The 57,671-nt window shown below is 38.1% G+C and carries 46 protein-coding genes (2 of these 46 running past the window's edge); 26 read left to right on the top strand and 20 right to left on the bottom strand.

Translation table 11 applies throughout. The features are described from left to right. From atpA to glmS, 6 genes are all read left to right on the top strand, one after another. A protein-coding gene (gene atpA, locus CBE70_RS00785; protein WP_006534343.1) for a F0F1 ATP synthase subunit alpha crosses the window boundary here: on the top strand, positions 1-650 show its 3' end. The gene continues 892 nt to the left of window position 1, outside the view; 650 of the gene's 1,542 nt are visible here — the last part of the coding sequence; its start codon lies beyond the left edge, outside the window; its stop codon occupies positions 648-650. Positions 651-708: 58 nt separating this feature from the next. Beyond that, a complete protein-coding gene (gene atpG, locus CBE70_RS00780; protein ID WP_006534342.1) occupies positions 709-1,572 on the top strand; it encodes a F0F1 ATP synthase subunit gamma in 864 nt (287 codons plus the stop codon). 34 nt (positions 1,573-1,606) lie between these two features. Beyond that, a complete protein-coding gene (gene atpD, locus CBE70_RS00775) occupies positions 1,607-2,989 on the top strand; it encodes a F0F1 ATP synthase subunit beta (protein ID WP_023583323.1) in 1,383 nt (460 codons plus the stop codon). 21 nt (positions 2,990-3,010) lie between these two features. Continuing rightward, on the top strand, positions 3,011-3,427 hold the full coding sequence (locus CBE70_RS00770) for a F0F1 ATP synthase subunit epsilon (RefSeq protein ID WP_006534340.1): 417 nt from the start codon (positions 3,011-3,013) through the stop codon (positions 3,425-3,427). Between the two features lie 152 nt (positions 3,428-3,579). After that, positions 3,580-4,953 carry a bifunctional UDP-N-acetylglucosamine diphosphorylase/glucosamine-1-phosphate N-acetyltransferase GlmU gene (gene glmU, locus CBE70_RS00765; RefSeq protein WP_098941544.1) on the top strand — a complete coding sequence of 458 codons (1,374 nt, stop codon included), beginning with the start codon at positions 3,580-3,582 and terminating at the stop codon, positions 4,951-4,953. Between the two features lie 159 nt (positions 4,954-5,112). After that, on the top strand, positions 5,113-6,939 hold the full coding sequence (gene glmS / locus CBE70_RS00760) for a glutamine--fructose-6-phosphate transaminase (isomerizing) (RefSeq protein WP_100157812.1): 1,827 nt from the start codon (positions 5,113-5,115) through the stop codon (positions 6,937-6,939). Positions 6,940-7,127: 188 nt separating this feature from the next. Here the strand turns inward: glmS and CBE70_RS00755 are convergent, their stop codons facing one another. Both CBE70_RS00755 and CBE70_RS00750 read right to left on the bottom strand, forming a co-directional pair. Further along, on the bottom strand, positions 7,128-7,577 hold the full coding sequence (locus tag CBE70_RS00755; protein WP_100157811.1) for a DUF411 domain-containing protein: 450 nt from the start codon (positions 7,575-7,577) through the stop codon (positions 7,128-7,130). Between the two features lie 497 nt (positions 7,578-8,074). After that, entirely contained in the window at positions 8,075-8,482 is a 408-nt protein-coding gene (locus CBE70_RS00750; protein WP_232797318.1) for a YgiW/YdeI family stress tolerance OB fold protein, read from the bottom strand. Positions 8,483-8,828: 346 nt separating this feature from the next. Between CBE70_RS00750 and satP the strand changes: the two genes are divergently transcribed. After that, positions 8,829-9,392 carry an acetate uptake transporter gene (satP, locus tag CBE70_RS00745; protein ID WP_072065220.1) on the top strand — a complete coding sequence of 188 codons (564 nt, stop codon included), beginning with the start codon at positions 8,829-8,831 and terminating at the stop codon, positions 9,390-9,392. A 19-nt stretch (positions 9,393-9,411) separates the two neighbouring features. Here satP and CBE70_RS00740 read toward each other — a convergent pair whose 3' ends face one another. The 3 genes from CBE70_RS00740 to CBE70_RS00730 form a co-directional block, all read right to left on the bottom strand. Then, positions 9,412-9,996 (bottom strand): rhomboid family intramembrane serine protease, encoded by a 585-nt coding sequence (locus tag CBE70_RS00740; protein WP_100157810.1) that lies wholly within the window; start codon positions 9,994-9,996, stop codon positions 9,412-9,414. A gap of 95 nt (positions 9,997-10,091) precedes the next feature. Continuing rightward, a complete protein-coding gene (gene nagK / locus CBE70_RS00735; RefSeq protein WP_100157809.1) occupies positions 10,092-11,003 on the bottom strand; it encodes an N-acetylglucosamine kinase in 912 nt (303 codons plus the stop codon). 158 nt (positions 11,004-11,161) lie between these two features. Next, positions 11,162-11,713, bottom strand: a complete 552-nt coding sequence (locus tag CBE70_RS00730) for an NADAR family protein (protein WP_100157808.1) — start codon at positions 11,711-11,713, stop codon at positions 11,162-11,164. A 1,367-nt stretch (positions 11,714-13,080) separates the two neighbouring features. Here CBE70_RS00730 and CBE70_RS00725 point away from each other — a divergent pair. From CBE70_RS00725 to CBE70_RS00685, 9 genes are all read left to right on the top strand, one after another. Further along, entirely contained in the window at positions 13,081-13,479 is a 399-nt protein-coding gene (locus tag CBE70_RS00725) for a hypothetical protein (RefSeq protein ID WP_100157807.1), read from the top strand. Positions 13,480-13,650: 171 nt separating this feature from the next. Beyond that, on the top strand, positions 13,651-15,771 hold the full coding sequence (bcsA, locus tag CBE70_RS00720; RefSeq protein ID WP_100157806.1) for a UDP-forming cellulose synthase catalytic subunit: 2,121 nt from the start codon (positions 13,651-13,653) through the stop codon (positions 15,769-15,771). 2 nt (positions 15,772-15,773) lie between these two features. After that, entirely contained in the window at positions 15,774-18,125 is a 2,352-nt protein-coding gene (gene bcsB / locus CBE70_RS00715) for a cellulose biosynthesis cyclic di-GMP-binding regulatory protein BcsB (RefSeq protein ID WP_100157805.1), read from the top strand. A 13-nt stretch (positions 18,126-18,138) separates the two neighbouring features. Beyond that, complete coding sequence (locus CBE70_RS00710; RefSeq protein ID WP_100157804.1) at positions 18,139-21,840, top strand: cellulose biosynthesis protein BcsC; 3,702 nt, start codon at positions 18,139-18,141, stop codon at positions 21,838-21,840. Positions 21,841-21,855: 15 nt separating this feature from the next. Then, positions 21,856-22,326, top strand: a complete 471-nt coding sequence (bcsD, locus tag CBE70_RS00705; protein ID WP_100157803.1) for a cellulose biosynthesis protein BcsD — start codon at positions 21,856-21,858, stop codon at positions 22,324-22,326. A gap of 39 nt (positions 22,327-22,365) precedes the next feature. Continuing rightward, entirely contained in the window at positions 22,366-23,277 is a 912-nt protein-coding gene (locus tag CBE70_RS00700; RefSeq protein ID WP_100157802.1) for a sensor domain-containing diguanylate cyclase, read from the top strand. A gap of 170 nt (positions 23,278-23,447) precedes the next feature. Beyond that, positions 23,448-24,407, top strand: coding sequence for a UTP--glucose-1-phosphate uridylyltransferase GalU (galU, locus tag CBE70_RS00695; RefSeq protein WP_100157801.1), 960 nt, complete (start codon positions 23,448-23,450; stop codon positions 24,405-24,407). A 73-nt stretch (positions 24,408-24,480) separates the two neighbouring features. Continuing rightward, complete coding sequence (locus tag CBE70_RS00690) at positions 24,481-25,509, top strand: glycosyl hydrolase family 8 (RefSeq protein ID WP_100157800.1); 1,029 nt, start codon at positions 24,481-24,483, stop codon at positions 25,507-25,509. A gap of 309 nt (positions 25,510-25,818) precedes the next feature. Continuing rightward, entirely contained in the window at positions 25,819-26,247 is a 429-nt protein-coding gene (locus CBE70_RS00685; RefSeq protein ID WP_100157799.1) for a TOBE domain-containing protein, read from the top strand. A 117-nt stretch (positions 26,248-26,364) separates the two neighbouring features. Here CBE70_RS00685 and CBE70_RS00680 read toward each other — a convergent pair whose 3' ends face one another. From CBE70_RS00680 to fdnG, 7 genes are all read right to left on the bottom strand, one after another. Then, complete coding sequence (locus CBE70_RS00680; RefSeq protein ID WP_100157798.1) at positions 26,365-28,014, bottom strand: LTA synthase family protein; 1,650 nt, start codon at positions 28,012-28,014, stop codon at positions 26,365-26,367. Positions 28,015-28,124: 110 nt separating this feature from the next. Next, complete coding sequence (gene selB / locus CBE70_RS00675; protein WP_100157797.1) at positions 28,125-29,987, bottom strand: selenocysteine-specific translation elongation factor; 1,863 nt, start codon at positions 29,985-29,987, stop codon at positions 28,125-28,127. After that, positions 29,984-31,375, bottom strand: a complete 1,392-nt coding sequence (gene selA / locus CBE70_RS00670) for an L-seryl-tRNA(Sec) selenium transferase (RefSeq protein WP_100157796.1) — start codon at positions 31,373-31,375, stop codon at positions 29,984-29,986. The genes selB and selA overlap by 4 nt, the downstream gene beginning before the upstream one ends. A gap of 15 nt (positions 31,376-31,390) precedes the next feature. After that, positions 31,391-32,311 carry a formate dehydrogenase accessory protein FdhE gene (gene fdhE / locus CBE70_RS00665; protein WP_100157795.1) on the bottom strand — a complete coding sequence of 307 codons (921 nt, stop codon included), beginning with the start codon at positions 32,309-32,311 and terminating at the stop codon, positions 31,391-31,393. Positions 32,312-32,520: 209 nt separating this feature from the next. Next, positions 32,521-33,177 (bottom strand): formate dehydrogenase cytochrome b556 subunit, encoded by a 657-nt coding sequence (gene fdoI, locus CBE70_RS00660; RefSeq protein ID WP_023583347.1) that lies wholly within the window; start codon positions 33,175-33,177, stop codon positions 32,521-32,523. Continuing rightward, positions 33,174-34,112 (bottom strand): formate dehydrogenase subunit beta, encoded by a 939-nt coding sequence (gene fdxH, locus CBE70_RS00655; RefSeq protein WP_006534310.1) that lies wholly within the window; start codon positions 34,110-34,112, stop codon positions 33,174-33,176. Before fdxH ends, fdoI begins: the two co-directional genes overlap by 4 nt. A gap of 11 nt (positions 34,113-34,123) precedes the next feature. Further along, positions 34,124-37,171 (bottom strand): formate dehydrogenase-N subunit alpha, encoded by a 3,048-nt coding sequence (fdnG, locus tag CBE70_RS00650; RefSeq protein WP_157925983.1) that lies wholly within the window; start codon positions 37,169-37,171, stop codon positions 34,124-34,126. A 178-nt stretch (positions 37,172-37,349) separates the two neighbouring features. Between fdnG and fdhD the strand changes: the two genes are divergently transcribed. Continuing rightward, positions 37,350-38,180, top strand: coding sequence for a formate dehydrogenase accessory sulfurtransferase FdhD (gene fdhD, locus CBE70_RS00640; RefSeq protein ID WP_100157793.1), 831 nt, complete (start codon positions 37,350-37,352; stop codon positions 38,178-38,180). Between the two features lie 74 nt (positions 38,181-38,254). On the opposite strand, the gene CBE70_RS00635 is transcribed toward fdhD, so the two are convergent. Together CBE70_RS00635 and umoA are read right to left on the bottom strand one after the other, a co-directional pair. Then, on the bottom strand, positions 38,255-39,118 hold the full coding sequence (locus tag CBE70_RS00635) for an ATP-grasp fold amidoligase family protein (RefSeq protein WP_100157792.1): 864 nt from the start codon (positions 39,116-39,118) through the stop codon (positions 38,255-38,257). Between the two features lie 260 nt (positions 39,119-39,378). Then, a complete protein-coding gene (gene umoA, locus CBE70_RS00630; RefSeq protein WP_100157791.1) occupies positions 39,379-39,915 on the bottom strand; it encodes a UmoA family flagellar biogenesis regulator in 537 nt (178 codons plus the stop codon). Between the two features lie 226 nt (positions 39,916-40,141). On the opposite strand from umoA, the gene CBE70_RS00625 reads away from it, so the two are divergent. From CBE70_RS00625 to CBE70_RS00605, 5 genes are all read left to right on the top strand, one after another. Then, the gene (locus CBE70_RS00625) at positions 40,142-41,029 is read left to right on the top strand and encodes a LysR family transcriptional regulator (protein WP_100157790.1); all 888 of its coding nucleotides are present in this window, start codon (positions 40,142-40,144) and stop codon (positions 41,027-41,029) included. Between the two features lie 422 nt (positions 41,030-41,451). Then, positions 41,452-42,240 carry a Slam-dependent surface lipoprotein gene (locus CBE70_RS00620; protein WP_100157789.1) on the top strand — a complete coding sequence of 263 codons (789 nt, stop codon included), beginning with the start codon at positions 41,452-41,454 and terminating at the stop codon, positions 42,238-42,240. A 183-nt stretch (positions 42,241-42,423) separates the two neighbouring features. Further along, positions 42,424-43,788 carry a surface lipoprotein assembly modifier gene (locus CBE70_RS00615; protein ID WP_100157788.1) on the top strand — a complete coding sequence of 455 codons (1,365 nt, stop codon included), beginning with the start codon at positions 42,424-42,426 and terminating at the stop codon, positions 43,786-43,788. A gap of 41 nt (positions 43,789-43,829) precedes the next feature. Further along, positions 43,830-46,877, top strand: a complete 3,048-nt coding sequence (locus CBE70_RS00610) for a TonB-dependent receptor domain-containing protein (protein ID WP_100157787.1) — start codon at positions 43,830-43,832, stop codon at positions 46,875-46,877. Positions 46,878-46,904: 27 nt separating this feature from the next. Next, entirely contained in the window at positions 46,905-47,699 is a 795-nt protein-coding gene (locus tag CBE70_RS00605) for an energy transducer TonB (protein WP_100157786.1), read from the top strand. A gap of 81 nt (positions 47,700-47,780) precedes the next feature. Here the strand turns inward: CBE70_RS00605 and CBE70_RS00600 are convergent, their stop codons facing one another. From CBE70_RS00600 to rpmH, 6 genes are all read right to left on the bottom strand, one after another. Next, on the bottom strand, positions 47,781-48,242 hold the full coding sequence (locus CBE70_RS00600; protein ID WP_088494149.1) for a DUF1097 domain-containing protein: 462 nt from the start codon (positions 48,240-48,242) through the stop codon (positions 47,781-47,783). 403 nt (positions 48,243-48,645) lie between these two features. Continuing rightward, positions 48,646-50,010 (bottom strand): tRNA uridine-5-carboxymethylaminomethyl(34) synthesis GTPase MnmE, encoded by a 1,365-nt coding sequence (mnmE, locus tag CBE70_RS00595; protein ID WP_100157785.1) that lies wholly within the window; start codon positions 50,008-50,010, stop codon positions 48,646-48,648. A gap of 130 nt (positions 50,011-50,140) precedes the next feature. Continuing rightward, positions 50,141-51,781, bottom strand: coding sequence for a membrane protein insertase YidC (gene yidC / locus CBE70_RS00590; RefSeq protein ID WP_100157784.1), 1,641 nt, complete (start codon positions 51,779-51,781; stop codon positions 50,141-50,143). Positions 51,782-51,783: 2 nt separating this feature from the next. Further along, positions 51,784-52,044 carry a membrane protein insertion efficiency factor YidD gene (gene yidD / locus CBE70_RS00585; protein WP_072064717.1) on the bottom strand — a complete coding sequence of 87 codons (261 nt, stop codon included), beginning with the start codon at positions 52,042-52,044 and terminating at the stop codon, positions 51,784-51,786. Beyond that, positions 52,008-52,367, bottom strand: coding sequence for a ribonuclease P protein component (gene rnpA / locus CBE70_RS00580; protein ID WP_071788569.1), 360 nt, complete (start codon positions 52,365-52,367; stop codon positions 52,008-52,010). The genes yidD and rnpA overlap by 37 nt, the downstream gene beginning before the upstream one ends. A gap of 17 nt (positions 52,368-52,384) precedes the next feature. Beyond that, positions 52,385-52,528 (bottom strand): 50S ribosomal protein L34, encoded by a 144-nt coding sequence (gene rpmH, locus CBE70_RS00575; RefSeq protein ID WP_004246509.1) that lies wholly within the window; start codon positions 52,526-52,528, stop codon positions 52,385-52,387. 740 nt (positions 52,529-53,268) lie between these two features. Here rpmH and dnaA point away from each other — a divergent pair. The 4 genes in view from dnaA to gyrB are tightly spaced (at most 20 nt apart) and all read left to right on the top strand, a layout consistent with a single transcriptional unit that may run on beyond the window. Further along, positions 53,269-54,669 carry a chromosomal replication initiator protein DnaA gene (dnaA, locus tag CBE70_RS00570; protein ID WP_100157783.1) on the top strand — a complete coding sequence of 467 codons (1,401 nt, stop codon included), beginning with the start codon at positions 53,269-53,271 and terminating at the stop codon, positions 54,667-54,669. Between the two features lie 4 nt (positions 54,670-54,673). Beyond that, positions 54,674-55,777 (top strand): DNA polymerase III subunit beta, encoded by a 1,104-nt coding sequence (dnaN, locus tag CBE70_RS00565; RefSeq protein ID WP_075673270.1) that lies wholly within the window; start codon positions 54,674-54,676, stop codon positions 55,775-55,777. An 11-nt stretch (positions 55,778-55,788) separates the two neighbouring features. Beyond that, on the top strand, positions 55,789-56,877 hold the full coding sequence (recF, locus tag CBE70_RS00560) for a DNA replication/repair protein RecF (RefSeq protein WP_088494142.1): 1,089 nt from the start codon (positions 55,789-55,791) through the stop codon (positions 56,875-56,877). Positions 56,878-56,897: 20 nt separating this feature from the next. Continuing rightward, positions 56,898-57,671 carry the 5' portion of a DNA topoisomerase (ATP-hydrolyzing) subunit B gene (gyrB, locus tag CBE70_RS00555; RefSeq protein ID WP_100157782.1) on the top strand. It continues 1,641 nt past the right edge of the window, so only the first 774 of its 2,415 coding nucleotides appear in the window; the start codon lies at positions 56,898-56,900; its stop codon lies off the right edge, out of view.

The raw sequence follows: 57,671 nt of genomic DNA, 5'->3' as shown, positions 1-57,671 counted from the left end.
TTGAGCGTGCTGCTCGCGTTAATGCTGAGTACGTAGAAGCATTCACTAATGGTGAAGTTAAAGGTAAAACCGGCTCTCTGACTGCGTTACCTATTATCGAAACGCAAGCAGGGGACGTTTCTGCATTCGTTCCTACGAACGTAATCTCTATTACCGATGGTCAGATCTTCTTAGAATCTAACCTGTTTAACGCAGGTATCCGTCCAGCTGTTAACCCAGGGATCTCCGTATCTCGTGTTGGTGGTGCAGCTCAGACTAAGATCATGAAGAAACTTTCTGGTGGTATCCGTACTGCACTTGCGCAGTATCGTGAGCTGGCAGCATTCTCACAGTTCGCTTCCGATCTGGACGATGCTACCCGTAAACAATTGAACCACGGTCAGAAAGTGACTGAATTGCTGAAACAGAAACAGTACGAACCAATGTCTGTCGCACAACAGTCTTTATCACTGTTTGCAGCAGAACGTGGTTATCTGGAAGATGTTGAAATTTCAAAAGTTGTGCCATTTGAAGCGGCTTTATTAGCTTATGCCTCTCGTGAACATGCTGATTTATTGAAAGAAATCAACCAGACTGGTACTTATAACGAAGAAATCGAAGCGAAGCTGAAAGGCGTGCTAGAAAACTTCAAAGCGACTCAGTCCTGGTAATAACTATTCGGCCTAATAGTTAAACATTAGGCCGTCTGGTTCATGAGGAGAAGCAGAAATGGCCGGCGCAAAAGAGATACGTTCGAAGATCGCCAGTGTGCAAAACACACAGAAGATCACTAAAGCGATGGAGATGGTCGCCGCGTCGAAAATGCGTAAAACGCAGGAACGCATGGCAGCCAGCCGTCCTTATGCAGAAACCATGCGCAGTGTGATTGGTCACCTTGCGTTAGGGAATCTGGAATACAAACATCCATACCTCGAAGAGCGTGAAGTTAAACGTGTCGGGTACCTGGTTGTTTCGACCGACCGTGGTTTGTGTGGTGGTTTGAACATTAACTTGTTCAAAAAACTGCTGGCAGACATGAAAGAGTGGTCTGAAAAAGGTGTGCAGGTAGATTTAGCACTAATCGGTTCTAAAGCCGCTTCATTCTTTGGCTCAGTAGGCGGGAATGTTGTTGGTCAAGTAACGGGTATGGGTGATGATCCAAAACTGTCAGACCTTATCGGTCCAGTCAATATCATGTTGCAGGCTTATGACGAAGGTCGTTTAGATAAACTGTATGTGGTGGCAAATAAGTTCATCAATACCATGGCTCAAGAGCCTAAAATTCTTCAGGTTTTACCATTACCTCCAGGTGATGATGAAGAGCTGAAAGAAAAATCTTGGGATTATCTGTACGAACCTGATCCTAAGGCGTTACTGGATACTTTACTGCGTCGTTATATCGAATCGCAAGTTTACCAGAGCGTCGTAGAGAACTTAGCGAGTGAGCAGGCCGCCCGAATGGTCGCGATGAAAGCCGCTACAGATAACGGTGGTAACCTGATTAAAGAACTGCAATTGGTGTACAACAAAGCACGCCAAGCAAGCATTACTCAGGAACTTACAGAAATTGTGTCTGGTGCAGCCGCGGTATAACAGCTAGGTTTACGAATTACGTAGAGGATTCAAGATGGCTACTGGAAAGATTGTCCAGGTAATCGGCGCCGTAGTGGACGCCGAGTTCCCTCAGGATAGCGTCCCTAAAGTATACGACGCTCTTGAGGTTATGAATGGTAAAGAAAAACTGGTGCTGGAAGTTCAGCAACAGTTAGGCGGTGGTATCGTTCGTTGTATCGCAATGGGTACATCAGACGGTTTAAGCCGTGGCTTGAAAGTTGAAAACTTAGGCCACCCAATTGAAGTACCAGTAGGTAAAGCAACACTGGGACGTATCATGAACGTTCTGGGTACACCTATCGATATGAAAGGTGATATTGCAACTGAAGAACGTTGGTCTATCCACCGTGAAGCACCAACCTACGAAGAGTTATCAAACTCACAAGAACTGCTTGAAACCGGTATCAAAGTAATGGACTTAATCTGTCCATTTGCTAAAGGTGGTAAAGTTGGTCTGTTTGGTGGTGCGGGTGTTGGTAAAACAGTTAACATGATGGAATTGATCCGTAACATCGCGATCGAGCACTCAGGTTACTCTGTATTTGCTGGTGTAGGTGAGCGTACTCGTGAGGGTAACGACTTCTATCATGAAATGACAGATTCTAACGTTCTTGACAAAGTATCGTTAGTTTATGGTCAGATGAATGAGCCACCAGGAAACCGTCTGCGTGTTGCACTGACTGGCCTGACTATGGCTGAGAAATTCCGTGACGAAGGTCGTGACGTACTGTTATTCGTAGATAACATCTATCGTTATACCTTAGCCGGTACTGAAGTATCAGCACTGTTAGGTCGTATGCCATCAGCGGTAGGTTACCAACCAACATTGGCTGAAGAGATGGGTGTTCTGCAAGAACGTATCACTTCAACCAAAACAGGTTCAATCACCTCTGTACAAGCTGTATACGTACCTGCGGATGACTTAACTGACCCATCACCAGCAACAACGTTTGCTCACTTAGATGCGACAGTTGTACTGAGCCGTCAAATTGCTTCTTTAGGTATCTACCCTGCGGTTGACCCACTGGATTCAACCAGTCGTCAGTTAGACCCACTGGTAGTTGGCCAAGAGCACTATGATGTGGCTCGTGGTGTTCAGTCTATCCTGCAACGTTATCAGGAACTGAAAGACATCATCGCTATCTTAGGTATGGATGAACTGTCAGAAGAAGATAAACTGGTTGTTGCGCGTGCGCGTAAGATCCAGCGCTTCCTATCTCAGCCATTCTTCGTTGCTGAAGTATTTACCGGTTCACCAGGTAAGTTCGTTTCCCTGAAAGACACTATTCGTGGCTTTAAAGGTATTCTGAACGGTGATTATGACCACCTGCCAGAGCAGGCGTTCTACATGGTTGGTACTATCGAAGAAGCAGTAGAAAAAGCTAAGAAGCTTTAATACGGCTGACGGGAGGTTGATATGGCCGATACATCGTTCCACCTGAAAGTTGTCAGCGCTGAAAAGCAGTTATATGACGGCGAAGTCAAACGAATTCAGGTAACTGGTAGCGAAGGTGAGCTCGGTATTTATCCGCAGCATACCCCGTTATTAACTGCCATAAAACCGGGCATGGTACGTGTCGTAAAAACATCGGGCGAAGAAGAGGTTATCTACCTTTCAGGTGGTATTCTCGAAGTTCAGCCGACAGGCGTCATTGTACTGGCAGATACAGCTATCCGTGGTCGTGATTTGGATGAAGCGAAAGCGTTGGAATCTAAGCGTAAAGCTGAAGAACACATTCAATCCTCTCATGGTGATGTTGATTATGCTCAAGCATCAGCAGAATTAGCCAAAGCGATTGCAAAACTACGTGTAATCGAATTGACTCGACGTTGATGTAAATAGGCAGTCCATGAATAAAAAAGCCAGTTGGTTCTTCACTAACTGGCTTTTTTGCGTCATGAAATATTTTGTGTGACGAAATATGTAGTATTATTTGGCATAAACAGGTTTACTTGCCATTCTTTACGGGAGTTATCGGGTTAATTATGTCTAATTCAGCTAAAAGCGTTGTTATTCTTGCTGCGGGAAAAGGCACCCGCATGTATTCACAGTTACCTAAAGTTCTTCATAAACTTGCGGGTAAATCCATGGTTCAACATGTGATTGATACTGCCAAATCATTAGGCGCTCAACAAACACACCTTGTCTATGGGCATGGTGGTGAACTAATGAAAGAAAAATTAGGTTCACAACCTGTTAATTGGGTGCTACAAGCAGAGCAACTAGGAACAGGTCACGCAATGCAACAAGCTGCGCCTTTCTTTGCTGATGATGAAGATATCCTGATGCTGTACGGTGATGTTCCACTTATCACCAAAGAAACGTTAGAGCGTTTAATTGAAGTCAAACCAGAAGGCGGTATTGGTTTATTAACGGTTATTTTAGATAACCCAACCGGCTATGGTCGCATTGTTCGTGAAAATGGCGAAGTGACAGGTATTATCGAACAAAAAGATGCGTCTGAAGAACAACTCAAAATTACTGAAATCAACACTGGTATTTTAGTGGCAAACGGTGGTGATTTAAAACGTTGGTTAGGTAAGCTCAATAATAACAATGCACAAAAAGAGTATTACATTACTGATATTATCGCGTTAGCGTATAAAGAAGGTCGTAAAATTGAAACGGCTCATCCTCGTCGTCATAGTGAAATGGAAGGCGTGAATAACCGTTTACAACTGGCTGCATTAGAACGTATTTACCAAACAGAACAGGCTGAACGCTTATTATTAGAAGGCGTTATGTTGCTTGATCCTGCTCGTTTTGATTTACGTGGTACATTAACCCACGGTAAAGACGTCGTGATTGATACCAACGTGATTATTGAAGGTGATGTCACTTTAGGCAACAACGTTGAAATTGGTACAGGATGTGTCCTGAAAAACTGTGTGATTGGTGATAATTCTATTATTAGCCCATATACGGTGATCGAGGATGCAAACTTAGCACAAGAGTGTACGGTTGGGCCATTTGCACGCCTTCGCCCAGGTAGTGAATTAGCGGATAAAGCTCACGTTGGCAACTTTGTTGAGATGAAAAAAGCAAGCTTAGGTGTTGGCTCCAAAGCAGGTCATCTGACTTACTTAGGCGATACTGAAGTAGGCGCTAATGTTAATATCGGTGCAGGTACTATTACTTGTAACTACGATGGTGCGAATAAATTCAAAACAGTGATTGGTGATGATGTCTTTATTGGTTCAGATACCCAGTTAGTGGCACCAGTTACTGTTGCTAATGGTGCAACAATTGGCGCAGGAACAACACTCACTAAAAACGTGAATGAAAACGAATTAGTGATCAGTCGAGTTAAGCAAACTCATATCAGTGGATGGAAACGTCCAGTGAAGAAAAAACAATAATTTTAAGAAAAGGGCGTATATTTAATTAGCGCCCTTTTCTTGTACGCTATTATTCTAAAAACAAAAAATATCCCCGCTTTCTACAATGGCTTGGGGAACAAACCAATCAGGTATAAGACATCCAAGTGCGAATAAACGCACAGTTTTAGGAATAACACAATGTGTGGAATAGTAGGTGCAGTTGCACAACGCGATATCGCTGAAATCTTAATTGAAGGCTTACGTCGTTTAGAATACCGCGGTTATGATTCTGCGGGTTTAGCGGTTGTGGATAATGACTGTAAAATGACACGTCTGCGCGAAGCTGGCAAAGTACAAATGCTGGCAGAAGAGGCAGAAAAAACACAAGTGATTGGTGGTACAGGTATTGCTCATACACGTTGGGCAACACATGGTGAACCTTGTGAAGATAATGCGCATCCTCATGTATCGGGTACGATCGCAGTTGTACATAATGGCATTATCGAAAACTACCAAGAACTGAAAGCAGAATTAATTAAAAAAGGGTATCAGTTTGCTTCACAAACTGACACTGAAGTGATTGCTCACCTTGTTAACTGGGAACAGCGCCAAGGTGGTACATTACGTGAAGTTGTACAACGCGTTATTCCTCAATTACGTGGTGCTTACGGTACGGTTATTATGGATAGTCGTACACCTGAGCTATTAGTCGCTGCTCGCTCTGGTAGCCCGCTGGTGGTAGGTCTTGGCGTAGGTGAAAACTTCCTTGCTTCTGACCAATTAGCTCTATTACCCGTTACCCGCCGTTTTATCTACCTTGAAGAAGGGGATATTGTCGAGGTTACTCGTCGCCATGTTCATATTTTTGATGTGAATGGTGAGGAAGTTGTTCGCGATACGATTGAATCTAACGTTCAATACGATGCAGGTGATAAAGGTGTATATCGTCACTACATGCAAAAAGAGATCTACGAACAACCTCTTGCAATTAAAAATACGCTTGAAGGTCGTTTACAAGCGGAAGGTATCAATCTTAGTGAATTAGGTCCTAAAGCTGAAGGGATCTTATCTCAAGTAGAACATATCCAAATCGTTGCTTGTGGTACATCTTATAATGCAGGGATGGTTTCTCGTTACTGGTTTGAATCTTTAGCGGGTATTCCTTGCGATGTTGAAATTGCATCAGAATATCGTTATCGCAAACCCGCGACTCGTCGTAACAGTTTACTTATTACTTTATCTCAATCAGGTGAAACGGCGGATACATTAGCGGCTCTGCGTTTATCTAAAGAGTTAGGTTATCTATCATCACTGGCAATTTGTAACGTGGCTGGCTCTTCTTTGGTACGTGAATCTGAATTTGTCTTGATGACTAAAGCGGGTGCTGAAATCGGCGTTGCATCAACCAAAGCATTTACAACACAGTTAACCGTTCTATTAATGCTGGTGGCATATATGGGACGTATTAAAGGTGTCGCAGCATTAGAGCACGACGTTTCAACAGCATTACACGCTTTACCAAGCCGCATTGAAAGCATGTTATCGAAAGATAAAGTGATTGAAGCGTTAGCTGAAGACTTCTCAGAAAAAAGCCATGCTTTATTCTTAGGTCGCGGCGACCAATACCCGATTGCGGTAGAAGGTGCATTAAAGCTAAAAGAGATCTCTTATATTCATGCTGAAGCTTATGCCGCAGGTGAATTAAAACATGGTCCATTAGCATTAATTGATGCGGATATGCCAGTTATCATCATTGCGCCAAATAATGAGTTATTAGAGAAATTAAAATCTAATATTGAAGAAGTACGTGCGCGTGGTGGCTTGCTGTATGTGTTTGCGGATCAAGATGCGGGCTTTGAAGAAAACGAAACGATGAAGTTAATTTCTTTGCCTCATGTTGAAGAGCTTATCGCCCCTATTTTCTATACCGTACCATTACAGTTGCTATCTTATCATGTAGCCTTAATTAAAGGCACAGATGTAGACCAACCTCGTAACTTAGCAAAATCGGTTACAGTTGAATAAATAAAGTCAAAGTTAACTTTATTCTAAAAGAACCAGTCATGCTGTAAAAAGCAGGCTGGTTTTTTTATGCTTAGAAAATAAAACTCTGCCTGCAAATTGATAACAGGCAGAGGAAAATAGCACAATCGGAGAGATCTATTGCTATTAAAACAACACTACAGTAAGAACAAAACTAAGTAAGAAAAGAACTAGTTGTAAGACTTAAACAGGGATTGGTTACCTGATTTATCAAAGGCTATCACTTGGTAAGGCTCTTTGTAATCACCTGCATACATACCTAAACTACCCGCAGGCATTCCTGCAACTGCGATACCTGATTTAGATTTATCCACTAAGTCGATATTTTTTAAGCTATCAACAGGGATATGTCCGACTAAATCTTTACCTTGATAAGTCGCAAAGTGGCAACTTAATAAATTATTTGGTACGCCAGCTTGTTGATATTTTTCCATTAATTGTGTTTCTGAAATAATATTCACTTTGACGTTAAAGCCTGCTTCTTTCACACCATCAGCCCATAAAGTACAGCATCCACAACTCTCTGTTTTATAAACCTCAACAACATTATGATTAGAAGCATAAGCTGTACTTGTAAAAGCAGAGATTGCAATGATAGAAGGCAGTAATAATTTTTTCATTGTTCATTCCTTTCATTAAGTTGATAGACGAAACAATAATCTTTCCCCCTACTGGAAGGTCAATTTAATTAAGGTATAAACGCGTAGAGTTTTGTAAAAAAATATTTATAGAAAACAAAGGTATAAATAATACTTTGCTTATCCTTTTTTGATGTTTTTCGAGAATATGACTTGATATAAGAAGAAAAAAAGCCTGCATAGCAGGCTTAAAATGGAGAAAACAGGGTAAACGTAGAGTAGTTAGGATGTAAACGACTATGAGGGTATCTCATGAGTTAAATCACCTCTTGCGAAGAGTGATTGTGCTTTAACTGGTAATGACTATAAACCTAAACTTAACTTGAGGTTAAAGCGGAGAAATTTGTGCAAAGGATCCAATTTTATTGATTAAACTAAAATATAAAAAAATGAAAAATAAAAAGCTAATATATTTCAATATATTAGCTTTTATAATAAACAGACTGAGTTTAATTTAAATACAAATTATTTGATGATAATTATTTGATAATAGTAATTTGTTTTACATCGATTTCAGTACTTGTCCATTCTTTATCTACTTTACCTTCAATTCTGACGGTATTATCTGGGGTAACGGTTTGTCCACGCCATCTTTTATTATCAATGTCTACATTGATGCCACCAGTGCTGTCTTCAAAAACATACAGTTCATCACCAATTTTTTTCGTAATTTTGCCCGTTAAAATAACCCAAGTGTCATCAGAAAGATCTTTGGCTTTAGCAACCGTGGTTTCACTAATAGAAGGGCCTTTAAATCCACCTTGTTCTGTTGGTGCTTGAATAGAGCCTTGAAAACCACCTTGTTGTGTTGTATTTGCTTGAGATGCAAAAGCCAACGTACTACCAATTAATAATACCAGTATTTTTTTCATAACAAGCTCTCTTATAGGTTAATAATGCAACTAATTGTTGTGTTAGATTTTATTTCATCTGTATGTATAAAACCGCATATTAAGGTAAATTTCAGTATTAATATATCAGTTGATTAAGACTTCCCTTCAAATTATAGCCCTTTATTTTTATTTGTATTTTTTATTGAGATAAGTATCTATCACTAAATACTTCTTTTCTTTAAGTTAAATTCACTGGTTATTTCCCCTTAGTCTCTGCGTGGACGGTTATTCAAAAATATACCCTTTGGGATCATTGTTTTTAGATGTATTACCTCTTATCATCCAGCGCCTTCAAATTTTTTTTAATTTTCCCCTATTATTTTTAGAGGTTTTAGGTTTTATGACTAACGAACGCATTGCCAATCCGGGTCCATTAGGTTTAATGGGTTTTGGTATGACAACGATTTTGTTGAACATACATAATGCCGGTTTTTTCCCAGTAGTCTCAGTCATTATGAGTATGGGAATTTTTTATGGTGGAATAGCACAAGTTATTGCTGGAATTTTTGAGTTCAAAAAAGGCAATACTTTTGGAGCCACTGCATTTACCTCTTATGGCTTTTTTTGGGTAACATTGGTAGGAATTTGGTTATTACCCGTGATGGGTTTAAGTGAACCCACAACACCTCTCTTTTTGGGTGTATTTTTAGCGCTATGGGGAATTTTTACCTTTTTCATGTTTATTGGCACGTTAAAAGCCAATAGAGCACTCCAGTTTGTCTTTTTAAGTCTGACCATTTTATTTGCATTATTGGCGATAGGAAATATCACAGGTAACGCACTGATTTTAAAAATTGCAGGTTTTGAAGGTATTATTTGTGGTGCCAGTGCTTTTTATCTTGCAATGGCTGAAGTATTAAATGAGATGTATGGCAGAACAATACTGCCAATTGGTCACAAGTAACCGCTTTATAAAGAAGTGGCTATTTAGCCACTTCTACTACTTGGCTTTTACGGCGCATTAATTTTCTTGCACACCATGCATAAAGCAATCCTGCAACAACACCTGAAATATGTGATTCTGTTGATACACCTAATTGTCCCGGAATTAATCCATAGGCCATTGATCCGTAATAGAATAGAACAAAGAGTGCAATTACAATATCGATAATTTTATGTCGAGTAAAAGCGTGAGCAATAAGTAAAGACCATAATCCAAAAATCCACCCACTTGCACCAACGTGAATAGCATTTCGTCCAAAAATCCAAACTAATAAACCGCTTACGATAATAATAAATATACTAGATAGCACATATTCTCGTAGAGATTGTGTCATGGATAAAAAGCTAAGAATAAGAAGCGGGAGTAGATTACTAAATAGATGAGACCAAGATCCATGAATGAAAGGCGCGATAAAAATACCAATTAAACCTTCACCCGTTCTTGGAATAATCCCCCACTGAAAAAGAGATATGGGTAATAGTGAGTTAATAAGTTGAAGTAAGACTAATATGACAGTTAACCCACCAAGAAAGGTGAGCCTTTTTTTAAACCAAACCTTATCCATAACGTAGCCTTAATAATGTGATGACGTTGATAAAACGCTATAACTATAAATAGAAGAGCCTTTAATAAAAAAGAAGAAAGGCTCTTTTTTATTTATTAGTCTAATAAATTAAGGCAAGCAGCTCCACGAGCGCCACCTGCATCACCATGACGTGCTTTTTCTATTGCTGGAATTTGTGCATTTCCATAGACACAGTGTGAGAGATATTCAGGTAATTGGTCATACAGTGCATTAAATTGCGATAATCCGCCACCAACAACAATTAAATGTGGATCAAGTACAGTAAGAATATTACTTAGATAAATCGCTAACACTTTCATATAACGATCAACGTGCTTTTCTGTTTTCTTATCTCCAGCATAGTATTGCTCAACAATATCAACGGCTCTTTTGGGAGTATGATTGAAGGCTTTATACATACGTTCAAAACCACGGCCAGATAAATAAGTTTCAAAACATGCTTTCTTGCCACAACCACAGATAATTTTTGGCATTGTTTCGCCAATTACGTTATCTGCTTCTACATTTAAGTTCATGTGGCCAATTTCACCAGCAATGCCGTTTTTACCGGAAAGTACTTTGCCATCAATAACAAAACCACCACCAACGCCTGTACCTAAAATAAGTCCAAGTACAGAAGGATGATGACGAAATTCGGGATCCCATGCTTCCGATAAGGCAAAGCAGTTAGCATCATTTTCAACTTTAACAGGTCTATTGAGTATATGTGCAAGATCATGAACCATAGGTTTGTATTTAGCTGCTGGAACATTAGTGGTAAATACCGTTCCTTCTTTTGCATTCACAATACCAGGAATACCAACCCCTACTTTTCCTTTACATCCTAATTCAATATCAGCTTCTAAAGTCAGTTCCTTAAAAACATTCAATAGCGCCTGATAATCATTTTTAGGTGTAGGTACACGTTTTTGCCATACTTGAGTCAGATCTTTATCAAAAACGGCAAGCTCAATTTTTGTGCCGCCCATATCAAAACCATAATACATATCAGTCTCTTAATTATTCTGTAAATATTATTTATAGCAACGACAAGGTAGTCGTTACGTGGCCATTTCTATTTCAGTCAATACTTAAGTTATCTCTACTGCTTATATACACTAGGTTAAAGAAGAACAGTGATTGGTGACAGTTGAGTTTTCTTTATCTATTGATTACTACTTTCAATCAAAACACTACGTACTTTCATTAGAGCAAAGCCTAATAAATTTAATCCATTCCAAAGAAGAGGGTTGTTAATCTCATTGTCTTGCTCACTTAAACCGACTCCCCATATTTTATCAACAGGGCTTGCCTCAACAAGCACACGATTGCCTGTTGAAATCAGAAATTTACCGAGTTCTTCATTTTGGGAAAACTTAGCGATATTGGCACGAATAACAATATCCATACGGTGTTGTTCCCAAATACCTTGGTCAAATCCTTTTACTTCTCTGCCTAATGCTTTTGCAGAGCCTGGATTAGATGCAGTAATAATGCGCTTTCTGACTTCTATATCATTAAATAATTTCGCTTTTTCAGCCATCATATAGTGTTCAGCACTGGCATAACGAACATCATCTAATATAAAAGGTGCTGGATACCATTGGCTAAAGCAACTTTTTGCGATGTCATTACCTTTACTTTTGTGCCCCCAAAAGTAGATGTATTTTATTTTCTTTCCTGCACGAAATTCTTTTTTTAATTGTTCTAAATCCATCTTTTTTCCCGTTATGTTGAACACTCCTAATTCACTTAATAAAGATAGCATAGAAGTAAAGAAGGATAGAGTGCCTTTTTGCTATTCTGCTTATAGGTGAAGCGATTCCGCTATTTTTAAATTATCCTTATTAAATTAATCTTAATTAGATTTGTTTTTGCTGAATGATAAAAAAAATAGAGCTTAGATTACTAGGATTACTCTTAAAAAAATTGAGCTAAAGAGCTTCTTTATTTATATAATTACACAAAAAGATAATCTTAAAATGATATTGCCTACTTAGTATAAAGGTGTAGTTAATTAAGTATTTTTAATATTAAAAGGTGTAATTATCGGTATTTATACTGATTATTGGTATTTATAACTAATAAAATACTTATTATGTAATTAATTTAATAGCTTAGATAAAATGATGTACTTGTTTTCACTGTTACATTTATTATTTGAACTAAGTCACGCTTGTGCATTTGTTAAGCTAAATTAACAATATCATTTTATAGATAAAATATTACTTAAGTTAATTATTCTGGAATACAGGTTATTCTTAGCGGTATTTACTATAAGTAAATAATAAAGCCAATCATAGATTGATAATCTATTTTTGTCTTTTATTTTGATGTTTTTTTCTAAAACTTAACCGATGCTGATGTATTTTATTTTTTCTTAATAAAATAGAGCGATCGTAATATGATAAAAAGCAATAAACACACCTTTTAGGTGTAAAAAAGGAACCTATTTTGATGATGATCAATATGAATAAATAATCCTTTCTATTTTTAGTTATTATTTTTTTAGTCTTTTTTGGAATGGAAAAAAGGTAGTTTATTAAAATTGATCTTGATGGTTTCTTTGATTTTTAGAAGAAATAATATCAATAAATAATTATTTTAGAATTTTATTTTTATAAAATTTATACAAATTGTTATTAGTTAACTCTAGTTATTATCTGGTTTTTAAACCTGTTTTTTTAGGTAAAAAAGACGCTATTTTTGATAGTAATAATAAATTTTAGGTTAAGTAAAAATACCCATTTTTATAAAGTAAAAATGAGTACCGTTTTACTTTTTACACTTTTTTTGATGTTGTCTTTTTCATTAAAATAATTATACAATTTAATTTAAATAATCATTACTTCTAATTGGATGATGCTTATTTGTAATTAAATAGATCATTATTTATAAGATTATTTTACCCTACATAGTTGATGTTCATTAATTGATGATTTAATGAAGGTTTAAATATGAATTTATAAAGATATATTTTTAACTTATTGTGAAAATTATCTATAAGGTTCTCTCTTCCTTATTTTGGATGAGCATCAAGTTATTGAACAAGGTTTAGAGTACTGTTATTAAAGGGGTCACACTATGTATGATGATATTAGTAACTTAAAAGATAAGTTTCAGGAAGATGCCTTTGCTTTTCAAGAGTTTTCTTCCTCTACAACACAAGATATTGATAATAAAATAGAACCAGTAGTTATAAATAAAGAAGATAATAATAAAATTAGTAATTTAAGTAATAATACGTTTTCTGAAACTTCACTTGTAGTGAAAAACGAACCAAAACAGCCTGTTACTTCATCGTCTATCCCTTCTTATCACCAGGACGCTTTAGTTGTTAAAGCAAAGAAAGACAATTTAATTAAGAGTAAGCAAAATTTGTTAGCAGATAATAAAATATTTGATAGCAAAGAAACTGATAGAGTTCATGCTCATGAAAATTTATCACTAAAGGATATATTGTCATTTATTGCCTCTGTCTAATCCAAATAAGCAAAACTCTTTGTATAAACAAATAATATTGACTGGTGTCAATCTTTAGCCATTGTTATTTTATTTTTTAAGATAGGTTTATTTCTTTTCGATGTTTATTAATGTCGATAGGGTGCCTTTGTCTTAAGAAAAGATCTATGGCGATGACAAAGGTATGGGTTTATGAATAAAATATTTAAAACATTAATTACGGCTTTTCTATTGATAACAATGTTTTCACTTATTGTTATGCCAATGAGTGCCGAACAACAATATATATTCGGTATTATCAATATATTGCTATTATTTGTTATCGGTTTTAAAAAATCAAAAAAACGATTACTAACAATGGTTTTTATTTCATTGTTGATGTCAACACGTTATCTCTACTGGCGTGCAACAAATACCTTAAATTTTAATACAACTATCGAGGCTGTATTAGGTAGTGGTTTATTTATGGCTGAGATTTATTCTTGGATAATATTAGTCCTAGGATATTTCCAAACGTCATGGCCATTAAATAGAAAAATAGCACCTTTACCTAAAAATGTTTCTCAATGGCCTACTGTTGATATTTATATTCCAACATATAACGAGAGCTTGGATGTTGTACGTGATACCGTCCTCGCGGCACAAGCTATCGATTATCCACAAGATAAAATGAAAGTTTATATATTGGATGATGGTAGTCGTGATGAATTTAAACAATTCGCTGGTGACGTTGGTGTAACTTACATTGAACGTGAAGTTCATGATCATGCCAAAGCAGGTAACTTAAATCATGCGATGGGATTAACAGACGGTGAACTAATCTGCGTTTTTGACTGTGACCACATCTCAACACGTATTTTCTTGCAAGCAACAGTAGGAAGCTTCCTTGAAGATCCAAAACTAGCGCTGATCCAAACACCACACTATTTCTACTCGCCAGACCCATTTGAGCGTAACTTAAGTGCGGCTAAAGATGCACCGCATGAAGGCGCACTTTTCTATGGCCCTGTTCAACGTGGTAATGATAACTGGAATGCGACATTCTTCTGTGGTTCATGTGCTGTTATGCGTCGTAGTGCGCTTGAAGAAATCGGGGGTATTGCGGTTGAAACGGTAACTGAAGATGCACACACTGCGCTTAAATTACAACGTTTAGGTTGGAACTCTGCATTTATTGATATTCCTTTAGCAGCGGGCCTTGCAACAGAACGTTTAGCATTACATGTTAACCAACGTATTCGTTGGGCTAGAGGAATGACACAGATATTCCGTGTTGATAATCCAATGTTGGGTCGTGGTTTAACATTCCCTCAGCGTTTATGTTATCTCAATGCCATGCTCCACTTTCAGTACGGTTTGCCTCGTATCATCTTCTTGACTGCACCGTTACTGTTTATGTTATTTAACCTTAATATTATCGCTTCATCCGCAAGCATGATATTCGCCTATGCATTACCACACTTAATCATGTCGGTTTATGTAAACTCGAAAAATATCGGTAAATACCGTTACTCTTTTTGGGGTGAAATATATGAAACCGTCATGGCATTTAGTTTGGTTCTACCTACCTTACTGAGCTTAGTTTCACCAAAATTAGGTAAATTTAACGTAACAGATAAAGGTGATTTGCTTGATAAAAGCTATATGGATTACCTCACTGTGCGTCCATTAATTATCACTGCACTTCTTCTTATCACTGGGATTTCATGGGTTGTTGTTCGCTACCTATTAAATGACTTCCAAGGTATTGACCCACTGGTTATTGTTTTAAACCTAGCTTGGGCGACTTACAGTTTATTTATCATTCTTGCCTCTATTGCAGTAGGTAAAGAGACGCGACAAATTCGTAAAAATACTCGAATCAACGCATCTCTACCGATTACGTTACATTTTGATGATGGCGCTGAATTAACAACTACCACTGAAGATATTTCAATGGGTGGTATTCGCATTGCCGTGAATAAAATGTCTGAACTTCGCCAACGTAATGTCACTTCAATCACCCTGAATGTACAACGAGATGAAGTTACCGTTCCTGTTGATATGGTGAGTTTAGAAAGCAATCAACTACGTCTTGAATTCTTACCTATTGATTTAAATCTTCGCCGTAAATTGGTGCGCATTGTCTTTGGTCGTGCTGATGCATGGATCCATCAGGCAGATTATAAAGACAAGCCATTTAAAGAATTGGCAGGTATTACACGTTGTATTTTAGAACTGTTCTTTGGTCGTCGCCAAAAAGTGAAAGCACCAGCAATAAGAACGAAAGCAAAAGCTTCACTCTCTGTGCAATCTATTAACGGGGATGACTAAGCATGAAAAAGAAACTGACATTAATGCTAAGCCTGACGGCGATAGCGATCGCAAGTATTAATCTTTCTCAAGCTGATACCGGAATGTTAGAGCTAGGAGGGGAGTTTTTACCTGACCCGACTTCTTATACACATTCGCCAGTGCAACAAAATGCGAATAACCCGATCCAACTTGAAGATGGCGTATTGTCTGAAGCGCGTAATATTGAAGAGCAATTAACATTGGCACAGATGGGAAGTCCATCACCTATCGTGTTATCAGGAAGAAAATTACTTTCTGGTGTGACTTTTAATATGGCGAACGATTTATTTATTGATAACGCCACATTAACGATGAAAGTGAAAGCGTCTCAAGGATTAGTTCAATCTGATCAAACACTTCACTTAATGCTAAATGGTCAACCTATGGGATTTCTACCTTTAGAAGACGGTGGGCAAGAGCATGAATATGTTTTAGAAATCCCTGAAATGATGTTGACGAATGTGAATAACCTCAGCTTTCGTCTAGCCAATCGTGATGCATTGGATGAAAACCAATGTATTCCTCCACTGGCTGAAGGATTAAGTCTGGTTATTTCACCGGATTCATCATTAGATTATCGAGGTCGCTGGATTAATGGCGGGTATAGTCTGGAACGATTGCCCCTACCGTTCTTTGATCCTGACAGAATGACAGCGACCTCGTTACCTATCATATTGTCAGATAAACCTGACCATGCCGAGGTAACAACAGCAGCCATTGCTGCATCATGGTTTGGTAGTTTTAGCCATGATATTAAGCAAGTTGATTTACCCGTTTTAATGAATCAGTTACCTGAAAGTGATGGTATTTTAGTTGGCTATTCAGGACAGACTATTGCGGGTATTACATTACCTTCAGGAAATAGTGGGCAATTAACCATTGTTGATAACCCGGTCGATCCTGTTTTCAAATTATTACTGATCAGCGGTGATAATGAGAAATCTCTTCGTCAAGCTGTATGGGCGTTAAACAACGGTAAATTGCCACAAAACGATCACTTAATGGTGCCTTCTCAAACGCTTGCAATGAGTACGGATTACGATGCACCTCGTTGGTTAAATACCAATAAACCTGTTTCGTTAAGCCAAATTGCCAATGGTAGTGATGATTTCTCACGCCAAGGTATTAACCATGCACCGAATCAGTTTTCGTTTCGTGTCTCTCCCGATCTCTTTTGGTGGGATGGTGATGCACTGCCTTTAGATTTGAAATATGTTTTCCCTCATTCGGATAAACTAAATAGTCGTCGTTCTTCATTAATTGTCTCTTTGAATAACCAATTCTTAGGTGCATTGTATCCGGCGCGTTCAGAACCTTTAGGTATGTTAAGACAATGGCTGGGAATGGAGAGCGAACAGCAAAATAGCACGCTCTATTTAAATCCTCGTCAGATCTATAGCCAGAATCAGTTGCAGTTTTATTTTGATTTACGTGAGCCAGAAGATTCTCCGTGTATTTTAACGGATGGCAGTAGCTTAATTAGCCAAATTGATCCGCAATCAACGTTGCAATTTAAAAATACTTGGCACTACTCCAGAATGCCGAACTTGGCTTATTTTTCAGGAGCGTCATTCCCATTTAGTCGCCGTGCGGATTTTTCACAAACCACATTGCTATTACCTGAAAATCCAACAATAGAAGAGCTTTATACCTTAGTGAACCTAATGGCGAGATCAGGTTATGCCACAGGTACACCGGTTTCTCATGCTTCGGTTTTCTTAGGTGCTAAAGAACTTGAGAAAAATAACCTCTCTCAACACGATGTGCTAGCGATTGGCTCATTAAATAGTGAGGGATTTCTACCTGCTCGTTTTTCACAACAAACGTTCTCATTTTTAAATAAAAACGTCGAAATCAAACCACAATCATTGATTGATAAGGCAAAAGGTTGGATTGCTGGCGATTATTTATCTCAAAGTGGTGATGCTGCAAGTTACTTATCTTCAGTGAAAGATTGGCGCGGCATGATGAGTTTTATCTCACCTTGGGCAAGCGACAGGGTTGTCGTATTGGTTACAGCTAAAGGTAATGATTCGATAAAAACCATTATCAATGACTTAAATTTAGCCCAAATAAACGCGGCCATTAAAGGCGATATCACTCTTATTAGTGGTAAAGACACCGTAAAAAGTTTCCATTTAGGCGAACACTTTTCGCAAGGTGATTTACCTTTCTTACAACAATTCCTTTGGTATAGCTCTAGACACGTATATTTGCTGGGTCTTTTAGCTGTTGGTTTTTGTGCGCTGACGGGCTTCGTGACTTATTACTGGTTACAACGTCGTTCAACTCGTCGTTTACATCAGATATCACAGCATCGTTCAGACAAATAAGGGGGGATATAAGATGAAAAATCACGCACTTAATATCATCGTTAAAGTCATCTATGCAGGTTGCATTCTAGGGGCTTCAAGCCAAGTACAAGCAACCGCAGTTGAGGCAAATGCAGCAGCAACTGATCCAAATATTGTCAGTTCTCTTATTGAACAAGCTAATTATTGGCACGGTAGAGCACACGATGAACGAGCAGTAGAAGCACTGCAAAAAGTCCTAATTATGGAAAGCAATAATCAGGACGCGCTGTATTTAATGGCATTCTTTACTGCGCAACAAGGTAATGAACAACAAGCAACCTATTGGCGAGAAAAACTTGCGCAAATTGCACCGCAAGATCCACGAATTGAAGGATTAAAAAACATCCGATCATCACAATTTAGTGAACAACAATTAGGATATGCCAGAGAGTTAGCAAAAAAAGGGCAACATGAAGAAGCAATAAAAGCGTATCAACGTTTATTTGTTAGCAGTGAGCCACCTGAAACATTGGCGTTAGAATATTATCAAACCATGGCAGGTGTGCCCGCTATGTTGCCTCAAGCCATTACAGGATTAAAGCAACGTGCTGCATTAATGCCAGATAATAAAGAAACGCAAAGAGCATTAGGATTAACGCTAACTTATAACGAAGAGACTCGCCGTGAAGGGATAACTATTTTAGGTAATATTTCTGGTGATGAGTCAGCCAAAAAAGGTATGCGTCAAGCCCTGTTATGGTTGAATGTTCGCCCTGATGATGAAGTGTTATATAAAACCTATTTGCAAGCAAACCCGAACGATAAAGCGGTTGTAGAGCATTTCCAAGGCGCTATTCAAGGTAATGCACGACAAGCGGGTTATACCGCATTAAATAAAGGTAAATTGAAAGAAGCCGAAGGTTATTTCAAACAAGCTTTATCAGCAGATAAAAATGATGCACAAGCCTTAGCGGGTTTAGGTTATATCGCATTACGTTCAGGTGATTTAACCACAGGTCAGCGTTTATTAAACCAAGCTGCGCAATCAGGTGGCGAACAAGGCAGTAAATGGAAGCAACAAGCGGAAGATGCGGGTTTTTATGCGCAATTACGCAGCGCACAACAACGCGCTAAACAAGGAAATATTCAACAAGCTATTGATCAATTAGCACCATTAACAGGTGCTTCAGGTGAAAAAGGGGTGTCTGCCAACTTATTACAAGCTGACTTATTACGTAAGCAAGGTAATTTACCGGCTGCTCACCAATTGCTGTCAGGACTTTATCAGCAAAATATCCGTAATGAAAAAGTGATTTCTGCTTATTACTATTTATTAGTTCAGGAAGGACAGAATACGAAAGCAGAACAATTACTGGCTCAACAATCTGCCTCTTTGCGTCAAAAACTTACTGCGAATACAGATCCTTCTGAGAAATTACGCCGTGAAGCGCAAAAAGCGTTAGAGAATGGTAATCGTGTTCAAGCAAGACAATTGCTTTTACAAGCTCAGCGTAAAAACCCGCAAAATAACTGGGTTTACCTTGATTTAGCACGCCTCATGGCTGCTGATGGTGACAGTGCTGGCGCAAAAAATATCATCTCACAACTACAAAACCGTAGAACAAGAGATTCTGATTATGTGGCATCGCTGTTTTATGTTGAGCAAAAAGAGTGGGATAAAGTTTTTAACTTGTTAAGTAGCCATAATCAACAAACTGAAGCTGAAAAAGAGTTATTACAGCGTGCTCGTTTTTATCGTCAACTTGCGCAAGCTGATCATTATCGTCAGGCAGGAAACCTTGTTGCAATGCGTAATATTTTACGTCCATTAATTAATCAAGTCGCTGATTATCCAAATGATGTGGGCGAATTAGCAGAGAAATTGGTTAACAGTGGATTAAATGATGAAGCGTTGCAATTAGTTGAAAGTGATATTGCAAAAGGCACTAAAGGTTCGGTAGGTAACTACGCAGGTCATATCAATGTTCTCAATGAGTTAGGTCATTATACACAGGCATCTAGCTTGATTAATGATCCTGCTTTACAACAAGAAACACCGATTGTTGAGAAAAAACGTTTAGAAGTTGCCACTAAAGTTGCGCAAGCAGATAGCTTACGTGAAAAAGGTGAAATTAAAGCCACTTATGACACGTTAGTGGTTGCTTTAAAAGCGTCACCAAATGATCCCGATTTATTAATGGCATTAAGTCGTGTTTATTTAGCGCAATCAATGCCTGAACAATCAAACAAAATTCTTTCTTATTTAGAAAAAGAGCAAGGAAAAGATAGCAAATTAATCCAAGCTCAAATCGAAGTGGCATTAGCACAAAAAGATGGAAGAAAAGCACAACAGTTATTACAGCAAATTCCTTCATCTTCACAACCCGCGTATCTATTACAAGCTGCACAAATTGCGCAATTAAATGGTGAGAATCGCAAAGCATTAACGTTACTGCGTAGTGCGCAATGGCAAAATAGTGATAGCACATTAAAAACCTCAGCTGGTCAATTAAGTGCATTAGAGGGGAGTGATAATCCTGCTATTGCGGGTTCTATCTATGAACGTAAAGAGATGGCATCGGTTCAGCGTTCTATTCGTGAACTAGAAGAGAAAGTTTCACCTTGGGTGCAAGGTGGTGTGGCTATACGTCATCGTAATGGTGATAAAGGATTATCTAACGTCACTGAAATTTCAGCACCAATCAGTATTTCGAGTGTACCTGGTGAAGAGTTCCGTTGGGAATTTAGTGTTAACCCAGTTTCGATGACAAGTGGTTCAGTTTCAGGAGAAAGAGCTAACCGTTTTGGTTCGGGTCAACTTCAACATGCTGAACGCTTTGCTAAAAATAGCGATAACCATGATGAGAAAAACAAAATTAATGCCGATGAAGCCGGTAGTCAACGTGCTTCTGGTGTTGAATTAGGACTGCGTTTATCAGACAAGGATGTCAGCTTTGATGTTGGCTCAACGCCATTAGGTAAAGATACGGCAACGGTTGTTGGTGGCATCACATATTCACCTCAAATTAGCCAGAATGGGCAATTAACACTGACAGCAGAGCGCAGAGCCATAAAAGATAGTCTACTTTCTTATATGGGGCGTACTGACCCAATGACAGGCGAAAGTTGGGGTCGTGTAACACGTAACGGCGCTAAAGTTCAATATGCTTGGGATGATGGAAAAATTGGGGCTTATGCTGGCGGTGGTTACTATAACTACGAAGGTAAAAGTGTTGCGAGTAATGATGAAGTGAAAGCGTGGGTTGGCTCTTATGCTAAGTTCTATAAAGATGATCAACAAGAAGTAAAAGCAGGTGTACATGTTGATTATATGAACTTTAGAAATAACCAAAACTATTTCTCATTAGGACACGGTGGTTACTTTAGCCCACAAGATTATGTGTCTGTTTCATTGCCTGTTGCTTATACCCGCCGTTTTGAAAACGGTGAAGTCTCATTAAATGGTGCAATAGGGATACAAAGTTACAAACAAAAAGGCAGTGATTATTTCCCAACACATGGTTATATGCAAAACGCATTAAATAAAAAGAATGCGAGCGATCCTCGTATTAAATCTCAGTACGAAGAAGAAGACGAAACAAATTTCACTTACAGATTAGGTTTAGACGCGAAATATTATTTAAACAAAGAAACCGAGTTAGGTGTCAGCTTATCGCATGATACATCGGGTGATTATGCTGAAGATAATATGTGGTTACACTTAAAATATACCCCAGACTTCCTGTCTAAATAATTAAGGAGACAAATAATGAATAAGCATGACAGTGATATCTTACAATTACCTTTTGAAAGTGGCTGGCAAGATCTAACTCAATTATTATTTTTTCAAATTTTAAATGACAATGATATTTCTACTGCTGGAAATAAATTAAGGAATATAGGTAAAGATATTGCCTTACGTTATCCTTTACCCGAAAGCGAAAATATTCAATTACTTGAATCACATATTAATCGCGTATTAACGTTATTTAAATGGGGTTTTGTCACTATATCTCCTGCAATGAGCGAACTTTTACTGGTGCATTGTGCATGGCCTCATTTTACACAAAGCCAAGATGATGCTCAGTGGCGTGTTGCAAGTGCGGGGATTTTAGAAGGGTTATATGAAGGTTGGTTAACAAACCAAGGTGGTAATGCCAAAATGCAAGTACATCGCCAACCTACTGATGCAAAAGATGTCTTTATTTTCCGCTATGCGCATAACTCATCAGCCGAATAATAATATATATGCTTTATTGATGAGCATAGGAGGTCAAAAATGAATGAAATGATATTTAATGATGATAATTCTAAATGCTTATTAATAAAGCAATTTACTAATAATGTTTTCATGATGTTAGTAACAGATATTAATGGCATCATTATTTATGCAAATGAAAAGTATTGTGAATTCAATAATGTTCATTTTGAAAATATAAAAGGTAAAAAATACAGCTTATTTAACTTAATTGACGAGAATCAAATCAATTGTTGTGTAAATGGTAATAATGATAATAAAGGAGTATATCGATTAGAAGCCAAAAGAAATAACGATGCACAACAAGATATATGGGAAGATATTAGTATTATTCCTGTGTTTGATGAAAGTAATTTAATTTCTCATTATGTATTTATTAGCTTAGATATTACTGATAAGGTAGAGCTAAGAAATGAGTTATTTAATAAAAGCTATATTGATTCATTAACTGGAATATCTAATCGATTAAGTATCGTCGAAAAAATTGAAAATGAACGATTAAATATTTTACAGCCCTCTTCATTTTGCCTTGGTATTATAGATTGCGATAAATTCAAATCTATTAATGATCAATTTGGGCATCATGCAGGCGATAAAGTATTGTGTGAAATATCTAAACGGTTGTCACAATTAGAAAACAGTGAAGTCTATTGTGGGCGACTTGGTGGCGATGAGTTTGCTGTGCTTTTCCCTAAAGGATTACGTTCTTGTTCTGTGATTTTGTTAGAAATAATAGAATCACTTTGGAAATCAATGGAAAAGCCCATCAATATTAATTCGGACTTTATGTTAACTCCTTCAATTAGTTTAGGTATTGCTGAATATCCTAAAGACGGAAAAACATTATCTGAATTATTAAAATCTGCAGATGAAACACTTTATTCCATAAAAGAAATGGGTGGTAATAAATATGGGTTTTATTCTGGGTTTTAAATAGAAAGTTATTTTTAATAAAGATATATATAAATAACGTTATCTCTTTTTAACGAAGAGGGAGGTAACTGTTTTTAAAATATATCTAGCATTCCTGATGAAATATAAGAGTAAATTTAAAATAATACTAAATATTAGTTTTAGATAAATATCTATTAGAGGATTTTATTATGATGAAAGCGGTTATCCCTGTTGCTGGATTAGGTACTCGTATGTTACCTGCAACGAAATCAATTCCTAAAGAAATGCTACCTATTGTTGATCGCCCTTTAATTCAATATATTGTTGAAGAGTGTGCTCAGGCAGGCGTTGAGGAAATTATTTTAGTTACTCACTCTTCTAAAAATTCAATTGCGGATCACTTTGATACCAGCTTTGAATTAGAAAATATGCTGGAACAGCGTATTAAAAATAAATTATTAGAAGAAGTGCGTTCAATTTGTCCTGAAAATGTCAAAATTGTCCAAATTCGCCAAGGCCATGCTTTAGGTTTAGGCCATGCAATTTGCTGTGCACGTCCAGTTATTGGTAATAATCCATTTATTGTTTTACTGCCTGATGTTTTATTAAATGCACATTATTGCGATCCTCAACATGATAATTTATCAGCAATGATAAAACGTTTTGAAAAAACAGAACGTAGCCAAATTATGGTTGAACCTGTGCCAATGAGCCAAGTGCAACAATATGGTGTTGTAGATTGTGAAGGTGTTTTCTGTCCTCAAGGTAATTGGGCTCCTATTCGTCGTATCGTGGAAAAACCAAATCCTGAAGATGCACCTTCTAACCTTTCTGTTGTTGGTCGTTATGTTTTCTCTGAAGCTATCTGGGAATTATTAGATGGTCTACCTGCTGGTGTTGGTGGTGAAATTCAATTAACAGATGCGATTGATTTATTATTGAAAAAAGAAGTCGCTGAAGCGTATACCTTAGTGGGTAAATCACATGACTGTGGTAATAAGCTAGGATATATGAAAGCCTTTGTTGAATATGGCCTCCATAATTCTGCGTTAAAAGAAGAATTTTCTTCTTGGATGCAGGACTTTTGTGAAAAAACATTGTTACCCAAAACAGAAGCCATAGAAGAAGATGAAGTAAGTGAAGCACAAAAGATAGTTGCTATCTTTTGAGTTTATATTGAAATAATATGCAATATGCCGACCGAGATAAGATGGCGGTCGGCAATAGCAGGAGAGAAAGGCAATGTCTTTTAGGCACTTATCTCGTTGTCATTATATATTTTCTACCTTTTTTATTTTAGGTTTGTTGCTTATGGTTTCTCCTTCAATACAGGCAGCAGATACTCAAGTAGGATGGCAGCAGTTTAAAGAGCGCTATATTCAGGATGATGGGCGAGTTATAGACAGCGCTAACAAAAATATTTCACACTCTGAAGGTCAAGGCTATGGCATGTTAATGGCTGTGATGAGTGATGATCATGAAACATTTAATAAGTTATGGCGCTGGACAGCCACATCTCTTTATCGTGGCGATTTAGGTTTATTTAAATGGCGTTATGAGCCAGAAAATAGTGAACATACCCCTGATCCTAATAATGCAACAGATGGTGATATCTTAATTGCGTGGGCATTATTAAAAGCCGGTGAGAAATGGAATGATGAAAGTTATCTTTCAGCTTCTGATTCTATTCAACACGCTATTTTGGAACATACTTTAGTTAAGACAAAAAACTATACTGTACTTTTACCGGGTATTAATGGCTTTAAAACACCAGAAGAAATTATTATTAACCCATCCTATTTTATTTTCCCTGCATGGAAAGATTTTTATCGCACAAGTAAAGATGTTCGATGGAAAGCGTTAATTAATGATAGCCAATCTTTACTTAGAAACATGCGGTTTGGTGAGTATCAATTACCAACAGACTGGGTAAGTTTGTTTCCGGATGGAAAGATAGAGCCTAGTGAAAAATGGCCTGCACGATTTAGCTTTGATGCAATACGTATCCCGCTTTATTTAGCTTGGGCACATGATGAATTAGCATTACAACCCTTTGTGCAGTATTGGCAGCAATTTGATCGTTATAAAACTCCTGCTTGGGTAAGTATTGATGCTCAAGAGCGTGCTGAATATAACCTTACTCCCGGTATGATGGCAGTAAGAGATTTAACGATGAAAACACCTATTGAAGATGTTGATTTAAGTAAAGATACAGATTATTACTCTTCGGCTTTACACTTATTAGCGGCATTTGCTCAAAACGGGCAATAAGTATATTTAGTTAATTTGAATAATAGATAGCTTAAATTCCTTTTAATACAAAGAGGCATTAAGTTATCTGTTTTTTATATCGATAGTACTAAAAAGATAATTCTATAAATTATTTATACTTATTCGATTTTAATAAGTTAATTGTAATTCTCTATCTCTATTTGTTTATAACGTTATGTTATTTAAATAATAAATAAACTTTAATCTATGATCTAAGAATAATTTATTTAATGATATTTATGCTAAAGTTACCTCAATAACTTGATAATGTTATTAATATGATTTCTCATCAACAATAGAGGTGGATAAATGAAAGTTTCAGCACGCAATCAGTTAGTCGGTAAAGTTGTTGATATTATTGAAGGTGCAGTAAATAGCGAAGTGATTTTATCTTTAGCTCACGGCGAGAAACTAGCAACTATTATCACCAAAGAAAGTTGTGAAAGCTTAAACATTAAAAAAGACGGTGAAGCTATTGCCATTATTAAAGCGCCATGGGTTGTTTTGGCATTGCCTGATTGCGGTTTAAATTTCTCTGCACGTAACCAATTTGTAGGTAAAGTGACTCAAATCGTACAAGGTGCGGTGAACTCTACTGTGCATTTAGAAACAGCTAAAGGTTTAGAACTGACTGCTGTTATTACAAATGAAAGCTTACAAGAGATGAAGCTGGCAAAAGGCAGTGATGTTTTAGCGCTAGTGAAAGCATCAAGTGTGATTGTTGCAACGCGCAAATAATTGTATGTTTATTTTTTGAAATAAAGAAAGAGGCTAAATATTTAGCCTCTTTCTTTTTGATATTACTTATCTTTTGGGATTTATTATCCCGATCATCTTTTATTTAAGTAATAAAAATTAATTATCTGTACCACCAGCGACTTTCAGTTTGTCATAGATATAATTTTTATAACTGTTAACTAATTTCTCATCTTCACAGTCATTTAATTTACCTTCACATAAGTGGCGCATTTGAATGTTTGCTTTGTAGAAAGGGGATAATGGCAAACGAGCGCGCTCTAAGAGCATACCACCTAAGAAGCTAATATCAGTTAATTCACCCGTTGTTATTGGCGCACCTTGAGATAGGTTGTCTCTTAAGGTGAACTGAGTAATATACGCAGGGTTATTAAAAGGTGACTGATAATTTTTTAGCTCAATATTGGGTTGGTGATCACCAAAATAGAGAAACATCGTCGGTTTTTCTCTTTGTGCAACAAAATTAGAGAAATCTTTAATTGCTGGATCACTGGTGATAATTTTCTCCATATAGTGGCTAAATTTACCCGGTGCATTACTGCTTTCTGTATGACCTGTAATTTGGTACTGATCTCTGTGTGATTCATCATAAGGGCCATGCTCATACATGGTTAATGAGAATATAAACAGTGGCTTGTCAGTACGTTTTTTCAGTACCTCTTCAACGTAACCCAGCATATCTACCGTTGATATTTTCCAGAGATTTTCTTCTAATGTTCCCGGATAGCCAAGCTCTTGAGGTTGAATGATTTCATCAATTCCCATTTTTTCATAAGCGTAACCTGCATGGTAAGCACTACGATTAAACGGAGTGAGCAAAACCGTGTAATAACCTTCGGCTTTTAGTTGGCGGAATAAACTCTCATTAAGATTATCGACAACAAAATAGAATACGGAGTTTTTACGTGCACCAAAATCATCCGTATTTAACCCTGTTAATACAGAAAATTCAGAAAGCCAAGTACCACCACCAAAGGTTTGTACACGTAAAGGGCTTTGCGCACTGACATCTTCATCTTTTTGGAACATAAATAAATCAGGTAGTGCAATATCTGTATCAAATTGATAAATATGAGGATTAACTGTCGATTCTTGTAATAAAATGACAATGTCTGGTTTTATGTCTGTCTGTGTTTCTGGCAATACAGTTTTGTTCGCTTGTTCAAGGAAATAATCTGCATTTTCATTGAAATAAGGAGGGTGATAAGCCGTTTGGTAGCCAGACATTATTAAATTAGTGACAGTACCTCGTCCTCCTGGAAGTGTACCTTCCCATTCAGCTTGCCATTTTTCTACGGTGAAATGGATAGTGGTAAACCCAATGACCATTAAGAATAAGCTACTTATACGCAAAGCTGGGCGTGATTTTTTGGAAAAATGCCAAGCAATAGACATATTGATAAAAAGCCATATTAGCATCGCAACTAATGCAACGCCGGCTTCCCAATAATGGCCTAATGTCCCTAAATTAGAGCTATCAAAAGCTAAATCAAAGTCAGAGAACATTAATGTTTCTTTGTAATAATGGACTTTGAGTTGATTAATAAACTTAGTTATCAGGAAAAGTGTGCCAGTGGTAATAACCGAAAATAAGACACGAGCTGATAAAATAAAGCAAAGAGAAAAAAGAATAAAATAAGCACCGACTGAAAGAAGTGCAGTATAAATAAACGTTGCTTTCTCAAAAACAATAAAGAGTGAGGCAATAAGAATAAGTGCAAGATAAGCACTTCCTAATATTTTTTTCATATCTCTTCCGAGTATAGTGATAAAGAATAAAGGGGATATTTTACAAATATTGTAGGCGATAACCTTAAATAGGCTAAATAACTTTATTTAGCCTAAGTTAACATCTGGATTTAGAATAACCCTTTGTCTCGTAAAATATGAAGATCTTTTTTGCGGCGAGTAAAACCAGTGCGGTCAAAATACTCTAAGATTTGTACGGCTAATTTACGTCCAACAGATAACTCATCACGGAAATCCGCAGCGGTGACACTGCCATTACTTTCATTATATTTCACAATGATAGACGCAAATTTTTCTATTGATTGGTGTGTATAGTAGCGGTCAGCAATAATCGGAATAATTAAACCTAATTGTGCCGCTTTACGTAATAATGAGCGGATCACTTTTTCATCATTTTTCATTTCGTTGGCTAGATCACGTACCCACCAAGGTTCGGATTGCTCAAAATAGATTTTTGCATTTTGCCATAGCGCATCTTGTTCTGGAGAAAAAGCAAGACCATGGGTTGGAAGATGAAGCCAACCACGACTTTGGCTAATAGCACCTTCTTTACGTAATTGATCAATTAAGTAATAGACTAATTCATCATGATAAGTAGGTAGTGCCATCCGTTTTAAACGAGAACGACCCACGCCCATTTGATCATTATGTTGTTGGTGATATTCCTCAAGTGTATCGAGCAATTTCTGTTTTGCGTTATAAGCATTCTCTTTAGAAAGAATAACGCCAGCAATGCTCACTAGGTCAAAGGTTTCTAATAATTGAGCCAGCGCACTTTCAGTTAATTGTTGAGCCCAAGAAAACTGACTTAAAGATAGCTCACCTTTTGGTAAACATAACGCTAAATTGGCACTGACGCTGTCTGCACTATTAAGTTGGTGTAACCAAGTTAAGAATTCGGCTTGTCGTTTACCTCTACGAGGCGAATGCAAATATAATACTTTCGCTGCGGCTAAGGTGCGTTGAGCACTGATATCACGCAAGATAAGTCTGTCGTTATCCACCAGCCAAAGAGGTTCATCAAGAATAAGCTCCGCTAACTGTGGTGTTTCACTAGCATCATTTAAAAGAGCAACGCGACCCGTAATATGACGTGTACCATGGTGAATATGTACAGGTTGCCAATGTTTTAAAGGTTCATCCGCAATTAAACTGACTAATATTTTATGAGACTGATAATTAGGCGCTTGAGAAAGCAACCAGTCACCACGAGAGACGTTTTCTTTACTGACATCACCTGTGATGTTAATTGCGATACGATGACCTGCACCCGCATGTTCTACGGGCTGATTCTGTGCATGTAAGGCTCTTATTCTTACCGGTTTATCTGCGCCTGTTAGCCAATAGGTATCGCCAACAGAAATTTGCCCCGCAAGCGCAGTTCCTGTGACAACTAATCCTGCACCTTTAATGCTAAAAACACGGTCTATTGCTAAACGAAAACGCTTATGCCATTGAGGGTGTTGTTGTTCTTGCTGGTGCAGACCAACAAGATAGTGGCGAAGCTCTGCAATCCCTTCCCCTGATGGGGCTGAGGTGACAAAAAAGTCAGGTTTTTGCCAGCCTAAATTGGCTAACATATCCGTTGTTTGAGAACGAACTTCTTCAATTCGTTCTTGGGTAACACGATCTGCTTTGGTGAGAATAACGGTAACTTGAGGACAGCCAGCAAGACGTAAAATAGAAATATGTTCGATGGTTTGTGCCATAACACCATCATCACAAGCCACAATTAATAGCGCATGGGAGATCCCTCCGACACCTGAGAGCATATTGGAAAGGAATTTCTCATGACCGGGAACATCTACAAAACCAATTGAAGTTCCATCGTCTTGACGCCAATAGGCATAACCCAAATCAATGGTCATGCCTCGTTTTTTCTCTTCAGGTAAATGGGTAGTATCTACCCCAGTAATAGCCTGTATAAGTGTGGTTTTTCCGTGGTCTACGTGACCTGCTGTCGCAAAAATCATAGTAAAAGTGCCTGTATTAATGCATTTTCATCCTCAAGACAGCGCAGATCAAGCCACAGGCGACCATCAGTAATTCGACCAATAATCGGCTTTTCTAAATTACGCCAATGCGCAGCTAACGCATCTAACTGGCTACCTTTTCCATCTTTGGCTTCAAAGGTAAGTGCTGCACTCGGTAAACTTTCAATAGGTAACGAACCGCTGCCTATTTGAGAAGCACATGAGGATATCGTGATATGGTAATTATCCCCATAATATGCCTGAAAATGAGGCAATAACCGTTGCGCCATGTCATTAATTTCTGTTTGTGTCCGAGTTAACAAACGTAATGTCGGAATTTCAACAGCCATTTTTTCAGGTTGCTGATAAAGGCGTAAGGTGGCACCTAAAGCAGCTAATGTCATTTTATCAACACGCAATGCACGCTTTAAAGGATGGCGTTGAATAGCCTCAATCCACACTTTTTTACCTAAGATTATCCCCGCTTGTGGGCCACCTAATAATTTATCACCCGAGAAGGTCACAAGGTCGATCCCTTGTTGCAGATAATCTTGAGGCATTGGCTCTGAAGGTAAACCTAATGCGGCTAAATTAGTCATTGAACCACTGCCTAAATCGATAGCGGTCGGTAAGTTCATCTCTTTACCAAGAGCGGCAAGTTCATCGCCATGTACTTCGGCAGTAAAGCCTTGAATACAATAGTTGCTAGTATGAACTTTCATTAGCAAACCAGTATTCTCATTAATGGCGTTACGATAATCTTTAAGGTGAGTACGGTTTGTTGTTCCCACTTCTTTGAGTGTACAGCCTGCTTGTGTCATCACATCGGGAATACGAAAAGCGCCGCCAATCTCAACTAATTCGCCACGAGAAACAACAACCTCTTTATTGGGTGCAACAGTTGCGAGCATCAGTAAAACGGCAGCTGCGTTGTTATTAACGATACAGGCATCTTCTGCCCCCGTTAGTTCACATAACAAATCAGCGATAGCACGATCACGGTGTCCTCTTGCAGCACCATCAAGAGAATACTCTAAGGTTGCTGGTGAACGCATAACTTGGCTAACCGCTTCAATGGCAGATTCTGCCATTAATGCACGCCCTAGATTAGTGTGTAAAACGGTACCTGTTAAATTGAAAACAGGTTTAATCGAGGATTTTCGTTGTAATGTAATGCGATTTTTTAATTCATTCGCCCAATGGTTATGCCATTGTGGTAATTCGTTTTCTTGACGAATAATGATACGCGCTTCTTCTTGTAACTTTCGTAAATGCTCTGCAATAAATGTCTGACCATAAGAAGCCACTAGGGCTTGAATGTCGGCTTGGTGCAGTAACTTATCAATAGACGGTAGTTGGCTGTAAAGTGAGCGCATATCATTTGTCATGCTAATACCTAATTATTATTCATTTGGGAACAGGAATGGATTAATGCTACTACGAGCAAAGCCTTCTTCTTCCATTTTTGCATCAAGAACAATAGACGCTAAATCGTCAGCGATAGCATCCACATTGGCATCTTTTTCTTGATATAAAATTTTCAGATAGCTTCCACAATCACCACAACTTTCTGCTTTCACTGGGGCATTTTCGCTATCTAAAGACCAGTAATTTAATTTACCTGTTAATTCACAGTTGGTGCATTTAATGCGTACAACATGCCACTGAGTTTCACATAAATTACAGTGTAAATAGCGTAAACCTTGTGTTGTGCCGATTTGTACCATGCTTGCCACAGGCATACTGTTACAAACTGGGCAGAATTGGCGATTTTCACCATATTCTGTTTTCGCCTTACCGGGAATATTCGCTGCTAATTGTGCCCAGTAAAGAGATAATGCAGCCCAAATAAAGACAGATTTATCTGCTGAGACTTTTGAATATTCGTCATTGAGCAATGCCGTTGCCATCTCTTCTAATTCAGTTTCAGAAGCTTTAGAGAGATTTTCTAAGGTGATAGTGGCACTTTCAGGCACAACGGGACGTAATTCAGCAATAATTGAGGCTAATAAAGTATGCCAATGTTTACTGCGTTTGAATGTTTTTCTATCTAAAGGCGCGACACCGACTTGCTGTGTAAGGAGTGGGGCAAGATCAACGACTAATGGATTGTCATGAAGTGCTTTTTCTTGAGCCTTGACAATTTCTGCCGCAAATTCAAGGTAGTCTGCGAAAGGATTATCTTTTGCTAGTGTTTGGAAACGTTCAGCACGACGTTGATAAAGGTTTTTCAGATTCGGGAATAATACGGGTGGAATAAAACTAATCCCTTTTTCTGATTGCTCTTTGCCTAATTGCTCTTTAGGAACGATGCGAATACTCATAACGTTCTATCTTCCTATTATCATAAATTTTATAGTGAATACCCACAGGGTTTGGCTTCAGAATAAATCAAAAGCAAACATGAAGCCATGACAGTGGGTAATAATAGCGTGATTTTATTGTTTTTTTTACGTCTTAAATGCGGGCGTAAACTAAATAAAAAACGGAGGCTAATCAAGCCTCCGTTTGTTCAGAAATACACTTTAAGGCATTATTTCTGTGACTGCTTTTCGGCTTCTTTTTTCTCTTCTTCGAGAATTTCACGATACCAACGAGGGTGGTGCTTTTTAGCCCAACCGCGAGTTACCCAGCCTTCAATCATGCTACGAATTGAACCTTTTACCCAGAATGCCGCATAAGCGTGAACAAATACGGTGATTATCAGTAAGATTGCTGATAATGAGTGAACTAATAAGGCAATTCTAATAACTGGGATCGAGAAATACTCAGCGAAATAAGGACGCCAAATAATAATGCCACTGACAGTAAGTAAGATAAGGCTGATACTTAACATCCAGTAAATGCCTTTCTGACCTAAATTGTAGTGACCGATATCGCCAGCTTCTTCATTTTGTAGCACTTTATGAATATTTTTAGCCCAGACTAAGTCATCTTTATCGATAAAGTTATACTTCAAGTATCTGAAGAACATAAAGATAAAGAGAATTGCCATAGCACTACCCACAAATGGGTGTAACAGACGCGACAATTCTGGTGTTCCTAAAATATTCATGAACCAGTTCAGAGATGGGAAGAAGAAACCCAATCCGCTGATTGCTGTGAACAGAAAGACAATCACAACGACCCAGTGGTTTATACGCTCTGATGCGGTATGGCGAAGAATTTTATCACCTTTCTTCTTCATCATTTCTGCTCCTCCTTATTCACAGAGGTCTGTGTTTTAGAAGATGCTTCCATCTCTTTGAGTGCTTCTTCTTCATCTTCTTCAGTTGTACGGTTTGGACCGACACCTAAATAGTGGAAAATAGCGCCCGCGAAGGTTGCGGCAAAACCAACAGCAGCCAATGGTTTCCAGATGCCTTTCCAGAATTTAACCGTTGAGCTAATTTCTGGGTTTTCAGGTAAACCATGATACAGGTTTGGTTTGTCAGCATGATGGAGAACATACATTACGTGTGTACCACCCACACCTTGTGGATCGTAAAGACCCGCGTTGTCATAGCCACGAGTTTGCAGCTCTGCAACACGTTCACCAGCAAGATTGAGCATCGCTTCTTTCGAACCAAAATGAATCGCGCCTGTTGGGCACGTTTTCACACATGCAGGCTCTTGACCTACTTCTACACGGTCAACACATAACGTACATTTGTAAGCACGGTTATCTTCTTCATTAATGCGAGGCACGTTAAAAGGACAACCGGCGATACAATAACCACAACCAATGCAGTGTTCTGATTGGAAATCAACAATACCGTTAGCATATTGAATGATTGCGCCTTCTGCTGGGCATGCTTTTAAACAGCCCGGATCAGCACAGTGCATACAACCATCTTTACGAATTAACCATTCCAGCTTGCCGTTCTCTTCAACTTCAGAGAAACGCATCACTGTCCATGATTTTGCCGTTAGGTCAGTTGGGTTATCGTAAACACCTACGTTAGTGCCAATTTTATCGCGAATATCGTTCCATTCAGAACAAGCAACCTGACAGGCTTTACAGCCGATACAGGTTGTTACGTCGATAAGTTTTGCCACTTCTTCCTTGTAATCCCGCACCTGAGGCGCGGGAGTGAGGGAATTGGTAGCAGAGCGACGAATAATGTCTTGGGATTGCAGTGACATAATTTATCTCCTTACACCTTTTCCACATTAACAAGGAACGCTTTAAACTCAGGCGTTTGTGTATTCGCATCACCAACGAATGGCGTTAACGTATTCGCAATAAAGCCTTTCACTGCAACACCTTCAAAGCCCCAGTGAATAGGAATACCAATGGTATCCACTTTGCGCCCATCAACATCAAGGGTTTTAATACGTTTAGTGACCACTGCTTTCGCTTTGATATAACCACGTTTTGAGCTGACTTTAACGGTATCGCCTTGAACAATGCCTTTTTCTGCGGCTAAACGTTCACCAATTTCAATAAATTGTTGTGGCTGAATAATCGCATTTAAGCGCGCGTGTTTAGTCCAGAAGTGGAAATGTTCTGTCAGACGATAAGTTGTACCGACATATGGGAAATCTTCTGCTTTACCCATATCTTTCCAGTCATCTTTAAAGACACGCGCTGCTGGGTTTGAAACCACATTTGGATGCAGTGGGTTAGTACCCAATGGTGTTTCAATTGGCTCATAGTGTTCAGGGAATGGGCCTTCTGCCATCTTATCGATAGCAAACAGACGTCCCATACCTTCCGGCTGCATAATAAATGGACCAACATCAGAACCCGGTGCAGCGTTGCTATAGTCAGGTACATCAATACCCGTCCATTTGCTGCCATCCCATTCGATTAACTTACGTTTAGGATCCCATGGTTGACCTTGTGGGTCTGCCGATGCGCGGTTATAAATAATGCGACGGTTAAGAGGCCATGCCCATGCCCAACCTAATGTATTCCCTAATCCTGATGGATCGGAGTTATCACGGTTAGCCATTTGGTTACCTTTCTCTGTCCAGCTACCTGCGAAGATCCAACAGCCACTTGCTGTTGTACCATCATCACGTAACTGAGCGAACGAGCTAAGCAGTTGACCTTTTTTCAGAATGATATTGCCATCAGCGTCTTTTAAATCAACTAATGCTCTACCATTACTTTCTTGTGCAACTTCTGCGGATGTTGGATTATCAGGATCAAAGTAATCCCAAGTCATATTCAACACCTGTTCTGGCATCGCACCGCCTTCTTCTTTGTAGAGTTGGCGTAAACGATGGAAAATACCAGATAAAATCTCAGCATCAGGGATAGCAACACCAGGGGCATCACCACCTTTCCAGTGCCACTGTAACCAGCGACCAGAGTTAACGATAGAACCGTCTTCTTCTGCGAAACAGGTTGTTGGCAGACGGAAAACTTCAGTCTGAATATCTGCTGTTTTAACGTCGTTCTCTTCACCGTGGTTCTGCCAGAAACACGAGGTTTCAGTATTTAGCGGATCCATAGTGATAAGGAATTTCAGTTTTGATAATGAACGAACAACTTTGTTCTTATTCGGGAATGATGCAACTGGGTTAAAGCCTTGGCAGATATAGCCGTTGACTTCACCTTTATCCATCATGTCGAAGTATTGTAGAACGTCGTAAGGTTTATCCCACTTAGGTAGCAGCGAGAAGCCCCAATCATTATCACGTTGAGCATTATCACCATAGAATGTCTTCATCATACTAACGAAGAATTTAGGATAATTGCCCCAGTAGTTAACTTGCCCCGGTACTGTCGCTTTTGGCGTATTTGCAGCTAAGTAGGTTTCTAATGAAGTCTGCTTTTCAGAAGGCAGAGTCATATAGCCTGGTAAGCTTTGAGATAATAGACCGAGGTCAGTTAAGCCTTGAATATTAGAGTGACCACGTAGTGCGTTAACACCGCCACCAGCCATACCCATATTACCTAACAGTAATTGGATCATTGCCATGGTACGAATGTTTTGAGCACCAACGGTATGTTGAGTCCAGCCTAATGCATACAGGAAAGATGCTGTTTTATCTTTCGCTGCTGTTTCAGCAATATATTCACAGACTTTTAAGAAATCATCTTTTGGTGTACCACAAATCTGAGTAACCACATCAGGCGTGTAACGGCTAACGTGTTGTTTTAACAGATTCCAGACACAACGAGGATGTTGTAATGTGGTGTCGCGTTTTGCGAAACCATTTTCATCCATCTCGTAGTTCCAAGTGGTTTTATCGTATTTACGTTTTTCTGCATCATATCCGCTGAATAAACCATCATCAAAATGATAGTCTTCACGGACAATCAAGCTAGCATTGGTATAAGCCTCAACGTATTCTTTTTGATATTTCTTATTTTCGAGCAGATATAAGATAACGCCCGATAAGAACGTAATATCAGTACCAGAACGGATAGGCGTATAGAAATCCGCAACAGCCGCAGTACGGGTGAAGCGAGGATCAATAACAATGAGCTTGGCGTTATTATGGATTTTAGCTTCCATCGCCCAGCGGAATCCCACAGGGTGTGCTTCTGCCGCATTACCGCCCATAACGACGATAAGGTTGGCATTTTTCATATCAACCCAGTGGTTGGTCATCGCACCGCGACCAAATGTTGGAGCAAGACTTGCTACCGTTGGTCCGTGTCAGACACGCGCTTGGTTATCGACAGCCAGCATCCCAAGAGCTCTTGAGAATTTCTGAGTTAAAAACCCAGTTTCATTGCTTGCTGCAGAGGCGCAAAGCATACCCGTTGTTAACCAACGGTTGACTTCTACACCTTCTTTATTGAATTTCTGGAAGTTGGCATCGCGGTCTTTTTTGATTAAGCGCGCAATACGATCAAACGTTTCTTCCCATGAGAGTTTTACCCATTTATCCGAGCCGGGTGCTCGGTATTCTGGGTGTTTTAAGCGACCTTCACTGTGGATGAAATCCACAAGACCAGCACCTTTAGGGCATAATGCACCGCGGTTTACTGGATGGTCTGAGTCACCTTCAATATGGAATATTGTTTCTTTTGCGTTTTTCGCGCCATCGCCCAGACTATACATTAATAGTCCACAACCGACAGAACAGTACGTACAGGTATTGCGGGTTTCGCGGGCTCTCAGTAATTTATACTGACGTGAGCCTGCTAGCGCAACTGCTGGTGCAAAACCGAGCGCCGCCGCTGTAGTACCTGCCATACCGCCAGCACAGATCTTAAAGAACTGTCTTCTGCTGACCTGCATGGGGTCTCTCCTCATCATACATTGCTTTTACTGACTCTAATTTTCTTCACGAAAATGGAGCTGATTGTTTTTTTATTCCTATTATCCTTAATAGGATCAGGTTCATTGCCTGATAGGTAGTGTAAAATCGTTTTACCCGTATTGTTATTATGTATTAATAAATTTAGGAATTCATCTTATGGATGAAACAAAATCGACAAAATTGTTAACTAAACGTGTAATCGTTGGCGTAGATCAAACAATTGTGCAACACAAGGGATCTCTAAACAGACAAGAAGACGATTATATTGCACTCGAAGTTCCTGTTGCATTAGTGTACAACGGAATTTCTCACGTCGTTATGATGGCAAGCCCTAAAAATTTAGAATTGTTTGCTGTCGGATTTTCTTTATCCGAAGGCATTATAGAATCATCTAATGAAATTCGCAGTATCGAAATTGTGGAAAGTTGTAACGGGGGCATTGAAGTTCAAGTTGAATTATCAAGCCGACGCTTTATGGGATTAAAAGAGCGACGCCGCAATATGACTGGTCGTACTGGTTGTGGTATTTGTGGAACTGAACAACTAGAAGAGATTTTTCGACCTATTACACCGTTACCTTTTACACAAACATTTTCACTTTCAAATCTTGATAAAGCCTTAGAGCAGATGACAACCGTTCAAGAAATCGGAGAGCTAACGGGTTGTACACATGCTGCTGTTTGGTTGTCGCCAGAAGGTGAAATGCAAGGAGGATGTGAAGACGTTGGTCGTCATGTTGCGCTTGATAAGCTTTTAGGTATGAAAGCACAAGAAAAGTGGAATGAAGGCGCGGTATTAGTTTCAAGCCGAGCAAGCTATGAAATGGTACAAAAAGCCGCTATGTGTGGTGCGGAAATTTTATTTGCTGTTTCTGCTGCAACCTCTTTAGCTGTTGAAGTTGCTAATAAATACAATGTTACGCTGGTGGGTTTTTGTCGTCGCGGAAGAGCTACGGTATTTACTCATCCGCAACGACTGACTAATTGACTAAGTAAAATGAAATTTTTAAAAATAGGTGCCATCGTTTCGTGTAACGATTGATACCTATTTCATTTTCTCTTTTAGGGCCACAATGCACCTAATTTATAATCCCACTCTTTAGGTTTGATGGGGATACGCCCTGCATTTGGGGTAAAGGTCATTTCACTAAAGATAAGCTTATTTTCAGACATTAAAAAATCAACTCGACAATAATTAAAGTCATTTGCCATTTTAGCGGCTAATTGCAACATATTTTCAAATTGAGTTGGTTTTTCAACAAGTTCTGGTGTGTTCGGATCTTCTAATGTGATGGGTTGTAACTGCCAATTTGTATCGTACACATTTATATACTCATTCCCTTTGGTATCAGAAATATCAATTTCAGCATAATGAGGCTGACCATTGAAGCAGTGAAGACGACAAGTTGTTGGTATCATTGGTTTTTTTGTATCAAACAAATCAATATATTCTTCACAGATAATTCGAGCTTTGATGTTTTTATAGTGCCATTCACGAGTGACAGGATAGAGATTACGTTTTAAATGAAATTGAAGCTTTTTCTTTGCTTTTTCAAAATCAAAAGTTGCTTTATCAAGGCAGATGATTGTACTACCACTATCATGATTACATTTGAGTACAAAACGTGAAGGAAGTTGAGTGATATCGATTTCATCAGGATGAGAATAAGTGTTAATGATAGGAACCAGATAGTGTGGACCAATCTTTTCTATTACATAATCTCTTACTTTGATTTTATCTGCTAAGCGCGTATAAATTGGATTTCTATCGAATAGCATACGTGCATTTATTTTTTCATTAAGTGACGTCGGTATTTTAAAGTTTGGTTGATAGCCTAAGTTACGAATAAACTTATTCTTTAAATACACACGATCAGGCAATGCGATAGTTCGAAATTGTTTGAAGTAATATTCTATGATTTTCATAAGCTAATGATTATTTTAAATAGATAAGTGAAATAAAAACTAACTTTTCTTTGAATTAAATTTCTATATAAAATAAAGAAATAATTAAATTAAATAGAAATTAAGAGAATAATGTCAGTTATTGATATTATTATATTTTTTATTTATATAAACTCAGAAAGTATTAATTTTGGTTAATATTCAAAGTGCTTATTTTAATAAAATAAAAAACGAAGACATTAAGAGAGCGTTAACAAAAAGGAGTATTGATTAAGAGTATATTAATTTGATGACCATTTAGTTATATGAATTGGTTTATCCCAATTATTAAAGCGTAATCCTTTACCTGTTCTATTTCCGTGAGCATCTAATATCTCATAGTACTCTTCAACGATTTGGCTACGGCCACGTTGCCATTCATTGGTTGTTGCAAAAGGATCAATTAAATAGATATCACCAACAACAGTATATAATTCACCTAAATAGCGAATTTTCTTCGTACTACTATTTGAATAGTGGGAAAACATGATTTGGTAGGTTTTATAGTGTTCTGGCTGACCATAAGGGCCATATTTCATTGCAATATAACGAATACCTTGATGATCAGAATGGCTTGCACCACCCGGAACAGGCATATCTGGTGTGATATTAAAAAGAGTATATCGAGAGGTGGCAGCCGGTTGTCTTAATGCTTGTCGATAACTTTGTGTATTTAATCCAGATGCTGTCCATGTTCTATCCACTAAGCCATCTCCTGCCAAACAGGAAACAGATAATCCTAATAATGAAAGAATTATAAATAGGGACTTAGCAGACATAAATACTCCTTAATTGCCATTATGATGCCAAAAAATAAGGTATTTGTTCCGTGAAACAGAGATGTATAACCCTGTTATTTCTTGCTGTTATCTTATTTCATTCCAAAAGGTTATCAAAAATAGAGAATAATTGATTATTAATGCATTTTTTTGGTTATTAATTTTATTTATTTATTTTATGTTAGAATAATAATAAAGGAAAATAATGTAGGATTAATAATTAATTATGGATACCCGTTTATTGAATGCTTTTGTTGTTTTAGCTGAAACAGAACATTTTGGTGAAGCCTCATCAAGGCTTTGTATTAGCCAACCGGCACTCACTAAACAGATAAAAACGCTAGAATCTCAATTAGGTATCACTCTTTTTCAACGTGGGCGTCATGGTGCAAAATTAACACCTGAAGGGCAGTATTTACTGAGTCAGTCTCGGTCAGTTTTAAGAGAAGCCCGAGTTCTAGAAAAACAGGCTCGTCAATTAAGTGAACCCCAAAAAGCAGAACTTTATGCAGGGTTTGGTTTGTCCTCATTAAATTTTATTACACCATTATTGGCAAAATTTAATCGCGCTCATCCTGATATTACCGTTCATGTTGATGATATGCCTTCTAATACAATGGAAGATAAATTGCTTTTAGGTGAGCTTGATCTTGCGTTTTCACGTTTACCCGTTACTGCGCCATTAAAAGGCATTTCATTAGCACAAGAGCGATTGATGTTAGCAATCCCTACGCAAACGATTATGGTGTTAGAATCGGATGATGATCCATTACACTACTTTAATACGCTTGGGCTTATTCAGTTGGTGCCTGAAAAAGGAAAAAAACTGTACCAACAAATCCATGATTTTTTGCAACATCATCAAATCAAACCTCGTGTATTACAACAATCGCAAGATATTCAAACGCAGTTAGCGTTAGTTGCTGCTGGATTAGGAATGGCATTGGTACCTAAAAATGCAGAACTTATTTGTGACAAACAAAAAGTCACTTTATTGCCACTGTCTGGTTTGTATACACAATGGGAAATAGGTGTTATTTGGAATAATAATATTCAGAATAAAGATCGTGATATTTTTATAAAAATAATTTCCGAGGAAATAAATAAAAAATAATGAATGAAAAAGGTTTTTGATTTTAGAAATGATTATATTTCTAATATATAACTTATAATAAAGCTAAAACATCTAATAAATATTAATTAGTTTTAAAAGAAATAAAGATAAATAATTGCGAGTTTGTTCACAAAAATAAACATGAAATATTTATTGATTTTTTATGTATTTAAATAAAAAATTAAGTTAAATCATTTAATTAATTTAATTCTCATAATATAAATAAGGTTAATTAAAATCTCTGTAATTAAAATGTGTTATTTACAATGAAAGCGATTTATTTAATATTACCTACGTCCAACACAGCAAGCTTTATATCCGTAAGTGAAGCTGTAAAGATAAAATATAAATACTTCTGTAAGTGGCTACTTGTTATTTATAATAAGTAGCCACACCCTCAAACTAATAATAAGGAAGTTATTATGAAAAAACATAATAAATTAGTCTGCGCACTATTTGTATTAATGGGTACTCATGCTGTACAAGCAGAAATTCATTCTAATCAAAGCGGGCCATTAAGCACCATGAGTGTAGGTCCGAGTGATGCTATACAACGTGGTCATAGTCAAATACCCGGTGGAGAGCCAGGTGTTGGTATTAGTACAGTAGGAGGTGGAAAAAAAATTGGTTTTGCTTCGTTAACATCGCCAATGATGGGTGGTAATGCAGATAGCCATGGCGTTTATACAGTTCAATCTAATCGCCAACATAGTGATATGGGGGTTTTTCATTTTGCTAAAATCACGGATGCCAATGTCTATTTTGGTGATTGGGCAAAAACAACATCAGCAACGGATGCAACACACCAAACCTATTATGTGGGTAAAGATGTCACAACCACATTACCAACAGATAGCGCAACTTATACTGTAACGGGTATTAGCCAATACAGTGGTAGTAACCTATTTTCAGGTACATTTGATGTTGATTTTTCTCAAAAGAAAATCGAAGGTTCATTGGCGAATAGTCAACGTACTGTTGAGTTAGAAAGTGGAAATCTTTATACCGCAAATAACCAAGTGACGTTTTCGGCAGATGCGAAGGAAGGCACAACATCAGGGGTTGTTGAAGGTGCCTTTTTTGGTGAAAGTGCTGAAGCGTTAGCGGGTATTGTGGTGTTTAGTTCGGATCACACAAAAGATATCGGTTTTGGTGGTACGAAAAATAGCAGTGAAAGCGAAGAAACGACAGCAAGCACGGATGCTTCTTAATCGTTTAAATGTAGCATTATAATTATATTTGGTAAAACAATCGGTTAATTCTTTAAATGTGGTATTAGTGGTCATTAAGCTAATTTTTAGCAACAGATAATCAGGTATAGGGTTATCTGTTTTTTTTTATCAAAAATAAGCCGATCTTAAGGAATAGAACGGTTTTTATTATAAGGATATACCATGCGTTATTATCAAAAACGAATGGAATTGTTTTTTATTATCAGTGCGTTATTTTTTCCATTAAAAATAAACGCCAAAGAAAATAATTCTGTTTTGACCTCTTATTCTTCACCTCAACACCAAGTTGCTCAAATAGGTCAACAACTTTATCGCGCTTTGCAACAACAGCAGTGGAAAAAGGCTGAAGAATTATTACTGAACTATCAACAATTACCTTTACATGAAACACTATTAATTGATTATGCTAAAGCGCTTTTAGCCCAAACAAAGGGCGATTTTTTACAAGCTGAGTTTTATTATCAGCAACAACTTAAGCAAAAAGCCGATTTTATCCCAGCGCAAACAGGCTTAATTCAGCTTTATTTTCATTTGCGAGAATATAAAAAAGCACAGCAACAACTTAATCAATTGAGCAATGTTGTTGATTTATCTAAAAATATTACCCAATCTATTGAGTTTTATAAGGTTAAATTAGCCTCTTATTTTCAAGGCCAACGTTTTTATCAATTTAGCTTCTTTTATAATAATAATATTAACCATGCACCTGATTTAGCTGAACAAATTGTCTCTCAATCTACCCAAAGCAAAATGACGCTAAGAGGGGCAAAACCCATTGCATCAACAGGTCTTACTCATTATTTTTCTTTTTATCAGCCTTTTATCATTCATTCTCACCATACTTTTTCTTCTTATGCTTATGCTCGATATATAGATTATCACTCTCACCGTAGCGCTAACTTTTTTGCATTATATACACAACTAGGTTATCGCTATCAAAAACCTCAATATCAATGGTTAATAACACCCTATTACGAAATAAAAAAAGCACAGACTCAATATGAATATCAAGCATGGGGAAGTGAAACAAAAATTTCTTATTTGATTAATAAAAATCAAACTATTAATTTAAGTTTTGATTATAAAATAAAGAAATATCAAGAAGAGTTAAATAATTTAAATAGTCAGCGACTTAGTTATAGTGCTAACCATGACTATTATTTTAATAATAAAATACACTTAGTTAATCAATTAAATTATCAGTTGGGGCGAAAAAAAAACACTTTATTAAATTATCAGCAGTATGGTATAAAAACTGGCGTTTATTATCCATTGTCAGTGAATTGGCATATATCTTTTTTTTTACAATATCAATTTAAACACTTTAATAACTATAATCCTTTATTAAAAAAGAGAAGAAAAGATAATAGCTTTGTTTTTACAACCAATATTAAAAATAAATCCCCTTTTGTTTTAGGGTTTTACCCCGCAATAGAATTACGTTATACCCGAAGATTAAGCAATGTGGATTGGTTATATCAGTATCAGCAACATGAAGTGTTATTTAAATTAGAAAAACAATTTTAATTAAATAAGTTACTTCCTTTATTAATTGAATAGGTAAAACAATGCATATAATGCTTTTTAGAAAGCGGAAAATTGTTTCAATCTTCGTTTCTCTCTCGCTATTTTCCCCTTGCTTTTATCTGCAAGCCAAAGAAGATAAAACCGATCTTGGTCATATTCAGATTTCAGATAATAAAGAAAAAGATAAACAAGGTTATTCACAAGTTTATGAGAAAGATGTCTCTAATGTTTATTTAGGCAAAGAGTTATTAGAGCGTTATCAAGGTGTTTCTCCGGCAGATTTACTAAAAAGCGCCATTGGGGTTTATAGTGGTGAAGCGCGTAATGGTGGGGCGCTTGATCCGAATATTCGGGGTATTCAAGGACAAGGTCGTATCCCGGTTACTGTGGATGGTACAGAGCAAGCAATTACTGTTTATCGTGGTTATAGTGGTGCCTCTAATCGTAACTATATTGATTCTAACCTCATTAGTAGTATCTATATTGAAAAAGGTCCTTCATTAACACCAGATATGAAAACAGGTATTGGTGGCGGTATTGCAATAAAAACACTAGATATTCGTGATATTGTGCCTATTGGTGACTCTTTTGGAATTAATTTTAAAGGGGATATTAGTAATAACGCTACACGGTATAAAGAAGTTTATTTAGATATGCTTGAAGATTATCGAAAATATTCTCAATTTCATCATAAAGGAACAAAAATTAGTGATCCTGCTTTAGAAATCACGCCTCAAAAAGATAAAGATTGGCGTTTTCATGATCATTCATTTCGTCTAGGCGTTGGGTTTGAAAAAGAAAATTTTAATTTATTATTTGCTTATGCATTGCGAGAAAAAGGAAATTATTTAGCAGGAAAAAGAAATACAAAAGCTTATCTCGAAACCGATAATATGAAATCAATTCATTCTAATGATTATAAAGTAAGGTTAACACCTTATGTTCCTTTTATTGCTCATATTTATCGTCCTGGTAATGAAGTTCCTAATACCTCTAGTCGTAATCGTTCCTTTTTAGTAAAAGGAACATTATTTCCTGAATCAACACATCGTTTTTCAATTAACTATCGATACACAGACTTACTGTTTGGCGATATTATGCCTCTACGTTTAAGTTGGGCTCGTTACGAAAAAAACTTAGTAAATCAATGGCCATTAGCAACGATTAATCAACAGGCGGGAATATTAACTTATCAGTGGAAGCCAGAAGATAAGAAAGCTGATTTACTGTTACGGCTATGGGGTAACTTAACATCTGGACATACCAATACTCGTGGTGGTGAACCAAGGGTGCCCAAGAATATCGATTATGGTGATATGTTTGTATCTAAATTGGATCTAAAAACAGATATTCGCTTTATTGATACTTCTTCTCTGTACCAAGAAAATAACCGTTACGGTATTGATTTATCTTCGATATTTAAATTATCACCTCAATTTTCTATTTCATTTTCCAGTCATTATCAATTTGAAAAATTAGATAGTGATGAATTGGAATTACCTGCAGGTTTTGATTTTGTTACCTCAGGGCGCGCAGGGCAACGTCATGAAATTAATTTAGCCCTTTCCACAGATTGGAAACCTCTTTCTTGGTTAGCTATTACTGCGGGAGGGAAATATCACTATTATCATTTAACAGACACTTTTTTAAATAATAAGCGGAAAAATAAAGTAAAGGGTTATGAGAAATCTCCCTCAATAAGAGGCTTTATTCTTCCTTATCGACGCACATTAACCGCTGAGGAATATTTATTATATAGAGCAATTCATCGGATTGATGTGGAGACGTTACCTGAAGAGCTTAAAAATTACCGACGTTATACAGAAATGGATAAAAAAGTACGTGATTTTCAACGATCTAAAATTGTTTATCCTGAATATGAAAATTTATTACCTGAAATAAAAGAAAAGATTATTAATAATAATGAAGTTAAAAGAATTCAGATTGATATGATGCAAGATGATTTTCTTCATGATGAACAAGGAAATCTCAACATAAAATCTTCTCAAAAACGCCCTATGACCACGGAATATACGGTGTGGACTTATGACAAAAATGGTGAATTACCTAAAAGTAACAATATGTTCTTAAATGGTCATCTTAATATCAATGAAAAAGTGTCCGATCCAATTACCGGTAAACTAGTTAATAAATATGAAATGGGTGTGACAAATCCAATCCCTATTTATTTAGAAGATAGCCAAGATGTCTTTGCACCAGAGCCAAGTTATCAACATGGAGCATTTTCACCTCTAGTTTCTGCGACGGTGTATGCCAACGAGATATTACGTTTTTATGGACGTTATACTGAGCAACTGCGTTTACCTAATTTATTTGAAGATACTAGCGGATTTTCAGGCTCTAAAGCCCGTTATTACGGTTTTAAATTAAAACCAGAACGAGCCAAAAGTACAGAGTTTGGGATTGTGTTTGATTTTACCGATTGGCTTAATGTAGAGCGCCATGCTGACGTTAAAATTAATTATTTTTATACCAATATCGAAAATGTGTTTGATAGAGATGCGAATTGGCAGATTAGGCAATTTGAAAAGCAAAAATTAGAAGGGCTGGAAGTTCAAGCTCGTTTTGATAACGGTTTTATTTTTATGGATACCGCTCTCGTTTATAGTCATAAAAATAAGGTATGCGATAAAAATGCCTTTAGTAACTATGATCCCTTTGGTTTCTTGGGTATTAAAGAGTGTATGACAGGAGGGTATCCTGGTGGTTTTTTACGTACCTCTATTCAGCCTAAATATTCAGTTAATTTACATTTAGGGACTCGTTGGTTAGATAATAAATTAGAAGTTGGCAGTCGTTGGCTCTATTCATCAGAAGTGGAAAATAAAGATGAAAAATGGCTAAAAGAAAAGTTACCAAGAGAAATGTATGGTCAAAATAATAACCCGATGCGTTGGGCAAAAGTCTTTACCGTTGATGCCTATATTAACTATCAATATAGCCCTAATTTATCTTTTGAAATAACGGGCAGTAATTTATTAAACGAATATTACATTGATCCATTAACGCGATCAGGTATGCCTGCACCGGGAAGAACGTTCCGATTAGGTGTTACTGCACAATTTTAATTAAAAGAGAGTAAGGAGCTTTTATTTATGTTGGCACTTTCTGTCAGGCATCCGTTTAATATTTATTATTGGCTAATAGGGATATCGTTAGTTTATATCGCCATATTAAGTTGGGTGTTACGTTCACTTTCTATGACAGAAAGTGCGCACCATATTCATCAGCAACAAGAAAATACATTATCCGTTTACCAAGTCGTATTTTCACCGCCCCAACAATCTACAGTCGTGCCTGAGCCTATTGAAAAAATTGAGCCTCAAGATACTACCATGGTTTTACCGAGTGCAGAAAAAGGGGAGTTTGTTGAAGCACCAAAGAAAACACTTGAAAAACCTAAAGAAAAACCTATCCCCATAAAACCAATCACATCAGTGAAAAAGCCAGTGGTACAAAAAAAAGTAGAGCCGATAAAACAGCGTGATTTAGAAAGCCAAATAGCGCAAACAACATCAGAAGCATCGGCAGAAAGCTTAACGCAACATACTGCAAGCTCGTTAGCAGGAAGAAGCCATGCATTAAGCGAGAAAGGAATAGGACAAGGTGAATCTGACAATCACTATATTAGTTCGCTGCGTCGAGAAATAGAGCGACATAAACGTTATCCATCACAAGCACGGCGCATGCAACATGAAGGTCAGGTAGTGGTGAGTTTTTCACTAACATCAGAAGGTGCGATTTCAAGGGTTGAGATAGAAAGTACTTCGGGTATTTCGTCTCTTGATAATGCAGCTATTGCTGCGGTTAAACGTGTAAAACCCATTGGTCCTAAACCCGAAAGCTTATTGAATCCTTTAGTTGTTTCATTAGATTTTCAATTAAATTAATGTCATAAACAAAACACCTAAGTATATTGAATGCTTAGGTGTTTTTTGTCATGAGTATTGATATGTATTGAAAATTGTAGGTTAAGCGGTTTTCGGCCATTTATTGGCAACCCAAAGCCCACTCATTTTCATCGAATAACCAAATAAAACACCAACGATTAATGAAGGGATGGTTTGAGAGAGATCCCCTTGTGCTGCAAATATTGTACATGCCCCAATAAATGTGCCGGGGATATAAGCAAGTAATGCACTTTTGGCTTGAATACACATAACAAAGGCAATAACACCTGTGACAGCATAGCCAAAAATAGAAATATCACTAAATACTTGGCTACCATAAATAATCGCCAATGCCCAAATTACGCCACTCATAATGGTAGCCATAGTAACAGCTAATCCTTTAATACCTTCTTTAGGATAAGCAAAATAGGCAGTACAACCTAAGAAGCCTGCCCAGCTTAATAAGTCAAATTGATTAGCAACAAATGCCCAAATGGCAGAAAGAATGCCTGTTGTCAGCGCAGTAAAATAAAGCGTTCTCACGATAGACTCTTAAATATAAGGGGGATATTTACCCAGTTAACTAAAAACGAAGTTTAGCATTGTTATTAGTTGATTTTCTATATTTAGATCATTAAGAAACGCAATGATATGAGAGTTAAATACTATTTTTTTTATTAAATATTTAGAAGTTAAAAAGTAATCGATTGCGCCATTCAATTTACGATTAAATATAAAAGAGTAGGATAAAGTGTTTTATATTTATTATTAATGGATTGATTGAAAACTAGTGTTTAATAATATAAAGAGTAAAAAAGAATAAGTAATTTATTTTACTTTTTTTGAAAAAGAATTTATTACCTAAGTGCAATCATACATATTCAATGTTTACCTGCTATAACCGTTAAATCTAAAATTACACGGTATAGCAGGTAATGGTGAGGTATTACTTCCCAATACAGAAACTAGAGAAAATACGACCTAATAAATCATCTGAGGTAAATTCACCAGTGATTTCACTTAATGCTTGCTGAGCCAGTCTTAACTCTTCTGCCAATAATTCACCTGATTTTGCATAAACCAATTGCTCATGGCCTTGCTGTAAATGTTCTGCTGCGGTATTTAATGCCTGTAAATGACGGCGACGCGCTAAGAAACCACCTTCAGTATTACTATTAAAACCCATCGCTTCTTTTAGGTGTGAGCGAAGTAATTCGATACCCATACCATCACGAGCAGATAAGCGGATCATCGGGTAATTACCTTGAGCCGTGATCTCGACATTCTCACCCGTTAAATCTGATTTATTACGAATAACAGTAACAGGCAAGGTATTTGGTAAACGAGCCATAAATTCAGGCCAGATATCTTCAGGTGTTGTTGCATCGGTTGTGGTGCTATCAACCATAAATAGCACTCTGTCTGCTTGCTCAATCTCTTTCCAAGCACGTTCAATACCAATGCGTTCTACTTCATCACTGGCTTCACGTAAGCCTGCCGTATCGATAATATGCAAAGGCATGCCATCAATATGAATATGTTCACGCAATACATCACGCGTTGTACCGGCAATATCCGTAACAATCGCCGCTTCTCTGCCTGCTAATGCATTCAATAAGCTTGATTTACCCGCATTAGGGCGACCTGCGATAACCACTTTCATGCCTTCGCGTAGTAAGCTGCCTTGGCGCGCTTGAGCTCGAACATCATCTAATTCTTCAATAACAGCGTTAAGCTTTCCTTCAATGATGCCATCAGAAAGAAAATCAATCTCTTCATCCGGGAAATCAATCGCAGCTTCTACATAAATACGCAGATGTGTCAGTGATTCCACCATCTCGTTAATATGAGAGGAAAATGCACCTTGCAGTGAGTTAATTGCAGAGCGAGCTGCTTGTTCTGAGCTGGCATCAATTAAATCGGCAATGGCTTCGGCTTGTGCTAAGTCGAGTTTGTCGTTTAAGAATGCGCGTTCAGAAAATTCACCAGGATTAGCAATACGCACACCGGGAATTTGTAAGATACGTTTTAGTAATAAATCTAGGATAACGGGGCCGCCATGGCCTTGTAGCTCTAGAACATCTTCACCCGTAAATGAGTTCGGATTTGGGAAGAAAAGGGCGATACCCTGATCAAGCACGGAGTTATCATCATTGCGAAAAGGCAGATAATCGGCATAACGAGGTTTAGGTAATTTACCTAAGACAGTTTGTGCCACAAGTGCCGCTTTGGGGCCAGAAACGCGTAGGATACCAACACCGCCTCTTCCCGGAGGTGTGGCCTGAGCGACGATAGTATCAGTGCTATGCATGGTGTACTCGCTTAATCAGAATAATCATATCAATATAAAAAACAGAAGGCGGTCATTGTAGACCGCCTTCGCTATTTTATGTCACTTTCCTTTGAATGTAACCAAGGAAGAGGTTTTTCCTCATGTGACCTTATTTTTTGTCTCTACTGTGTAAACCACGTTTTTCCAGACCGCGGTAAATTAACTGCTGCTGGATAATGGTCACTAAGTTACTGACGATATAGTACAGAACCAGACCTGATGGGAACCACAGGAAGAATACGGTAAACACAACCGGCATAAAGGTCATGATTTTTTGTTGCATCGGATCAGTCACTGCTGTAGGAGACAGTTTCTGAATGATGAACATTGTCACACCCATTAATAATGGCAGGATGTAGTACGGATCTTGTGCCGATAAGTCTTGGATCCATAACATGAATGGCGCATGACGTAATTCAACAGAGCCCATCAGCATGTAATACAATGCAAGGAAGATTGGCATCTGGATAATCAGTGGTAAACAGCCACCCAGAGGGTTCACTTTCTCTTGTTTGTATAACGCCATCATTTCTTGGCTCATACGTTGTTTGTCATCACCAATACGTTCACGCAGTGCAGCCAGTTTTGGTTGCAGTAAACGCATTTTCGCCATGGAAGTGTATTGCGCTTTAGTCAGCGGATACATGATACCACGAACGATAAAGGTGATCATGATGATGGAGAAGCCCCAGTTACCGATAAAGCTGTGAAGGAATTTCAGCAGTTTAAACAGTGGCTGAGAGATAAACCATAACCAACCGTAGTCTACAGATAGGTCTAAATGTGGCGCAATGGCTGACATTTCTGACTGAATTTCAGGGCCAACCCATAATGTTGAGCTGATATCAGCACTGCTATTTGGTGCAATTGTCACCGGTGCTGATTTATAACCAATCAGAGCAATAGATTTGTTTTCTAAAGTGATAGAGTAGAAGCTATTGTTCTGACTCTCTTTAGAAGGAACCCATGCTGTTGCAAAGTACTGTTGTAACATTGCAACCCAACCATTATTGGTGGTTATAGATAAGTTTTTATCTTCGATATCACCAAAGCTATATTTTTTATAGTTGGTTTCATCTGATGAGTATGCCGCACCACGATAAGTGTGTAGCGCAAAGTTGCTGCTACCTGTATCACGGCTTTCTGGCAATTTAACAGATTGTTTTAACTGACCGTAGAAGTTCATGGTCAACGTTTTATCTGTTGTATTCTCAATTTTGTAATCAATACCGATATCGTACTGACCTTTCTTCAGAATGAAGGTTTTGACGAATTTTACGCCTTCTTCATTTACGAAAGTCATCGGCACGCGCAATTCATCTTGGTTTTCACCAAGTACGAATTCGTTTTTATCAGCACTATAAACTGGGCGTGATTTCTGATCTGGACCATCTGGGCCGATTAAGCCACTTTGAGCCTGATACAGGAATTGTGGTGTAGTTTCCAGTAAACGGAAAGGTGTTGTCGAATTAAGCTCGGCGGGATAGGCTAACAAATCAGCCTCATCGATAGTACCGCCCTGAGTATTGATACGGATATCAAGTACGTCAGTTTTTACGGTAATCAATTTTGCCTGCTCATTGCTGTTACCAGTTACAGCAAGACTATCACTGCTTGGCACGTCCGCTTGTTGCGAGACCTGAGCGGTAGTGGTGGTGTTTTGTGAAACTTTATCACCCTCCCACTGCTGCCAGATCAGGAAAGAAACGAACAGCAAAGCGATGAATAGAAGATTGCGTTGCGAATCCATCGTTAATTTTCTCTGTTATCGTCGTTTTTTCTAGGTGGGACAGGATCATCACCACCTTCGTGTAAAGGGTGGCATTTTAATATGCGTTTCACTGTTAACCAACTACCTTTTATCATTCCAAACCTGCGCAATGCCTCAATTCCGTAATTAGAGCACGTAGGATTAAAACGACAACGAGGCCCCAACAGAGGACTAATCCCCAGTTGATAGCCCCTAATCAGCAAGATCAGGACTTTTGAGCCAAGCGACAATGACGACGCCATAATTTACCCAACACTTCCGTCAATTGATGGTTATCAAGTTCAGCAACCCCTTTTCTTACTAATAGCACAAAATCCATCGGCGGTAATTCATGCTGATGTAAACGAAAGTATTCACGGGCTAATCGTTTAATACGATTGCGCTCATGAGCACGTTTAACGTTTTTCTTTGCGATTGTTAGACCGATGCGGGGATGCCCCAGCTCATTCTGGCGACCCAAAATAGTAACTTCTGGTGAACTCGCACGTTGTGGTTGCTGGAAAACAAAATTGAAATGCTTGGGAGTTAACAAACGTAACTCCCTTGGAAAAGCGAGCTTAACCACGGAATGGTTAGCTTTTATTATTTCGAAGAAACGGTCAGACGAGCGCGGCCTTTCGCACGACGGCGAGCCAGAACCTGACGACCATTTTTAGTGGCCATACGAGCGCGGAAGCCGTGGTTACGGTTGCGCTTCAGTACAGACGGTTGAAAAGTGCGTTTCATGGCGATTTCTACCTACTTAATATAATTACTGATTCAGCAAATGCGTTGACAGACAGGCGTGCAATAAACAAACAAACCGGTACTTCAATCGCAGCATCAATGATGGAAAGATGCGGGATTGTAATAAAATCACTCAAATGCGTCAATGAAGATGACGCTTTAAGTACCGATTTTTGTCGTCTTTTTTAGCAAACCCGATAATCAATCCTGACTTATGCGCAACGAGTACGCTTATTAGCGGCCTAAAAAAGGTCTTAATAAGTGACTTTGTTGGTACAAGCACGCAGGGTGCAAGATTATACGGACTCATGGTGAAAGCGCAAGGATCTTTAGTGGATCAAATGAGAGATATTTGATCACTTACTATAAGAAAGGGATATTTATGCGAAGAGAAAGTTATCCCCAATTGCTATTTATAGGACGACTCAAGTACACTAGAACGCCTTTGCATATTTCATTTGGTGAATTATCGTAAATCAGCAAGCCTGTGGATAAAAACCATAAAAACTGTGCAAAAGAAAGAGGATCTTCGTTTCATTTTGCGATATGATCCCCCGTCACGATCAGAATAGCCAGTCTGCGATCGTGAGTCACGATGTAAAAAAATCGTTGTCACCAAGAGTTGTTCCTTATTAAGAATTGAAGAGGAACGGTGTTGTGCACTTTGTATTTAGGCGCACAGTGTTTAACTGCATTTTTCCTGTTTATTTTTTAGTCTTGTTTTTTTAGGGGAGTCCGCCGTGTCACTTTCGCTTTGGCAGCATTGTCTTGCCCGATTGCAGGATGAGTTACCTGCCACTGAATTTAGTATGTGGATACGTCCCTTGCAGGCAGAACTAAGCGATAATACGCTGGCGCTGTATGCACCTAATCGTTTTGTCTTAGATTGGGTGAGAGAAAAATACATTAATAATATCAACGCATTATTAGTGGATTTTTGTGGCTCTGAAGTCCCTTCTTTACGTTTTGAAGTTGGTAATAAACCAGCATCAGCACGTACTACGGAAAGTATCCCTAAAGCGGTTGTACATCCAACAGTGAATACAGCTCCAACACATAGTCAGCCTGTTCGCCCTAGTTGGGATAATCAACCTGCATCTCAACTACCTGAACTCAATTATCGTTCTAACGTTAACCCTAAACATAAGTTTGATAACTTCGTTGAAGGTAAATCAAACCAGTTAGCAAGAGCGGCAGCAAGACAAGTTGCTGATAATCCTGGTGGAGCTTATAACCCACTCTTTTTATATGGTGGAACAGGGCTTGGTAAAACGCACTTGTTACACGCTGTGGGTAACAGCATTATGGAACGTAAAGCGAATGCAAAAGTCGTGTATATGCATTCTGAACGTTTCGTACAAGATATGGTAAAAGCATTACAAAATAATGCGATAGAAGACTTTAAACGCTATTACCGTTCTGTGGATGCACTATTAATTGATGATATTCAATTTTTCGCTAATAAAGAGCGTTCACAAGAAGAATTTTTTCATACCTTTAACGCATTGTTAGAGGGTAATCAGCAAATTATTTTAACGTCAGACCGTTATCCTAAAGAGATAAATGGTGTTGAAGACAGATTAAAATCACGCTTTGGTTGGGGATTAACGGTTGCTATTGAGCCACCTGAACTTGAAACCCGAGTGGCGATTTTGATGAAAAAAGCGGATGAAAACCAAATTCAGTTACCTGACGAAGTGGCCTTTTTTATTGCTAAAAGACTTCGTTCTAACGTCCGTGAGCTTGAAGGTGCATTAAACCGAGTGATTGCTAACGCAAACTTTACAGGTCGCGCGATTACTATCGACTTTGTACGTGAAGCATTACGTGATCTGCTCGCCTTGCAGGAAAAATTAGTCACTATTGATAATATTCAAAAAACGGTTGCTGAATATTATAAAATTAAAGTCGCTGATTTGCTGTCAAAGCGGAGATCCCGATCGGTTGCCCGTCCGAGGCAAATGGCAATGGCGCTGGCGAAGGAATTAACAAACCACAGCTTGCCTGAAATCGGGGATGCCTTTGGTGGTCGTGATCATACAACAGTCCTTCATGCATGCCGAAAAATAGAGCAATTGCGTGAAGAAAGTCATGACATCAAAGAAGATTTTTCTAACTTAATCAGAACATTATCATCCTAGCGCTATGAAATTTATCATTGAACGTGAACAGCTTCTTAAGCCGCTACAACAAGTAAGTGGCCCTTTAGGTGGTCGTCCAACATTACCTATTTTAGGTAACTTATTGCTTAAGGTAACTGAAAATACCTTATCGCTAACTGGAACTGACCTTGAAATGGAGATGGTGGCAAGAGTTAATCTTAGCCAATCTCATGAAATTGGCGCCACAACTGTTCCTGCGCGTAAGTTTTTTGATATTTGGCGTGGGTTACCAGAAGGTGCTGAAATTAGTGTTGAGCTTGATGGTGATCGCCTATTAGTGCGTTCAGGTCGTAGCCGTTTCTCCTTATCAACATTACCTGCATCTGATTTTCCTAATTTAGATGACTGGCAAAGTGAAGTTGAATTTACTTTGCCTCAAGCAACATTAAAACGTCTGATTGAGTCCACTCAATTTTCAATGGCGCATCAAGATGTGCGTTATTATCTCAACGGTATGTTGTTTGAAACTGAAAATACAGAGTTACGCACAGTTGCAACAGATGGACACCGTTTAGCGGTATGTTCAATGGATATTGGACAATCTTTGCCTGGGCATTCTGTTATTGTTCCTCGTAAAGGTGTCATTGAATTGATGCGTTTACTTGATGGTGGTGGTGAAAGCTCACTGCAATTGCAAATCGGTAGTAACAATATACGTGCGCATGTGGGTGATTTTATTTTCACCTCGAAGTTGGTTGATGGTCGTTTCCCTGACTATCGTCGCGTATTACCGAAAAACCCAACGAAAACAGTGACTGCGGGTTGTGATATTCTTAAACAGGCATTTTCTCGTGCTGCAATTTTATCCAATGAAAAATTCCGTGGTGTGCGTATAAACCTCACCAACGGCCAATTGAAAATTACAGCCAATAACCCTGAACAAGAAGAAGCAGAAGAAATTGTAGATGTTCAATATCAAGGTGAAGAAATGGAGATTGGCTTTAATGTCAGTTATCTCCTTGATGTACTTAATACATTGAAATGTGAAGAAGTTAAGCTTCTGCTAACAGATGCTGTTTCAAGTGTTCAAGTGGAAAACGTAGCAAGTTCTGCGGCTGCTTATGTTGTTATGCCAATGCGTTTATAATAGTCACTAACATGATTTTATCCCGTTTATTGATCCGTCATTTTAGAAACATTGAACAGGCGGATCTGCCATTAGCGGATGGCTTTAATTTCCTTGTTGGACCTAACGGGAGTGGTAAAACAAGTATACTTGAAGCGATTTACACGTTAGGCCACGGACGCGCATTTCGTAGCTCTCAAGCTAATCGCGTGATCCAGCATGATGAAAATGAATTTATTCTTCATGGGCGCTTAAGTGGGCTAAATGAAGAGAGCCGTGGCTATGCGATTGGATTAAGTAAAGATCGCGAAGGCAATAGTACGGTTCGTATTGATGGCAGCGATGGTCATAAAATTGCAGAGTTAGCAAAATTGTTACCTATGCAATTAATAACACCTGAAGGCTTTACACTACTAAATGGTGGGCCTAAATATCGTCGTGCTTTTATTGATTGGGGTTGTTTTCATAATGAACCTCGATTTTTTGCTGCATGGTCAGATTTAAAACGTGTATTAAAACAACGTAATGCAGCACTGAGGCAAGCAACGTCTTATCGACAACTGATGCCTTGGGATAAAGAACTTATCTCATTAACAGAACAGATAAGTGAATGGCGAGCTCAATATACCGAAGATATCGCTAAAGATATTGAAGAAACGTGTCGTCTGTTTTTGCCTGAGTTTTCGTTGAAAGTTAGCTTTCAACGGGGATGGGATAAAGAAACAGATTATGGTGAGTTGCTAGCACGTCAATTTGAACGTGATAAAATGTTAGCGTATACCTCACTTGGTGCTCATAAAGCGGATTTACGTATTAGAGCAAACGGCACGCCAGTAGAAGATATGTTGTCACGAGGCCAGCTAAAGTTGTTGATGTGTGCTTTGAGGCTGGCACAAGGTGAATATTTCACTCGTAAGAATGGGCAAAGATGCCTGTATCTGCTCGATGATTTTGCTTCCGAATTAGATGCGAGTCGGCGTCAGTTGTTAGCCGAGCGTCTAAAGTCTACGCAAGCTCAAGTGTTTGTCAGTGCGATAACACAAGGGCAAGTGAAAGATATGCTAGATGTAAATAGCAGGCTATTTAGCGTAGAACGTGGCAAAATAGAGGTTAAACCATAGGAATAAAGCGAGAAACGTTGATGTCGAATACATATGACTCCTCAAGTATCAAAGTATTAAAAGGGCTGGATGCGGTGCGTAAGCGCCCGGGGATGTATATCGGGGATACAGATGATGGAACCGGTCTGCATCACATGGTCTTCGAGGTGGTCGACAACGCAATCGACGAAGCCCTCGCGGGTTTCTGTGATGAGATAATTGTCACTATCCATTCAGATAACTCCGTCTCTGTTCGAGATGATGGTCGTGGAATTCCAACCGGCATTCACCCAGAAGAGGGTGTCTCAGCGGCAGAGGTTATTATGACCGTTCTGCATGCGGGGGGTAAATTCGATGATAACTCCTATAAAGTCTCTGGTGGGCTTCATGGTGTAGGGGTTTCTGTTGTTAATGCGTTGTCTGAAAAACTTGAACTGACAATCCATCGTGATGGAAATATCCATCAACAAATTTATCGTCATGGTGTGCCTGATGATCGCTTAAAAGTGATTGGCGATACTGAAAAATCAGGGACATTTGTTCGCTTCTGGCCAAGTCTTGAAACCTTTAAAGGTGAGACTGAATTCCAGTATGAGATCCTAGCAAAACGTCTTCGTGAATTATCATTCTTAAACTCAGGTGTTTCTATCCGTTTAATTGATAAACGTGATAACCGTGAAGATCATTTTCACTATGAAGGCGGTATTAAAGCATTCGTTGAATACTTAAGCCGTAATAAAACGCCAATTCACCAAAATGTATTCTATTTCTCAACAGAAAAAGACGGTATTGGTGTTGAGATTTCGATGTTATGG

The organism is Proteus columbae (assembly GCF_002777965.1).
Taxonomy (GTDB): Bacteria; Pseudomonadota; Gammaproteobacteria; order Enterobacterales; family Enterobacteriaceae; genus Proteus; species Proteus columbae.
The sequence above is the reverse complement of the archived record's forward strand: the minus strand, read 5'-3'. Positions and strand labels throughout refer to the sequence as shown.

Bases quoted from the DNA above. Each gene is read 5' to 3' on its own strand.
- atpG (WP_006534342.1), top strand. From the start codon at position 709: ATGGCCGGCGCAAAAGAGATACGTTCGAAGATCGCCAGTGTGCAAAAC.
- atpD (WP_023583323.1), top strand. From the start codon at position 1,607: ATGGCTACTGGAAAGATTGTCCAGGTAATCGGCGCCGTAGTGGACGCC.
- CBE70_RS00770 (WP_006534340.1), top strand. From the start codon at position 3,011: ATGGCCGATACATCGTTCCACCTGAAAGTTGTCAGCGCTGAAAAGCAG.
- glmU (WP_098941544.1), top strand. From the start codon at position 3,580: ATGTCTAATTCAGCTAAAAGCGTTGTTATTCTTGCTGCGGGAAAAGGC.
- glmS (WP_100157812.1), top strand. From the start codon at position 5,113: ATGTGTGGAATAGTAGGTGCAGTTGCACAACGCGATATCGCTGAAATC.
- CBE70_RS00755 (WP_100157811.1), bottom strand. From the start codon at position 7,577: ATGAAAAAATTATTACTGCCTTCTATCATTGCAATCTCTGCTTTTACA.
- satP (WP_072065220.1), top strand. From the start codon at position 8,829: ATGACTAACGAACGCATTGCCAATCCGGGTCCATTAGGTTTAATGGGT.
- CBE70_RS00740 (WP_100157810.1), bottom strand. From the start codon at position 9,996: ATGGATAAGGTTTGGTTTAAAAAAAGGCTCACCTTTCTTGGTGGGTTA.
- nagK (WP_100157809.1), bottom strand. From the start codon at position 11,003: ATGTATTATGGTTTTGATATGGGCGGCACAAAAATTGAGCTTGCCGTT.
- CBE70_RS00730 (WP_100157808.1), bottom strand. From the start codon at position 11,713: ATGGATTTAGAACAATTAAAAAAAGAATTTCGTGCAGGAAAGAAAATA.
- CBE70_RS00725 (WP_100157807.1), top strand. From the start codon at position 13,081: ATGTATGATGATATTAGTAACTTAAAAGATAAGTTTCAGGAAGATGCC.
- bcsA (WP_100157806.1), top strand. From the start codon at position 13,651: ATGAATAAAATATTTAAAACATTAATTACGGCTTTTCTATTGATAACA.
- bcsB (WP_100157805.1), top strand. From the start codon at position 15,774: ATGAAAAAGAAACTGACATTAATGCTAAGCCTGACGGCGATAGCGATC.
- CBE70_RS00710 (WP_100157804.1), top strand. From the start codon at position 18,139: ATGAAAAATCACGCACTTAATATCATCGTTAAAGTCATCTATGCAGGT.
- bcsD (WP_100157803.1), top strand. From the start codon at position 21,856: ATGAATAAGCATGACAGTGATATCTTACAATTACCTTTTGAAAGTGGC.
- CBE70_RS00700 (WP_100157802.1), top strand. From the start codon at position 22,366: ATGAATGAAATGATATTTAATGATGATAATTCTAAATGCTTATTAATA.
- galU (WP_100157801.1), top strand. From the start codon at position 23,448: ATGATGAAAGCGGTTATCCCTGTTGCTGGATTAGGTACTCGTATGTTA.
- CBE70_RS00690 (WP_100157800.1), top strand. From the start codon at position 24,481: ATGTCTTTTAGGCACTTATCTCGTTGTCATTATATATTTTCTACCTTT.
- CBE70_RS00685 (WP_100157799.1), top strand. From the start codon at position 25,819: ATGAAAGTTTCAGCACGCAATCAGTTAGTCGGTAAAGTTGTTGATATT.
- CBE70_RS00680 (WP_100157798.1), bottom strand. From the start codon at position 28,014: ATGAAAAAAATATTAGGAAGTGCTTATCTTGCACTTATTCTTATTGCC.
- selB (WP_100157797.1), bottom strand. From the start codon at position 29,987: ATGATTTTTGCGACAGCAGGTCACGTAGACCACGGAAAAACCACACTT.
- selA (WP_100157796.1), bottom strand. From the start codon at position 31,375: ATGACAAATGATATGCGCTCACTTTACAGCCAACTACCGTCTATTGAT.
- fdhE (WP_100157795.1), bottom strand. From the start codon at position 32,311: ATGAGTATTCGCATCGTTCCTAAAGAGCAATTAGGCAAAGAGCAATCA.
- fdoI (WP_023583347.1), bottom strand. From the start codon at position 33,177: ATGATGAAGAAGAAAGGTGATAAAATTCTTCGCCATACCGCATCAGAG.
- fdxH (WP_006534310.1), bottom strand. From the start codon at position 34,112: ATGTCACTGCAATCCCAAGACATTATTCGTCGCTCTGCTACCAATTCC.
- fdhD (WP_100157793.1), top strand. From the start codon at position 37,350: ATGGATGAAACAAAATCGACAAAATTGTTAACTAAACGTGTAATCGTT.
- CBE70_RS00635 (WP_100157792.1), bottom strand. From the start codon at position 39,118: ATGAAAATCATAGAATATTACTTCAAACAATTTCGAACTATCGCATTG.
- umoA (WP_100157791.1), bottom strand. From the start codon at position 39,915: ATGTCTGCTAAGTCCCTATTTATAATTCTTTCATTATTAGGATTATCT.
- CBE70_RS00625 (WP_100157790.1), top strand. From the start codon at position 40,142: ATGGATACCCGTTTATTGAATGCTTTTGTTGTTTTAGCTGAAACAGAA.
- CBE70_RS00620 (WP_100157789.1), top strand. From the start codon at position 41,452: ATGAAAAAACATAATAAATTAGTCTGCGCACTATTTGTATTAATGGGT.
- CBE70_RS00615 (WP_100157788.1), top strand. From the start codon at position 42,424: ATGCGTTATTATCAAAAACGAATGGAATTGTTTTTTATTATCAGTGCG.
- CBE70_RS00610 (WP_100157787.1), top strand. From the start codon at position 43,830: ATGCATATAATGCTTTTTAGAAAGCGGAAAATTGTTTCAATCTTCGTT.
- CBE70_RS00605 (WP_100157786.1), top strand. From the start codon at position 46,905: ATGTTGGCACTTTCTGTCAGGCATCCGTTTAATATTTATTATTGGCTA.
- mnmE (WP_100157785.1), bottom strand. From the start codon at position 50,010: ATGCATAGCACTGATACTATCGTCGCTCAGGCCACACCTCCGGGAAGA.
- yidC (WP_100157784.1), bottom strand. From the start codon at position 51,781: ATGGATTCGCAACGCAATCTTCTATTCATCGCTTTGCTGTTCGTTTCT.
- yidD (WP_072064717.1), bottom strand. From the start codon at position 52,044: ATGGCGTCGTCATTGTCGCTTGGCTCAAAAGTCCTGATCTTGCTGATT.
- rpmH (WP_004246509.1), bottom strand. From the start codon at position 52,528: ATGAAACGCACTTTTCAACCGTCTGTACTGAAGCGCAACCGTAACCAC.
- dnaN (WP_075673270.1), top strand. From the start codon at position 54,674: ATGAAATTTATCATTGAACGTGAACAGCTTCTTAAGCCGCTACAACAA.
- recF (WP_088494142.1), top strand. From the start codon at position 55,789: ATGATTTTATCCCGTTTATTGATCCGTCATTTTAGAAACATTGAACAG.